Origin of the sequence: Halorubrum sodomense (assembly GCF_900111935.1) — an archaeon.
Classification (GTDB): domain Archaea; phylum Halobacteriota; class Halobacteria; order Halobacteriales; family Haloferacaceae; genus Halorubrum; species Halorubrum sodomense.
The window spans coordinates 699,891-756,401 of sequence record NZ_FOYN01000003.1 but is presented as its reverse complement, the minus strand read 5'-3'; the positions used below and the strand labels follow the sequence as shown (position 1 = coordinate 756,401).

At 69.9% G+C, this 56,511-nt stretch carries 50 protein-coding genes, 2 tRNA genes and 2 pseudogenes (2 of these 54 running past the window's edge); 29 read left to right on the top strand and 25 right to left on the bottom strand.

Going from position 1 to position 56,511, the window contains the following annotated elements; all coding sequences use genetic code 11:
• Positions 1-1,083, bottom strand: partial view of an alpha-amylase MalA gene (malA, locus tag BM286_RS13105; protein ID WP_092923136.1) — the 5' portion only. Its footprint begins 1,047 nt before the window's first position; the window shows 1,083 of its 2,130 coding nt (coding positions 1-1,083); the start codon lies at positions 1,081-1,083; its stop codon lies beyond the left edge, outside the window.
• A gap of 151 nt (positions 1,084-1,234) precedes the next feature.
• Here malA and BM286_RS13100 point away from each other — a divergent pair, with 151 nt between their 5' ends.
• Complete coding sequence (locus BM286_RS13100) at positions 1,235-5,971, top strand: glycoside hydrolase family 15 protein (protein WP_174549014.1); 4,737 nt, start codon at positions 1,235-1,237, stop codon at positions 5,969-5,971.
• 28 nt (positions 5,972-5,999) lie between these two features.
• On the opposite strand, the gene BM286_RS13095 is transcribed toward BM286_RS13100, so the two are convergent.
• Positions 6,000-6,452, bottom strand: coding sequence for a hypothetical protein (locus tag BM286_RS13095; RefSeq protein ID WP_092923133.1), 453 nt, complete (start codon positions 6,450-6,452; stop codon positions 6,000-6,002).
• The gene (locus tag BM286_RS13090; protein WP_092923130.1) at positions 6,445-8,331 is read right to left on the bottom strand and encodes a MutS-related protein; all 1,887 of its coding nucleotides are present in this window, start codon (positions 8,329-8,331) and stop codon (positions 6,445-6,447) included. The genes BM286_RS13095 and BM286_RS13090 overlap by 8 nt, the downstream gene beginning before the upstream one ends.
• A gap of 136 nt (positions 8,332-8,467) precedes the next feature.
• Here BM286_RS13090 and BM286_RS13085 point away from each other — a divergent pair, with 136 nt between their 5' ends.
• Positions 8,468-9,142 (top strand): MBL fold metallo-hydrolase, encoded by a 675-nt coding sequence (locus BM286_RS13085; protein WP_092923127.1) that lies wholly within the window; start codon positions 8,468-8,470, stop codon positions 9,140-9,142.
• 18 nt (positions 9,143-9,160) lie between these two features.
• On the opposite strand, the gene BM286_RS13080 is transcribed toward BM286_RS13085, so the two are convergent.
• The 4 genes from BM286_RS13080 to BM286_RS13065 form a co-directional block, all read right to left on the bottom strand.
• The gene (locus BM286_RS13080; protein ID WP_092923124.1) at positions 9,161-10,309 is read right to left on the bottom strand and encodes an acyl-CoA dehydrogenase family protein; all 1,149 of its coding nucleotides are present in this window, start codon (positions 10,307-10,309) and stop codon (positions 9,161-9,163) included.
• 61 nt (positions 10,310-10,370) lie between these two features.
• Positions 10,371-12,386 (bottom strand): class I adenylate-forming enzyme family protein, encoded by a 2,016-nt coding sequence (locus BM286_RS13075; RefSeq protein WP_092923121.1) that lies wholly within the window; start codon positions 12,384-12,386, stop codon positions 10,371-10,373.
• Positions 12,387-12,419: 33 nt separating this feature from the next.
• A complete protein-coding gene (locus BM286_RS13070; RefSeq protein WP_092923118.1) occupies positions 12,420-12,854 on the bottom strand; it encodes a universal stress protein in 435 nt (144 codons plus the stop codon).
• Positions 12,855-12,947: 93 nt separating this feature from the next.
• Positions 12,948-13,901 carry a transcription initiation factor IIB gene (locus BM286_RS13065; protein ID WP_092923115.1) on the bottom strand — a complete coding sequence of 318 codons (954 nt, stop codon included), beginning with the start codon at positions 13,899-13,901 and terminating at the stop codon, positions 12,948-12,950.
• A 396-nt stretch (positions 13,902-14,297) separates the two neighbouring features.
• On the opposite strand from BM286_RS13065, the gene BM286_RS13060 reads away from it, so the two are divergent.
• Both BM286_RS13060 and BM286_RS13055 read left to right on the top strand, forming a co-directional pair.
• Entirely contained in the window at positions 14,298-14,693 is a 396-nt protein-coding gene (locus BM286_RS13060) for an apurinic/apyrimidinic endonuclease family protein (RefSeq protein ID WP_092923112.1), read from the top strand.
• Positions 14,694-14,696: 3 nt separating this feature from the next.
• Positions 14,697-15,320, top strand: a complete 624-nt coding sequence (locus BM286_RS13055; protein WP_092923109.1) for an METTL5 family protein — start codon at positions 14,697-14,699, stop codon at positions 15,318-15,320.
• 52 nt (positions 15,321-15,372) lie between these two features.
• Here BM286_RS13055 and BM286_RS13050 read toward each other — a convergent pair whose 3' ends face one another.
• The 3 genes from BM286_RS13050 to BM286_RS13040 form a co-directional block, all read right to left on the bottom strand.
• Positions 15,373-17,298 carry a rhomboid family intramembrane serine protease gene (locus tag BM286_RS13050; protein ID WP_092923106.1) on the bottom strand — a complete coding sequence of 642 codons (1,926 nt, stop codon included), beginning with the start codon at positions 17,296-17,298 and terminating at the stop codon, positions 15,373-15,375.
• A gap of 170 nt (positions 17,299-17,468) precedes the next feature.
• On the bottom strand, positions 17,469-17,747 hold the full coding sequence (locus BM286_RS13045; protein ID WP_008442749.1) for a UPF0058 family protein: 279 nt from the start codon (positions 17,745-17,747) through the stop codon (positions 17,469-17,471).
• Between the two features lie 101 nt (positions 17,748-17,848).
• The gene (locus tag BM286_RS13040) at positions 17,849-18,064 is read right to left on the bottom strand and encodes a ribbon-helix-helix domain-containing protein (RefSeq protein ID WP_092923103.1); all 216 of its coding nucleotides are present in this window, start codon (positions 18,062-18,064) and stop codon (positions 17,849-17,851) included.
• A gap of 211 nt (positions 18,065-18,275) precedes the next feature.
• Between BM286_RS13040 and BM286_RS13035 the strand changes: the two genes are divergently transcribed.
• Together BM286_RS13035 and BM286_RS13030 are read left to right on the top strand one after the other, a co-directional pair.
• Positions 18,276-18,890: a sulfite oxidase-like oxidoreductase gene (locus tag BM286_RS13035; RefSeq protein WP_092923100.1), complete on the top strand. Its 615-nt coding sequence runs from the start codon at positions 18,276-18,278 to the stop codon at positions 18,888-18,890.
• A 107-nt stretch (positions 18,891-18,997) separates the two neighbouring features.
• Positions 18,998-20,377, top strand: a complete 1,380-nt coding sequence (locus BM286_RS13030) for an isochorismate synthase (protein WP_092923097.1) — start codon at positions 18,998-19,000, stop codon at positions 20,375-20,377.
• Positions 20,378-20,380: 3 nt separating this feature from the next.
• Here BM286_RS13030 and BM286_RS13025 read toward each other — a convergent pair whose 3' ends face one another.
• Complete coding sequence (locus tag BM286_RS13025; RefSeq protein ID WP_092923095.1) at positions 20,381-21,118, bottom strand: proteasome assembly chaperone family protein; 738 nt, start codon at positions 21,116-21,118, stop codon at positions 20,381-20,383.
• A 96-nt stretch (positions 21,119-21,214) separates the two neighbouring features.
• Here BM286_RS13025 and BM286_RS13020 point away from each other — a divergent pair, with 96 nt between their 5' ends.
• On the top strand, positions 21,215-22,147 hold the full coding sequence (locus BM286_RS13020) for an RsmB/NOP family class I SAM-dependent RNA methyltransferase (protein ID WP_092923092.1): 933 nt from the start codon (positions 21,215-21,217) through the stop codon (positions 22,145-22,147).
• Positions 22,144-22,674 carry a DUF7122 family protein gene (locus tag BM286_RS13015; protein WP_092923089.1) on the top strand — a complete coding sequence of 177 codons (531 nt, stop codon included), beginning with the start codon at positions 22,144-22,146 and terminating at the stop codon, positions 22,672-22,674. The genes BM286_RS13020 and BM286_RS13015 overlap by 4 nt, the downstream gene beginning before the upstream one ends.
• Positions 22,675-23,049: 375 nt before the next feature.
• Here BM286_RS13015 and BM286_RS13010 read toward each other — a convergent pair whose 3' ends face one another.
• A complete protein-coding gene (locus BM286_RS13010) occupies positions 23,050-24,567 on the bottom strand; it encodes a DUF790 family protein (RefSeq protein ID WP_092923086.1) in 1,518 nt (505 codons plus the stop codon).
• Between the two features lie 441 nt (positions 24,568-25,008).
• Here BM286_RS13010 and BM286_RS13005 point away from each other — a divergent pair, with 441 nt between their 5' ends.
• The 6 genes from BM286_RS13005 to BM286_RS12980 all read left to right on the top strand — a co-directional run bounded on the left by BM286_RS13005 (position 25,009) and on the right by BM286_RS12980 (position 33,813).
• Entirely contained in the window at positions 25,009-26,748 is a 1,740-nt protein-coding gene (locus BM286_RS13005; protein ID WP_092923083.1) for a tRNA uridine(34) 5-carboxymethylaminomethyl modification radical SAM/GNAT enzyme Elp3, read from the top strand.
• 138 nt (positions 26,749-26,886) lie between these two features.
• A complete protein-coding gene (locus tag BM286_RS13000) occupies positions 26,887-28,215 on the top strand; it encodes a S8 family peptidase (RefSeq protein ID WP_092923080.1) in 1,329 nt (442 codons plus the stop codon).
• Between the two features lie 75 nt (positions 28,216-28,290).
• Positions 28,291-30,495 (top strand): ribosome rescue protein RqcH, encoded by a 2,205-nt coding sequence (gene rqcH, locus BM286_RS12995; protein WP_092923077.1) that lies wholly within the window; start codon positions 28,291-28,293, stop codon positions 30,493-30,495.
• A gap of 76 nt (positions 30,496-30,571) precedes the next feature.
• Positions 30,572-30,964 (top strand): DUF5820 family protein, encoded by a 393-nt coding sequence (locus BM286_RS12990; protein ID WP_092923074.1) that lies wholly within the window; start codon positions 30,572-30,574, stop codon positions 30,962-30,964.
• Between the two features lie 138 nt (positions 30,965-31,102).
• Positions 31,103-32,602: an amidophosphoribosyltransferase gene (purF, locus tag BM286_RS12985; protein WP_092923071.1), complete on the top strand. Its 1,500-nt coding sequence runs from the start codon at positions 31,103-31,105 to the stop codon at positions 32,600-32,602.
• Positions 32,603-32,724: 122 nt separating this feature from the next.
• Positions 32,725-33,813 carry a halocyanin domain-containing protein gene (locus BM286_RS12980; protein ID WP_092923068.1) on the top strand — a complete coding sequence of 363 codons (1,089 nt, stop codon included), beginning with the start codon at positions 32,725-32,727 and terminating at the stop codon, positions 33,811-33,813.
• A gap of 27 nt (positions 33,814-33,840) precedes the next feature.
• Here the strand turns inward: BM286_RS12980 and BM286_RS12975 are convergent, their stop codons facing one another.
• Complete coding sequence (locus BM286_RS12975; RefSeq protein WP_092923065.1) at positions 33,841-34,401, bottom strand: DUF420 domain-containing protein; 561 nt, start codon at positions 34,399-34,401, stop codon at positions 33,841-33,843.
• A gap of 198 nt (positions 34,402-34,599) precedes the next feature.
• Here BM286_RS12975 and BM286_RS12970 point away from each other — a divergent pair.
• From BM286_RS12970 to BM286_RS12960, 3 genes are all read left to right on the top strand, one after another.
• Positions 34,600-34,684 (top strand) — tRNA-Leu (locus BM286_RS12970).
• Positions 34,685-35,260: 576 nt separating this feature from the next.
• Positions 35,261-37,144, top strand: a complete 1,884-nt coding sequence (gene gatE, locus BM286_RS12965; protein WP_092923062.1) for a Glu-tRNA(Gln) amidotransferase subunit GatE — start codon at positions 35,261-35,263, stop codon at positions 37,142-37,144.
• Between the two features lie 69 nt (positions 37,145-37,213).
• Positions 37,214-37,744: a phosphate-starvation-inducible PsiE family protein gene (locus BM286_RS12960; protein WP_092923059.1), complete on the top strand. Its 531-nt coding sequence runs from the start codon at positions 37,214-37,216 to the stop codon at positions 37,742-37,744.
• A gap of 141 nt (positions 37,745-37,885) precedes the next feature.
• On the opposite strand, the gene BM286_RS12955 is transcribed toward BM286_RS12960, so the two are convergent.
• Both BM286_RS12955 and BM286_RS12950 read right to left on the bottom strand, forming a co-directional pair.
• A complete protein-coding gene (locus BM286_RS12955) occupies positions 37,886-38,458 on the bottom strand; it encodes a hypothetical protein (RefSeq protein WP_092923056.1) in 573 nt (190 codons plus the stop codon).
• A gap of 169 nt (positions 38,459-38,627) precedes the next feature.
• Entirely contained in the window at positions 38,628-39,038 is a 411-nt protein-coding gene (locus BM286_RS12950; RefSeq protein WP_092923053.1) for a 2Fe-2S iron-sulfur cluster-binding protein, read from the bottom strand.
• A 115-nt stretch (positions 39,039-39,153) separates the two neighbouring features.
• On the opposite strand from BM286_RS12950, the gene BM286_RS12945 reads away from it, so the two are divergent.
• A complete protein-coding gene (locus BM286_RS12945; protein ID WP_092923049.1) occupies positions 39,154-40,164 on the top strand; it encodes a biotin--[acetyl-CoA-carboxylase] ligase in 1,011 nt (336 codons plus the stop codon).
• Positions 40,165-40,199: 35 nt separating this feature from the next.
• On the opposite strand, the gene BM286_RS12940 is transcribed toward BM286_RS12945, so the two are convergent.
• Complete coding sequence (locus BM286_RS12940) at positions 40,200-40,811, bottom strand: universal stress protein (RefSeq protein ID WP_092923046.1); 612 nt, start codon at positions 40,809-40,811, stop codon at positions 40,200-40,202.
• Positions 40,812-40,933: 122 nt separating this feature from the next.
• Between BM286_RS12940 and BM286_RS12935 the strand changes: the two genes are divergently transcribed.
• The 4 genes from BM286_RS12935 to ptsP all read left to right on the top strand — a co-directional run bounded on the left by BM286_RS12935 (position 40,934) and on the right by ptsP (position 44,650).
• On the top strand, positions 40,934-41,191 hold the full coding sequence (locus tag BM286_RS12935; protein ID WP_092923043.1) for a DUF5789 family protein: 258 nt from the start codon (positions 40,934-40,936) through the stop codon (positions 41,189-41,191).
• A 99-nt stretch (positions 41,192-41,290) separates the two neighbouring features.
• On the top strand, positions 41,291-42,493 hold the full coding sequence (locus BM286_RS12930; RefSeq protein WP_092923040.1) for a redox-regulated ATPase YchF: 1,203 nt from the start codon (positions 41,291-41,293) through the stop codon (positions 42,491-42,493).
• A 97-nt stretch (positions 42,494-42,590) separates the two neighbouring features.
• Positions 42,591-42,935: an HPr family phosphocarrier protein gene (locus tag BM286_RS12925; protein WP_092923037.1), complete on the top strand. Its 345-nt coding sequence runs from the start codon at positions 42,591-42,593 to the stop codon at positions 42,933-42,935.
• The gene (gene ptsP, locus BM286_RS12920; RefSeq protein WP_092923034.1) at positions 42,932-44,650 is read left to right on the top strand and encodes a phosphoenolpyruvate--protein phosphotransferase; all 1,719 of its coding nucleotides are present in this window, start codon (positions 42,932-42,934) and stop codon (positions 44,648-44,650) included. Before BM286_RS12925 ends, ptsP begins: the two co-directional genes overlap by 4 nt.
• Positions 44,651-44,679: 29 nt before the next feature.
• Here ptsP and dhaM read toward each other — a convergent pair whose 3' ends face one another.
• Genes dhaM through dhaK form a run of 3 tightly spaced genes read right to left on the bottom strand, consistent with a single transcriptional unit; the run spans position 44,680 to position 46,813 of the window.
• Positions 44,680-45,081: a dihydroxyacetone kinase phosphoryl donor subunit DhaM gene (dhaM, locus tag BM286_RS12915; RefSeq protein WP_092923031.1), complete on the bottom strand. Its 402-nt coding sequence runs from the start codon at positions 45,079-45,081 to the stop codon at positions 44,680-44,682.
• Complete coding sequence (dhaL, locus tag BM286_RS12910; RefSeq protein WP_092923028.1) at positions 45,081-45,818, bottom strand: dihydroxyacetone kinase subunit DhaL; 738 nt, start codon at positions 45,816-45,818, stop codon at positions 45,081-45,083. Before dhaL ends, dhaM begins: the two co-directional genes overlap by 1 nt.
• Positions 45,815-46,813, bottom strand: a complete 999-nt coding sequence (gene dhaK / locus BM286_RS12905) for a dihydroxyacetone kinase subunit DhaK (RefSeq protein ID WP_092923026.1) — start codon at positions 46,811-46,813, stop codon at positions 45,815-45,817. The genes dhaL and dhaK overlap by 4 nt, the downstream gene beginning before the upstream one ends.
• 388 nt (positions 46,814-47,201) lie before the next feature.
• On the opposite strand from dhaK, the gene BM286_RS12900 reads away from it, so the two are divergent.
• Entirely contained in the window at positions 47,202-48,971 is a 1,770-nt protein-coding gene (locus BM286_RS12900) for a choice-of-anchor I family protein (RefSeq protein WP_174549013.1), read from the top strand.
• Positions 48,972-49,350: 379 nt separating this feature from the next.
• Here BM286_RS12900 and BM286_RS12890 read toward each other — a convergent pair.
• From BM286_RS12890 to BM286_RS12880, 3 genes and pseudogenes are all read right to left on the bottom strand, one after another.
• A pseudogene (locus BM286_RS12890) lies at positions 49,351-49,485 on the bottom strand (VapC toxin family PIN domain ribonuclease); the annotation flags it as partial.
• Positions 49,486-49,737: an AbrB/MazE/SpoVT family DNA-binding domain-containing protein gene (locus BM286_RS12885; RefSeq protein WP_008442702.1), complete on the bottom strand. Its 252-nt coding sequence runs from the start codon at positions 49,735-49,737 to the stop codon at positions 49,486-49,488.
• 114 nt (positions 49,738-49,851) lie between these two features.
• Positions 49,852-50,124: pseudogene (locus tag BM286_RS12880) on the bottom strand (AAA family ATPase); the annotation flags it as partial.
• 506 nt (positions 50,125-50,630) lie between these two features.
• On the opposite strand from BM286_RS12880, the gene BM286_RS12875 reads away from it, so the two are divergent.
• From BM286_RS12875 to BM286_RS12860, 4 genes are all read left to right on the top strand, one after another.
• A complete protein-coding gene (locus tag BM286_RS12875) occupies positions 50,631-51,548 on the top strand; it encodes a hypothetical protein (protein ID WP_092923020.1) in 918 nt (305 codons plus the stop codon).
• Positions 51,549-51,882: 334 nt separating this feature from the next.
• Entirely contained in the window at positions 51,883-52,140 is a 258-nt protein-coding gene (locus tag BM286_RS12870; protein WP_092923017.1) for a type II toxin-antitoxin system HicB family antitoxin, read from the top strand.
• 6 nt (positions 52,141-52,146) lie between these two features.
• Positions 52,147-52,398, top strand: a complete 252-nt coding sequence (locus BM286_RS12865) for a type II toxin-antitoxin system HicA family toxin (protein WP_092923014.1) — start codon at positions 52,147-52,149, stop codon at positions 52,396-52,398.
• Between the two features lie 123 nt (positions 52,399-52,521).
• Positions 52,522-53,127, top strand: a complete 606-nt coding sequence (locus tag BM286_RS12860; protein WP_092923011.1) for a site-specific integrase — start codon at positions 52,522-52,524, stop codon at positions 53,125-53,127.
• Between the two features lie 296 nt (positions 53,128-53,423).
• On the opposite strand, the gene BM286_RS12855 is transcribed toward BM286_RS12860, so the two are convergent.
• Positions 53,424-53,497 (bottom strand) — tRNA-Ile (locus BM286_RS12855).
• A gap of 103 nt (positions 53,498-53,600) precedes the next feature.
• The gene (locus BM286_RS12850) at positions 53,601-54,227 is read right to left on the bottom strand and encodes an FxsA family protein (protein ID WP_092923008.1); all 627 of its coding nucleotides are present in this window, start codon (positions 54,225-54,227) and stop codon (positions 53,601-53,603) included.
• A 155-nt stretch (positions 54,228-54,382) separates the two neighbouring features.
• Between BM286_RS12850 and BM286_RS12845 the strand changes: the two genes are divergently transcribed.
• Both BM286_RS12845 and BM286_RS12840 read left to right on the top strand, forming a co-directional pair.
• On the top strand, positions 54,383-55,090 hold the full coding sequence (locus tag BM286_RS12845; RefSeq protein WP_092923005.1) for a DUF1405 domain-containing protein: 708 nt from the start codon (positions 54,383-54,385) through the stop codon (positions 55,088-55,090).
• Between the two features lie 76 nt (positions 55,091-55,166).
• Entirely contained in the window at positions 55,167-56,213 is a 1,047-nt protein-coding gene (locus tag BM286_RS12840; RefSeq protein ID WP_092923002.1) for a hypothetical protein, read from the top strand.
• A gap of 36 nt (positions 56,214-56,249) precedes the next feature.
• Here the strand turns inward: BM286_RS12840 and BM286_RS12835 are convergent, their stop codons facing one another.
• Positions 56,250-56,511, bottom strand: the 3' portion of a protein-coding gene (locus BM286_RS12835; RefSeq protein ID WP_092922999.1) for a DUF192 domain-containing protein. Its footprint extends 251 nt past the window's final position; only the last 262 of its 513 coding nucleotides appear in the window; the start codon falls outside the window, past its right edge — the gene reads right to left on this strand; it ends in the stop codon at positions 56,250-56,252.

The window sequence follows — 56,511 nt, the reverse complement described above, 5'->3', positions numbered from 1 at the left end:
GTGCGCCGTCTCGACGAGCGCCTCGAACTCCTCGCGATCGCCGAGGTCGTCCGCGGTGTCGAAGAAGTCGACGATGTTGTAGCCGTGCGGCTTCCCGTCGTGGCCGAGGACCGGCGTGAGCCACAGCGTGTCGACGCCGAGGTCCGCGATCCGCGGGATCCGCTCCGCGATCGCGTCGAACGCGTGTCCCTCCTCGGCGTCCGCGAAGGTGCGGACGAACACCTCGTACACGGAGGCCTCGTTCGTCCACGCCGGGGGCTCGTTGAGCCGCACCGTCTCGAATTCCGGGGTGTCCGGGGTCAACACGGCCTCGCCGCCGCCGGCCTCGTCGACGGCCGACGGGCCGTCGTCGACCCGCACCACCGCGGCCGCGTCCGCGACGCTGACCCGCGGGTCCTCGCCCGGATCGCGCGCGACCGCGACGGCGTGAACCCGGAGTCGGTCCGGAACCGCGTCGAGCGACACCCGGAGTTCGCGGCCGTCCTCGCTCGCGCGGAGCGCGTCGCGGGGGTTCGTGCGTCCCGCCGCGACGGCGGCCTCGATGTCGCGGTCGTCGACGACGAACCGCACGGCCAGCTCGCCGGCCTCGAGCGTCGAGTCGGGGTTCGGCGTCGGCACCGCGGTGAACACCGCTTCGCCGGCACGCCCTGCGTCCGAATCGTCGGGGCTCTCGCCCGCCGGCGCCGCGTCGCCGTCGGACGCGACGCTCGCGTCCACCCGCACTCGCGGGCGACCGACGCCCTCGTGCTGCTCGCGGGCGGCGTAGTCGATCGGCTCGTCGTCGACGTCGCGGTCGCGGATCGCCGTGCCGCTCCCGCCGGCGACGTCGACGCCCGCGTAGCTCGCGGCGAACGCCCGAACCGTGAGCAGGTGATCGCCGTCCGGAGCGTCCAGCCCGAGCAGGTAGCGCCCGGGTACGTCGGGCGTGAACTCGGTCACGGGCCCGTCTCCGACGGTCGACTCGCTGCCGGGCGGCGCGTCCGCGACGCGCCACGCGTACGCGGCGTCCGGGTCCGGGTCTCTCGGTGCCAGCTCCGTCGTCTCACCGGTCGCGAGGAAACGCGGGGGTCCGGGATGGTGCATGTGACGGTCATCAACGCCCGGGGTCTTCGGTGTTGCTCTTGGTTCGGCCGCGTCCGGCCCGATATCGCCCCCATCTACCCCCGCTCTCGCGCCGCGATCGGTTCCTAGCCGCGGTCGTCAAGGCTTTTACTCCGGCAGTCGCAGAGCGGGTATGCGACTGCGCACCGCCCTTACCGAACACGAACGTCGGCGCGGGGAGCGGTACCCGGCGGAACACTCGATGACCGCCGGCGCGTTCACCGGCGACGACGGACGGCTGGTCCACGTCGGGCCGGACGGGACCGTCCACGACTGTTCGTACTCCCTCTCGGGAGTCGGCGGCGCCGACCGGCTCCGGATGGGGATCACCGCCGGGCGCGGCGTCCGCTGGTTCGACGACCTCGAGACGACCCGCCAGCACTACGACGGCGACACGCCGCTCGTCGAGACCGAGTACGACGCCGGCCGCTACACCATCCACCAGTTCGACCTCGTCGTGAGCGACACGCACCTCACCCACGTCGAGCTCCGCGGTTCGCCGCCGGCCGACGCCGAACTCGTCGCCGCCTACGCGTTCTCGCCCGACATGGTCGAGGGGCGCGTCGGCAACATGGTCCACGAGGCTGCCGGTCCCGCCGACGGCGGCGTCGTCGAGGTGTACCACCGCACGGAACACGACTTCCTCACCGCCTCGACGGGGCTCTCGAACGCCCACGGACAGCGGCTGCGGACGATTCCGGAACTGCTCGGCGAGGCCGACGACGGCTTCCCGCACCGCGGCGAGATCGACCGCCGCGAGGACTCGCGGCTCACCCCGGACGTCGTCGTCCGCGCGCCCTTCGAGCGCGAGGGACGGACCGAGCGCGTCACCCTCGCCGGCCGGGCCGTCGTCGACCGCGGCGGCGCCCGCGACACCGGCGACGACGCGAAGGACGCGCTCACGGACGGCATCGACCGCCAGCGCCGCATCGAGACGGTCTCGAACATCGCCACCGCCTACCCGGACGCCGACGAGCTCCGCGAGGCCGCCGACGGTCGCGGACCCGACGTTCCCGAAGACGCTCCCCGGCGGTCGGTGATCGCGAGCGACCTCCGCGCGCTCGACCTGCTCACGGCCGAGTCCGGCGCGCGGATTGCCGCCCCGGAGTTCGACCCCTTCTACTCTACTTCCGGCGGCTACGGCTACACCTGGTTCCGCGACGAGGCGTCGGTGTCGACCGCGCTGCTCGACGCGAGCGAGGAACTCGGCCTCGACGCCGACGAGGAGCTGCTCGCGACCGCGAGCTTCTTCTGTCGTACCCAGGACGCCGACGGCTCGTGGCCCCACCGCGTGTGGGCCGACTCCGGCAAGGTCGCGCCCGGCTGGGCGAACGCCCGTATCGAGGGCGCGAACGGCACGCCGGGCCCGAACGATCAGCTCGACCAGCCCGCGACGGTCGTCGCCTTCCTCGCGACCCTCCGCCGCGAGGCGGACCTCCCGACCGAGTGGCGCGACCGGATCGACGAGACGATCGCCGACGGCGTCGACTTCCTCTCGGAGACGACCGAGGACGACGGGCTTCCCCGCCGCTGTCAGAACTGCTGGGAGAACGCGCTCGGGCGGTTCACCCACACCGGCGCCGAGTACCTCCGGGCGTTCGCCGCCGTGGCGCGCGCGCCGGTCGACGAGGACCTGCGGGCCGAGGCGGCAGACGCCGCGGAGGCCGCCCTCTCCGGCCTCGACGCCCGTTGGAACCCCGAGACGGAACGGTTCCTCCAGCGCGCCAGCGAGGGGAGCCGGGACGCCCGCGCCGACGCCAGCACCTTCGCGCTCGCCACCGCCGCGGCCGAGTACGCCGCGCTCCTCGACGACGAGACCGCGACCGGCGGCAGCGACTCCGCCGCGACCGACGGCTCCGGCGACTCCGCCGCCATCGACGGTGCGGGCGCCGGATCGATCGAGTCCGTCGCCGCGAGCGAGTTCGACCGCTTCCTCGACCGCGTCAACACCCACGTCCGGCAGTCCATCGACGCGCTTCGGCGCGAGACGTCCGCCGTGGAGGGGCTCGTCAGGTTCGCCGGCGACGACTGGCGCACGGCCGAGCAGGGCGCCGCGAAGGTGTGGTCAATCGCGACGCTGTGGGGCGCGACCGCGGCGGCGACGCTCGCGGGCGTCGTCGAGGAGCGCGGCGGCGCGTCGGGGCCGCTGTTCGCCGACGCCCGCGAGCTGTACGCGCTCTGCGAGCCCGACGGTCCGTTCACCAACGAGGCCGGACTGTTCGCGGAGCAGGCGTTCGACGACGGGGACCTCGACAGCGCGACCCCCATCGCGTGGTCGCACGCGCTCCGGATCGACGCCACGGTGACGCTCGCGAGCCACGGGGAGCTCCCGGTCCCGCACGACCGCGAGACCGGGCCCGAGGCGGCGCCCCACTGGACGACCGGTCGGAAGTTCGGCGTCGGAACCCCCGCCGACTACGAGGCCGACGAGCCGGTCCCGGTGTGGTTCACGCTCACCGAGGGGGCGCTCACCGAGGCGCGGTTCCCGCGGATCGACGTGATGAACGTCCGGACGTTCGACTTCCTCGTCGCGGACCCCGACTCCGAGTACGCGGTCCGCACGTTCGACGAGACGGACCACGTCACGGCGACTGAGACGGTCGAGCGCACGACGGAGCCGGCGGCCGACGACGCGCTCGCGTACGTCCAGACGATCCGCGAGACCGGCGACGCCCACGGGCACGGCTGGACGCTCACGGTCGAGTACGCGGTCGACACCGACGGGACCGCGATCCTCGCGGACGTCCGGTTCGAGGGGCGCCGCGAGTACGACGTGTACGCGCTCGTCGACGCGACGGTCGCCAACGTCGGCACCGACGACCGCGCCGAGCGCGTCGCCGGCGACGACGGGGCGCACCTGCTCGCGCGGAAGGACGACCCCGACCGCGACGCGGGCAAGCTCGTCGACGACGACGGCGAGCCGTTCGACGTCGCGCTCGCGCTGGCGAGCGGCGACGGGTTCGACTGGGCGAGCGCGCTCGCGGCCGGCGGCGAGGCGGCCGACGCGCTGTTCGGCGACGGCGACCCCGGCGAGGAATCGACCGCGGCGGTCGGCAACGTCGTCCTCGCCGGGCTCGTCGGCAGCGGCGAGGCGATCGCGGACGCGGTCGCGCTCGGGTTCGCGGAGGAGTCGGACACCGCGGCCGCGCTCGGCGAGGCCGAGGGGGCGCTCGCGCGCGGTTTCGACGACGCCGCGGACGCGTACGCCGAGACGTGGCGCGCGTGGCTCGCTGACCGCGACCTCCCCGACTCGGTCGCGGGCGACCCGGAGCTCGCGGCGCAGTACCGGTTCGCGCTGATGACGTTGGCGGCCGTCGAGGACAAGACCCACGACGGCGCGGGGATCGCGAGCCCCTCGGTCCCGTGGGGCGAGACCGAGTACGCCGCGGAGGACCGCGGCTACGGCTACAACTTCGTGTGGTCGCGGGACCTCTATCAGGTGTTCACGGCGCTGATCGAGATCGACGAACTCGACCGCGGCGCCGACGCCTTGGCGTACCTGTACAACACTCAGCAGGACGACGACGGGTTCCTCCCGCAGAACACCTACATCGACGGCCGGACCCGCTGGGGCGGCGAGCAGATGGACAACATCGCGTTCCCCTCGGTGATGGCCTGGCAGCTGTACGAACGCGGTCTGACGCTCGGCGAGGCGGAGTACAGTTACGAACAGGTCAGCCGCTCGCTCGATTACATCGCCGCCAACGGCCCCGAGACGGCACAGGAGCGCTGGGAGGAGGAGGCCGGCTACTCGCCGTCGAGCATCGCGGCCGAAATCGCCGGACTCGTCTCCGGCGCCGCGCTCGCGCTCGCGGAGGCCGACCGGCGTGAGGCGTCCGGGAGCGAGGCCGCCGAATCGCCCGACTCGCTCCGCGCCGACGCGCTCGCGTGGCTGGCGCTCGCGGACGACTGGGCGGCGCGCGTCGAGGAGTGGTGCGCGACCGCGACCGGGACCGACCGCCATCAGGAGACCCCGTACTACCTCCGGATCACGGCCGACGGCGATCCCGAGGCGGGGCGTCCGCGCACCATCGCCAACGACGGGCCGACCTACGACGAGCGGGAGATCGTCGACGGCGGCTTCCTCGAACTGGTCCGTCTGGGGATCAAGCCCGCCGACGACCCGATCGTCCGCAACTCCGTCTCCGTCGTCGACGACTCGATCCGGGTGGACACGCCGCACGGCGCCGCCTGGTATCGGTACGTCGGCGACGCGTACGGCGAGATCGCGGTCGGTGACCCCGGCGCGCCGTGGGCCGGCACCGGCGACGGCCGCGGGCGTCTCTGGCCGATCTTCACCGGGGAGCGCGGCGAGTACGAACTGCGCGCCCGCGCCGACGGTCCCGACGCGTTCGGCGGCACCGACGACGAGGCGCTCGAACCCGAGGCGCTCCTGGAGACGATGGCCGGCTTCGCCAACTCCGGGCGCATGCTCCCCGAGCAGGTGTGGGACCGCGAACACCCGACGAAGTACGGCTGGGAGTTCGGGGAGGGTACCGGGGGGGCGACCCCGCTCGCGTGGTCGATGGCCGGGTTCATTCGGCTGGCCCACGGCGTCGACGCGGGCGAGCCGATCGAGACCCCGACCGCGGTCCGCGACCGGTACGTCGAGCGCGACCGCCCGGAGGGTCCCGACCTGACCGCCACCGCCGATTTCGTCGAAGACGCGGTCGTCGTCGCGGGCGAGACGGACGCCGAGCTCGTGGCGGTCCACACCAGGGAAACGTCGCGCATCGCGACGCCCGACGGCGACGGCGCGTTCGAGGTCGACCTCGACGCCGCGACCGACGTGAGCACCGTCGTGGTCGCGGCCGCGACCGACGACGAGTTCGAGGCCGCCGGCACCGAAGTCGAGCGGTTGCGGCTGTAGCTCGCGCGGTTCGGTTTTCCGGCTCGATTCAGCCGAGCGCGACCACGTCGACGGCGCGAGCGTCGCCGTCGACCTCGATTTCGACCGTCGAGCCGACGCCCTCGCGGACGCGCTCGCGCCACGACTCGACGGCTTCCGCGTGTCGCTCCCGGCGGGCTTCGAGGTCGGCGTCGGGGTATTCGGTCGCGGTGTCGTCGGGCTCGGGATACGGCGGCACGTCCTCGACCAGGTCCCGCGGGTCGACGTGAAGCGGCGCCGGAACGTCGGATTCACCCGTGTTCTCGGCGTCACCGTCGCCGTCCGTGTCGACCGCGTGGAGCCGAGCGCGCATCCGCCCCGAGAAGGGCGGCGTCGCGCGGAGGACGACATCCCGGTCGCTCCGGAGCGTGGCTTCGAGGGCGTTCGCCACGTCCTCGCGGTGGACCGCGATCGAGCGGATCCGGTCCGGCCCGGGGTCGCTACCGCCCGCCTCCTCAGTCATCGTTCGCCGTCCACTGAGCGTCGGAGAGGGTTCGCTGGACCGCCTCCTCGCCCACGGCACCCGCGAGGTGTTCGAAGCCGGCGCGGACGCCGCGGTCGCTCGCGTTCGCGACGAGACGGGAGACGATGAACTCCGGCGTGGACTTCCCGACGGTCTCGAACCGCGGCTGGTAGTCGACCCGGAGGTCCAGGTCGTTCGTCAGCCCCTCCGCGAAGATGCCGTCGATGCGGGCGGCGTCGGGCAGCGGGCTCAGGTCGTCCGCGAGGTGGGTGACGTACACGCCGAGCGCGCCGCGGTCGACCGTCAGCGTCACCAGGCCGTTCAGCAGGTCGGCGGCGCGCCCCGGCTCCGTGATCGCCTCGAACTCGTCGACGAGCATGAGCGTGCGGCCGTCCGCGACCAGCGGCGGGACGACCGACTTCAGCGTCGACTCCAGCACGCCGGCGTTGAACGAGGCGTGCCGGCGGTGGAAGACGACCCGGTCGAAGGCGCCGACCTCGGCCGCGTCGGCGGGCACGGGCAGCCCCATCGACGCGAGCAGCGAGACCGCACAGAGGGTCTCTAAGAGCGTCGTCTTCCCGCCGGAGTTCGCCCCGGTGAGGACGCTCACGCGGTCGCCCGTCGGCGGGGCGTCCGCGCTCGCGACGCCCGACGCGTCCGCGAGCGAGTGGGAGCCGACCCCGTACGACACCGGCTGGACGTCGCCGGCGAGGAAGGGATTTCGCGCCCCGCGCACGGCGATGCCGTCGTCGACGAGCATCGGCCGGACGTGGCCGTTCTCTGCCGCGAACCGCCCGAGCGACAGCAGGAACGCGGCGTCCGACACCGCCGCCGCGGCGCGGGCGACGGTGGTGTCGCCGCCCTCTTCCGTCTCCTCGGCGTCGTCGCTCCCGGTTCCCTCGGCGTCGTCGGTCTCCGCCTCGCTCGCGTCGGCCGTCGCGGGCTCGTCGCCCAGTCGCTCGCGGATGTCGGCCGCCACGGCGGCCTCGCGCTCGTCGACCGCGGCCTCCAGTTCGACGACGAGTTCCCGGAGGGTTCCGGAGACGAAGTCGGCTGCGTCGAGCGCCTCGTCGGGCGCCGCGGCCCGCACCGTCGCCGGCTCGACCCCCGTCTCGCGCGCGACGTGGTCGATCGTCGCCGCCTCCAGCGCCTCGAAGTCGCGGAGGCTCCCGTCGCGCACCGACTCGAGCACGTCGAACGCGGAGTCCGCGAGGTCGCGCGCGGCCGACAGCCGCTCGCGCAGGCGGTCCAGCTCCGCGTCGGCGCCGCTCGCGATCTCGATGTCGTCGCCGTCGAGGTCGCCGGCCGGGTCGATCGAGCCCCGAACGTCCGCGAGCGCGTCGGCCGCGTCGCGCAGTCGGTCGCCGTTGAGCGCGCCGACCGCTGCGAAGGGACCGTCAGTCAGCCCCGCCTCGCGGAGCGCGACGGCGGTCTCGACCGCGGCCAGGTCGGAGCCGTCGGCCTCGTCGTACGCGGCGAACGCGTCCTCGACGGCCTCGCGGTCAGCCTCGTCGAGGCCGGTCCACGCGTCGCGGGCGGCGACGACCCGCCCTAACCGCGACTCGACGGCGTCGCGGTCGAGCAGCGGGGTCAACACGCGGATCCGGTCCGCCGCGTGCGCGGTCAGCGCGGCGTCGGCCGCGAGCCCGAGGAGGTCGTCGTACACCGAGCGCGCGTCGCCCGTCGCGAGCACCTCCATCCCGGCCTCCCCGTTCGCCCGGCGGAGGATGCGCGTCGCGCGGCCGCGGTGGAGCCCGGCGTCGACGAGCGCGCGGACGTCGGCCGACTCGATCGCCTCGATCGCCCGCTCGGTCCCGAGCGCCGCCGTGAGCCGCTCGCTCGTCTTGGGGCCGATCCCCCAGTAGTCCTCCAGTCGCATACCCCGTGGTGTCGCCCCGGCGTCTTGGCGTTTTCGTCGGGCGCACCGTCGACGGCGTCGACTCGGTCCCGGGAGGTCGCGCTCCCTGCGTTCCGCCACGACAGCGTTCATTCCGCTCCGGACCGTACGCACCGACATGGCGACGGAAATCGCGGAGGGCGTCTGGCGGTTCGACTGTCGCGGGGTCAACGCGTACCTCGTTTCCGACGACGTGCCGACCCTCGTCGACGCCGGCACGCCGTGGGACGAGGCGGCGATCCGACGCGGCCTCGACGAGGCCGGCGTCGCGGTCTCCGACATCGGCCGCGTCCTGCTTACCCACTACGACCTCGACCACGTCGGGACGCTGGCGGCGCTGGCGCCCGACCTCGACGCGTCGATCCACGCGTACGGGTTCGACGCCCAGCTCCTCCGCGGCGCGCGGTCGCCGCCGCTCCGGAATCACAAGGGACTGATCCAGCGGCTCGGCGGGCTCCTCACGGATCTCCCCGACCTCGACGTGGTCGGCGTGCGGGACGGGGAGGCGCTCGGCTCGTTCACCGCGTACCACACGCCCGGGCACACGCCGGGCCACGTCGCGTACGTCAGCGAGGAACTCGGGGTCGGACTGCTCGGGGACCTCGTCTCCGAGTCGGACGGCGACCTGAAGCCCTCCGGTTGGGTGATCAGCTACGACACCGACGCGGTCGCGGCGAGCGTGCGCGACCTGGCCGAGCGCGCCCCGGTGTTCGAGGTCGCCTGCGTCGGCCACGGCGAGCCGCTGGCGACCGGCGGCAGTGAGGCGCTGCGGCGGTTGGCGGCGACGCTGTGAGCCGCCCCGGAGTCGCCCTCAGCGCGACTGCCGGTAGATGAGGTTGCGCTGGATGTCGTTGGCGCCCTCGTAGATCACCGGGATGCGCACGTCGCGGTAGACGCGGGCGATCCGGCGGTCGGTGAGGATCGAGCGGCCGCCGTGGAGCTTCATGCCCTGCTCGGCGCAGTCGGTCGCGACCTCCGTGGACTTGGTCTTGGCGAGGGCCGCCCAGTAGCCGGCGTCCTCGTTGTTCGCGACCTTCTCGCAGGCGCGCCAGTTGAGCGCGCGGGCCGACTCGAACCCGATGCGCATGTCGGAGATCGTGTGCTGGACGGCCTGGAACTCGTCGATGGTGCGGCCGAACGCCTCGCGCTCGTCGATGAACGCCTCCGCCTCCTCGATGGCGGCGGCCGCGAGCCCGAGCCCGTGGCCGCCGACGATCACGCGGCCGTGGTTGAAGAAGTCCGCGAGCACGTAGAAGCCGCCGCCCTCGCTGCCGACGACGTTCTCCTCCGGGACGAAGCAGTCCTCGAAGACGATGTGGCCCTGCTTGGACGCGCGCATCCCCATCTTCTCGGGGATGTGTTCGGCCTCGTAGCCGTCGGAGTCGGTCTCGACGATGAACAGCGTGTAGTTGGAGTAGCGGTCGTCGCTCTCGCCGGTCTTGGCGTAGACCGTGAGCCAGTCGGCCTCGACCGCGTTGCCGACCCAGTACTTCTCGCCGGTGAGCTCGTAGCCGCCCTCGACCTTCTCGGCCTCCGTCGTCATGCCCGCGAGGTCGGAGCCGGTCTGCGGTTCGGAGACCGCGAGCCCGGAGATCTGGTCGTTCTCGGCCACCGGCCGGAGGTACTCCTCCTTCTGCTCCTCGGTGCCGTACTGCTCGACCATCTCGGCGCCGAAGCTGGCGAGCTGGAGGGTGAGCGCGATGCCGGCGTCGGCGCGGTAGAACTCCTCCGCGATGGCGAGCACCTGCGCGAGGTCGAACCCCTTCCCGCCGTACTCCTCGCCGATGTCCTGCGCGACGAGCCCGGCGTCCATCCCCGCTTCGAGCACCTCCCAGGGGTACTCGCCCGATTCGTAATACGCCTCGGCGTTCGGGGCAATGTACTCGTCCGCGAACTCGCGGGCCTCCTGTTTGACGTCTCGCGCGCGCGCCGGCACGACGCTGTCGTCGAGCAGTTCCATACCGACCGTGAGGACCGCGCGCTCAAAACGTTCGTGGAACAACGAACAACTTCGTGTGCGTTTACGTCATCCCGTTCTCGGCGTCGCCCTCGTCGCCGGCCGCGTCCGACTCGCCGTCACCGCCGTCGGCACCCGAGTCGTCACCGCCGTCGGTGTCGGCGGCCGAGCCACCGCCGTCGGACCCGGGCTTCGGGTCGCCCGACCCGGTCGTCTCCGTCGATTCCGGATCTTCCGGCGGATCTACCGAATCTTCCGGCGGATCTGTCGGATCGGCCGGCCGGAACCCCGCGGTTTCGAGGTCGGTGTCGGCGCTCTCGCGGGGGTCCGCGCCGCGCTCCCGGAGGACGGCGCGCGTCGCCTCCCGGTCGACCGTTCCCGAGACGGTCCGCGGGAGCTCGTCGACGTACGCGACCGTCTTCGGGATCTTGAACCCGGCCAGCCGCTCGCGGGCGAACGCGACGAACGCTCCCTCGTCGATCGGTGCGGGACCGATGCGGTCGGCTCCGGCGCTCGGATCCGCTATCTCGTCGTCGTCCGCCCCCCCGCCGTTCGCTTCGCGACCGGCGGAACCCGAATCGCTGCCGTCGGAACCGTTGCCCTCCGAGCCGTCGCCTAGCCGATCGCCCACCGGGGCGGTTCCCTCCGAGGACGGACCGTCGGTGGAGGCGACCGCGCCCGACGGGAACCGGTCGCCGACCGCGACGAGCGCCCCGACGCGTTCACCCCACACGTCGTCGTCGAGCCCGATCACCGCCACGTCGTCCACCTCGGGGTGTCCGCGGAGCACGTCCGCGACCTCCCCGGGTTCGACGTTCTCGCCGCCGGTGATGATCCGGTCGTCGACGCGGTTGAGCACGTGGAGGAACCCCGACTCGTCGAATCGACCGACATCGCCGGTCTGGAGTCCGTGCGGGCCGAACTCGGAGCGATCGAGATCCGCCGGATCGATCCCGTTCACCTCGACCGCGTCGGAGGCCGCGGGGTCGCCTTCGTCGACCGCGAGGTATCCCGGCGTGATCGTCGGTCCGCTGACGACGATCTCGCCGGTCTCGCCCGGCTCGACCGGCTCGCCGCCGTCGTCGACGACCGTCACGTCGGTGCCGAAGAGGGGGCGGCCGACCGTCCCGATCCGGTCTCTGGTCTGTCGCGGCGTCGCGGTCGTGATCTGCGAGGCGGCCTCCGTCATCCCGTAGGTCGGGTACACCGGAATCGAGTAGTCGCGACACCGCTCCAACAGCTCGGCCGGCGCGGGCGCGCCCCCGAGCAGGACCGCGCGCAGCGAGTCCGACAGCGTCCCGCGGCGGTCGAGCATCCGCTTGAGCATCGTCGGGACGAGCGAGACCCCGCTCACGTCGTACGCGTCGATGTCGTCTGCGGTGCCGCCCGCGTCGAACCCCTCTCGCAACACGAGAGTGGTCCCGTACAGCACCGACCGATACACCGGTGCCAGCCCGCCCATGTGGTGAAGCGACAGCGACACGAGCCACCGGTCGTCGGGCTCGACGCCCAGGCGGAACGCCGAGGCGACCGCGGAACTGTACACGTTGCCCGCGGTCAGGGGCACGGGCTTCGGCTCCCCGGTCGTCCCGGAGGTGAACAGCACGCAGAGCGGGTCCGCGAACGACCATCCCGGCGGATCGATCGACGCCGGATCGACGTCGTGAATCCCGGTGACCTCGGCGCTCGCCGGGTCGTCGACGGAGTAGACGGGGACCCCCTCGATCTCCGCCGCCGCGTCGGTCGCCGTCGGCTCGGTCGGCTCCGCGCAGACGACGGCGTCAAGGTCGGTCCGGTCGATCCGCGCGGCGATCTCGCGGGCGGTCAGCTCCTGGCCGAGCGGGACGAACGTCGCCCCGATCCGCATCGTCGCGTGGACGAGGCCGACGGTACCGACGTACGGGGGGGTGAGCACCCCGATCCGGTCGCCCTCGCCCAGCCCGTGCGCGACCAGTCGCCCGGCCGTCTCGTCGACGAGCCGGTCGAGGTCGGTGTAGCTCCACGCCTCGCCGTCCTCAGCGCGGACGAGGGCCGTGTCGTCCGGCGACGAGACCACGCGGTGAGAGAGCCAGTCGCGCATCGGTGTCACCCGCGTTCGCCGGGAGCGGTGCGACTACTCATCCGTGGACTGTCGCACGGTCAACACCGGGACGTCCGAGGTCCGGACGACTCGTTCCGTGACGCTCCCGAGCAGGTAGCGGCCGATCCCCTTCCGTCCGTGCGTCCCCATGACGACGACGTCGATGCCGTGTTCGTCGACGTAGTCGTGGATCGACTGGTACGCCGTCCCGGACGTGACGCTGGTGACGCACTCGATGCCCGCGTCGTCAGCTGCGTCCGCGACGCGCTTCGTCGCCTTCTCGCCCTCCGACTCGAGCGCCTCGACGACGACCTCCGCGCCGGCCTCCAGGCTGGAGTACGCCGCGCCGTCGACGACGTACAGGGCGTGGAGACGGGCGTCGTACCGGTCTGCGAGGCCGATCGCGTGTTCGATCGCGGCGTCCGACGCCGGACTGCCGTCGGTCGGAACGAGGATCTCTGCGTACATCTCGGTCGTGGATACAGCGGGTATCGATTAAAAACCCGATCCAACAGTCGCGTCGCGGACGCCGCGACCGATCGGCGGATTCGACGGGCCGCCCTATCGGAACCCCATCGCTTCGATCTGCTCTTGGTACCGGTTCCGGATGGTGACCTCGGTGACCTGCGCGACGTCCGCCACTTCGCGCTGGGTCTTCTTCTCGTTACAGAGGAGCGAGGCCGCGTAGATCGCGGCGGCCGCGAAGCCCGTCGGGGACTTCCCGGAGAGCAGCCCCTGTTCGGCCGAGACGTCGATGATCTCGGTCGCCTTCGACTGGACCTCCTCGGAGAGTTCGAGCGAGGACGCGAACCGGGGGACGAACTGCTTGGGGTCGACGGGCTTCAGCTCTAAGCCGAGCTCCTGGGAGATGTACCGATACGTCCGGCCGATCTCCTTCTGTGGCACCCGCGAGACGTCCGCGACCTCGTCGAGGCTGCGGGGGATCCCCTCCTGCCGGCAGGCGGCGTACAGCGCGGCGGTGGAGACGCCCTCGATGGAGCGGCCGCGGATCAGGTCCTCGTTGAGCGCGCGTCGATAGATCACCGAGGCGACCTCCCGCACCGAGCGCGGCACCCCGAGCGCGCTCGCCATCCGGTCGATCTCCGAGAGCGCGAACTGGAGGTTGCGCTCGCCCGCGTCTTTCGTCCGGATCCGCTCCTGCCACTTGCGGAGGCGGTGCATCTGCGAGCGCTTCTCCGAGGAGAGCGACCGCCCGTACGCGTCCTTGTCCTTCCAGTCGATGGTCGTCGTTAGCCCCTTGTCGTGCATCGTCTCCGTGATGGGGGCGCCGACGCGAGACTTCGACTGCCGCTCCGAGTGGTTGAACGCGCGCCACTCCGGCCCGCGGTCGATGTTGCGCTCGTCCAAGACGAGCCCGCAGTCCTCACAGACGAGTTCCTGGTCGGCGTCGGTGACGATGTTCTCCGAGTCACACTCCGGACAGGAGACCGTCGATTCGTCCGTTTCCTGCTCCGCCTCTCGCTCCTGTTGCCGCTGGCGACTCGGACGTTCCATTAAAAGGTTTCTGGTCGTTTGCGTATTTAACTCTTGCCCACACCCCACGACGACGACGAAAAACTTGGGATCGGTTGAATACGCCTTTAGCTGTACGTAGAACGCTCCTACATTCGGAATTAAAAAACCGTTGCCGGTCCGAACACGGTGTCGACACGCCCCGCCGCCGGCACCGCGACGCACGAAACGTGACCGCGGTTTGAGGCCGGAATCATCCCTCCGGGCTTCCGAGGTCGATCTCGGCGCGTCGTGTGCCAACGGTCGTGAGTCTCCGCGTCGCGCGTCAACGGTCGTGAGTCCCCGGCCCGCGGAGCGTCCGGTCCGCCGTCGCCTCCGCCGTATATTACTACAAAACATCTATAAAGATTTTTGTATAACTAATACATATCAGGGTGTATGAGCACCACCTCCTCGTCCGGCATCGAACGAACGCTCCGCGGCTGTCGCCCCGCCGACGTCGACCCGGTCGTCATCGACGCGTCGGACCTCGACAGCACCGCGCCCGACCACCTCCGCGACCTCAAACAGGGGCTCGCGGCCCGCGGCTACCAGCCCGCCGCGGTCGCGACCGAGGCGGAGTTCGACGCCGAGAGCACGCTCGAACGCCAGCGCGAGGCCGACCGACTCCGCGGACTCGTCCGCGCCGCGTCGTTCCTCGGTGCCGGTCGGATCGAGGTCCGCGTCGACGAAGCGACGTGCGAGGAGGTTCACACCGCGCTCGCGGCGCTCGCAGAACGCGCCGACCGCGAGGGAGTCGAACTCGTCCGCGTCGAGGGCGACGGCGCCGCCTGACCGATGGCGACGAAGCGGTCGCTCGCGACAAAGCTCGGCGTCGTCGCCGGCTTCGAGCGTCCCGACGCCGCCCTCGAACAGTACCCGACGCCGCCCGAGCTGGCGGCCCACGTCGTCCACCTCGCGGACCTCCACGGCGACGTCGAGGGTCGCACCGTGATCGACCTGGGCGCCGGCACCGGGATGCTCGCGCTGGCCGCGGCGCTGCGCGGACCCGCGCGCGTCGTCGGCCTCGAACTCGACGGCGACGCGCTGGCGACCGCCCGCGCCAACGAGCGCCGCGTCGCCGCCAGCGCACCGGTCCACTGGGTCCGCGGCGACGCCACCCGCCCGCCGCTCGCCGTCGCGGAACCCGCCACCGTCGTGATGAATCCCCCGTTCGGCGCCCAAGACGGGAACAGACACGCCGACCGCGCGTTCCTCGCCGTCGCGAGCGACCTCGCTGCCGTCTCCTACTCGATCCACAACGCGGGGAGCCGGCAGTTCGTCGAGTCGTTCGCCGCCGACGAGGGCGGCGAGGTGACGCACGCGTTCGCGGCCGAGTTCCGGATCGACGCGCAGTTCGACCACCACGCCGACGAGGCGCGCGACGTCGACACCGAAGTGTACCGGATCGAGTGGACGTAGCGCCCGCGACGCGCTCCGGTCTCCCTCACGCCGTTCCCGCCTCTCCCGTCTCCTACTGCCGCCCTTCGTATCGCTCCCGCTGCGCGATCCGCACCCGCGTCTCGCCGCGCTCCGCGAACAGGACGTCGCCCTCGCGCACGAGGGTGATCCCCCGGACCGTCACCGACTCGTTCGCGGCCGGAAGCGGCGCCGTGACGTTGGTGCCGCTCCCGCCGATCACCGACAGTTCGAACCCGCCCTGCGTGGCCGCGACGACGACGTTCCGACCGTCGATCCGGGGCTCGGCCCGCGCCGGTTCGCTCGTGAACAGCGTCCGCCTCGTGTCGTCGCGGACCGCGTCGACCCGGTAGGTCGGGCCGCCGTTCGCGGCGACCCAGCCGACCCGCTGGACCCAGACGGTCTCGCGCCACCCCGTCCCCCCGAGATCGATCGCCCGGTACCCCCAGAACGCGAGGTTCCCCTTCGAGACCGCCGTCGTCCAAATTTCCCGATCCGGATGGGTGACGATCACCCCCGACGTGTTGACGGACGTCGAGCGGCCGAACGCCTCCACGTCGACGACGCCCACGAGCTGGTTCTCGACGTTCTCGGCGTACGTCACCCGATACCCCTCCACCTCGATCGGGTCGCCGGGGAGGTCCCCGTCGTCGACGGCGACGAGGTTCGGAACCACCCCCGGCCCCGCGACCGCCGCCAGCGCAGCGACGAGGAGGAGTACGCCGACCCCCGCGGGCGTCGCCGATCGGACTCCGTCTCGGAGCGTCTCCGGCTTCGGAACCGCCCGCGCCGGCCACAACGGCTCGTCGCGAGAGACGGCCGCGACGGCGACGAGCGCGGCCAGGACGGCGAGCAGCCCGAGCCCGACCGCGCGGTACAGCTCGTACTGCTCGTTGCCGAGGTACCAGTACACCGCCCACAGCCGGCGCGACGCGCCGAACAGCAGCAGCGCGCCGAAGACGACGAGCGCCGACCGCTGGGTCGCGTCCGCCCCGAGTCCGTCCCCGTCAGCCGTCGCGAGCGGGTGGTACTTCCATCTGCTCCCCGTCGGGTCTCCGTCACGGCGTTCGTCGCCCGGGCCTCGGGCCCGCCGGCGAGAGAGGAGAACCGCGAGCAGCGCCCCGGCGATCAGCCCGATCGCGTGGCCCTGGATCGCGACGTTCGCCCACCCCGGCGCGCCGTACGAGGGGGACGCCTCCGCGAACGCCACCGGGACTCGGAGGGCGTCGTAGAGGACGCGCACGAGCGTCGTTCCCGCCGTGGCGACGACCGCGGTGACGGGCCGCGAGACGAGCGCGAATCCCCAGTACCCGAACACGACGCCGGAGAAGCCGATCACTGGTCCCAGCGCGAACAGCGCGAACCCGAGGCCGAACGCGACCGCGACGCCGGGGACGATCAGGAACGCCCGAACGTAAGGGTTCGCTCCCGGCGAGTCGACGGCGGCGATCCGGGCCGGCAGCCGTCGCACTCGACCCGGGAGGCGTCGGAAGTGATTCGGAAGGTGCCGGAAGTGATTCGCAAGGCGTCGGAGGTACTCCGGACGGCGCCGAAACCGGACGATTGGGGACTCCGCGTCGTCGACCTCGCGTCCGCCGGGGAAGTGGCCGTACGCGTACTCCGCGAGGCCGCCCGCGACGAGCGCCGACAGGAGGTTACCGGTGATGTGCCCGCGGCTCGCGTGCGCGAAGCTGGACCAGACCATCCCCTCCGGGTAGAAGTACGACCACGATCGAAACGGGATCACGACCGGTCGGTTCGGGTCGTCGATCCCCGACTGGACGAACAGGTACACGCCGATCACGCCGGCGATCACGACGAGCGTCCCCCACGGAACGCCGAGGAGGAGCCGCGATCGGAGCGCCCGCGTCCAGTCACCGCCGGGGTGATCGACGAGGTACACTGCTGCGAGCGCGACGACGACGCCGATGCCACCGGCGACGAGGTGAACGGCGTCCGATGTCAGCGCTCCCGCGACCATGTCGGGTTGGAGGGGACTGCGCGTACATCAATTCGGGGGTCGGGAGCGGGGCTCGGAAGGAATCGGTCGATCGGGAGTGGGGCTCGGAAGGAATCGGTCGATAGGGAGCGGGGCTCGGAGAGGGAGCGGCGGAGCGTCGAGGGGGCAGTCGCGTCCGCGACCGCCTCCGCTCAGATCTTGTTCTCGGCGTCGTCGGCGAGTTCCTCCATCCGCTTGCCGACGCGGCCGGCGGGCGAGAACTCGTCTTCGCTCATCGCGTTCGCCAGCGCGTTGCCGAGGACGAACACGGCGTGTTTGTGCTCGCTCTTCGATTTGTGGACGTGCGACGGATCGACCTCGAGCTCGTCGTAGGGGTCGAAAAGCGATCCGTCGACCGTCTCCTGCGCGCGGAAGTGCTCCATGATCGTCACCATCTGTTCGTGGAGTTCGAGCAGTTCGTCCTTGTGCATACCCCGAGATACGGGCCGTAGGCCCTTTAAGGGTTGTTGAGGCGGGTACGCACGATTCCGCGCGTTCGGGGACCGTGGGGGAAAATCGGTGCCGGCGCCGGTCAGAAGACGTACTCGTCTTCGTGGCCCATCATTCCCTCGTCTTCGAACCCGTTGGAGTCGTCGTCCTCCCGCGGGCCGCTCGTCTTGTACGCCTTGATGCCCGTCGAGAGCAGCTCCTCGACCGCCTCCTCGCGGTTGAGGAACTCTCCCTCCTCGACCATCTGGGCGATCTGCATTTCCAGATGCTCCGGCACCGTTATCTTCACTCGTGGCATTTGCTGTCCGGCTCTTGTGGGATGGGAAATATAAAGGTGGCGTCGCAGATGCGTATATCTGAAAACTCAGAACTGAGATTTAAAATTATATTTTTGATCGGTAGAACTCTGATTTGGAAAATCCGAACACTCCCGTCGCATTCCGATGGCAAGGAGGCTCACGCGACGAGAGAGCGACATTCATACGTCGGTTCGGGACGTATCCGCCTCCATGACCGAATCCGGCGTCGACGCCGCCGAGGACCTCACCGATCTCTACCGCGAGTACGGCGACGATCGGCTCCCTCCGGGCCAGCGCGAGACGGACGGTTTCCCCGTCCTCTCGAAGAGCGGAACGCCCGCGTGGGATCCGCAGACCTTCGAACTCGAGGTGTGGGGCGCGGTCGAGGAGCCGCTGTCGTTCTCGCTCGACGAGTTCCGCGACCTCCCCGCCGTCACCCAGCGGCAGGACTTCCACTGCGTGACGGGGTGGAGCAAGTTCGACTGCGAGTTCACGGGCGTCTCGTTCGCCGATCTGGCCGAGCGCGCCGGCGTCCGCGACGACGCCGAACACGTCATGTTCCACTCGCTCGACGGCTACACGACCGACCTCCCGCTGGAGGAATGTACGAGGCCGGGCGTCCAGCTCACGTACGGCTACGACGGCGACGATCTCCCGGCCGATCACGGCGGCCCGATCCGCGTCGTCACGCCGCACAAGTACGCCTACAAGGGCGCGAAGTGGGTATCGGGCGTCGAGTTCCTTACCGAGAAGGAGCTCGGCTACTGGGAGAAGCGCGGGTACAGCGACACGGCGAACCCCTGGAACGAGGACCGATACAGCTGACGACCGACGTCTGGTCGCCCGATTTCCTTCGTCCCCCTGCCCGATTTTCCCCGCCTGCTCCGCCCCGATAGTCAGGATAAAGGGTCCCCGTCCCCGATTCGATACGCATGGATCAGGCGCGCTCCCGGTCGTCGCCGCCGCTGGTCAGCCGGACCACAGCTGTCGACGAGCCGGGGTTCGCGGCGGCGTTCGACGCGCTCTCCGCCCCGCGCACGGTCTGGAGCGCCCCCGACGACGCGCTGGTGATCGGCGGCGGCGCGGCGGCGACCCTGACCGCGGCCGGAAGCGACCGGTTCGCGTCGATCCGCGAGGCGGCGACGGAGCTGTTCGAAGCCGGCGACGTCCACGCCGGTACGGAGGCGGCCCGCCCGCGCGTGTTCGGGGGGTTCGCCTTCCACGAGGGAGCCTGCGACGGCGACCCGTGGGGGCCGTTTCCCGAGGCTCGGTTCGTGCTGCCTCGGACCCAACTGACCGTCGCCGACAACGGGACGTGGCTGACCGTCAACGCGGTCGGTGCCGACGCCGACGCGGCAGCAGTCGAGGACCGACTGGCGCGCGAGGTCGAGCGGTTCGCCGCGCTCGGTGACGCCGACCACGGCGCGGTCGACGGCTCCGCGGCCCGCTCGCCCCGCCCGGGAATCAGCGAGAGCCGTCGGACGACGAGCCGCGAGGCGTGGCGCGAGAGCGTCGGCGCCGCGGTCGACCGGATCCGCGACGGCGACCTCCGGAAGGTGGTGTTGGCGCAGGCGCTGGAGGCGGACCTCGCGGCCGACTTCCCCCGCGCGGCGACGCTCGAACGCCTCGCCGAGAAGTACCCCGACTGCCACCGCTACTGGTTCGAGCCGGCCGCCGGGGAGAGCGCCTTCTTCGGCGCCACGCCCGAGCGGCTGGTCTCGCTGCGCGGCCGGACGGTCGAGACGGACGCCCTCGCCGGGACGACCGGACGCGGCGAGACGCCGACCGAAGACGAGTGGCTCGCGCGCGAGCTGCTCGACGACGAGAAGAACGTCCACGAACACGAGCTAGTCGCGGAAACGGTCCGCCACCAGCTCGAGCCGTTCGCGGCGTCGGTCTCCGCGGGCGAGCGCCGCGTCCGGCGGCTCGCGACGGTCCAGCACCTCCACACGCCGATTACCGCCGAGCTCGACGCGGACCGCCACGTCCTCGACCTCGTCGAGGCGCTCCACCCGACGCCCGCGGTCGGCGGGCTCCCGCCGGACCGCGCGCTGGCGACGATCCGCGAGACGGAGCCGTTCGACCGCGGCTGGTACGCCGCCCCGGTGGGCTGGATCGACGCCGCGGGCAACGGCGCGTTCGCGGTCGCGATCCGCTCGGCCGTCGCGAGCCGGCGGCGCGCGACGCTGTTCGCGGGCGTCGGGATCGTCTCCGACTCCGACCCCGACCGCGAGTGGGACGAGGTCCAGCTGAAGTACCGGCCGATCCTCGACGAGCTGGAGGCCGACGCCGGAGTCGACTCCGCGGACTGACCCCTACTGAAACATCTTCAGCGGCTCGGCCTGCGAGCTCTCCTCGTTCGCCTGTCGCATCTGCTCCGCCAGCTGCTGTTTCGCCTCGCGGATCTCGGTCGCCTGGTCGACGAGCCCGTCGGTCGGCGTCTCCGTGCCCGCGATCGGGTCGATCCCGTCGAGAATGAGCCGCCGCGCCGCCTCGGGGTCGGGGAACTTCGGATCGGACTCGACGACGAGCCCGACGGCGTCGCGGTCGTGCTCCAGCGCCGCCGCGACCATCGCGCCGGTCGGCCCCGAGACGAGCCCGGACTCCGAGGGGGCCTCCACCTCGGCCCGGGCGAGCGCCTCGCCGCCGTCGCCGGTCGCGATCCCGTACAGCGCCGGCGGCTCGTCGTCCTTCTCGCGGCCGAGTCCGGAGAGGAACACGGGGAACAGCCCCGTCTCGTCGAACCACGAGCCGAGGCACGCGGCGACCTTCGACGCGGCGGCCGGGTTCACCGGCACGTCGCTGCGGAGCGCGACGAGGTCCCGCTCCGGGTCCGCGTAGAGCCGCACCGGCGTCGTCGCCGCGGCGTTGCCCTCGCGGTACACCGCCACCGGCGGCAGCCCGTCGCAGTGGACGTTCGCGTAGTGGATCATCCCGTGAACGTCGATCAGGTGGTCGGTCGCGATCTTGCCGACGAGCCCCACGCCCGGAAACCCCTCGACCAGCGTCGGCTCGTCCAGCGACACGTCCTCGACGGTGGATATACGGGCCATGGCCGGGCGTACGCGGGGCGCGGACCTAAAGGTGGGGCGCGAGCCGGGCCGAGCGAGTCCCGAAACGGTCTAACCGCCCGGGGCGAAAGGTGGGTCATGAACCCGCTCGACCGATACGAGTCGCTCGTCGACGACGTCGACGCGTTCCGGGCGGCGTGCGACCGCCCGCTCCCCTCGGTCGTGCGCACGAATCGGATCGCGGCGACGCCGGCCCGCGTCCGCGAGGCGTTCGACGAGGGGGGCGTCGCCCACGAGCCGGTCGACTGGCACGACGGCCTCTTCCGCCTCCCCGACGGCAACCCCGGCGGTAACTGGCCGTACGTCCACGGTTGGACCCACGGGCAGGAGGAGGTGTCCGTGCTGCCGACGCTCGCGCTCGACCCGCGGCCTGGCGAGCGCGTCTGGGACGCCTGCGCGGCGCCCGGCAGCAAGACGACCCAGATCGCGGACGCGATGGACGACGAGGGCACCCTCGTCGCCAACGACAACAACCTCGGGCGGCTCTCCGCGCTCCGGCACAACGCTGAGCGACTCGGGATCACGAACGCGGTCGTCACGAACCAGGACGCCCGCAACTTCTCGACGAGGCCGCTCGCGTTCGACGAGTTCGACCGCGCGCTGGTCGACGCGCCCTGCTCCTGTGAGGGCACCTGCCGCAAGAATCCGGACGTCCTCGACGAGTGGACGCTCGACCACGTCCACGCGGTCGCGGGGATCCAGAAGGGTGTCCTGGCGCGAGCCGTCCAGGCGACCAGACCTGGGGGGGTCGTGGTCTACTCCACGTGTACGTTCGCGCCCGAGGAGAACGAGGCCGTCCTCGACCACGTCCTCGCGAACGAGGACTGCGAGCTGGTCGAGTTCGACCTCCCGCTCGAAACCGACCCCGGCGTGACCGAGTGGGACGGCGAGACGTACGACGAGTCCGTGACGCGCGCGAAGCGCATCTACCCGCACCGCAACGACACGGGCGGGTTCTTCTGCGCGAAGCTGCGCGTGGGGGGGAACAAAGATACGGGGGTCGGAGCGTGACCGACGACGCCCCCACCAACGACGGCCAGCGGTTCGACCGCCTCCCCGAGACGCCCGCCGACCGCGAGGTCGAGGGCCGCGCGAGCCGCGCGGAGGTCCTCGACTGGTGGGACGAACGGTTCGGGATCGAGCGAGAGGTGTTCGAAGGATACAGCTTCTGGGAGAAGGGCGCCGGGAAGGTCTGGATCTTCAACGGCGAGACGACGGACCCGAGCGAGGTAGAGGCGATCGGGATGACCTTCCTCCGGACGCGACAGGAGCACTGGAAGCCGACCGGCCGAGCGGTCTCGCGGTTCGGATCGCGCGCGACGAAGAACGTGATCGAACTGGACCCCGAGCGAGCGTCTCGGTTCGCGGCCGGCGACGATCAGGACCTCCCCGAGTGGGACGGCGACTGGGGCTACCTCATCGCGACCCACGAGGTCGCCGGCGAGTCGGTGCCGATCGGGGTCGGGCTGTATTTATACGACGAGCTTCGCTCCGTGGTCCCGAAGGGCAGTCGGGCCGACCTGCCCGTCGTGGAGTGACTGAACAGGTTAACGAACCGTTTTGTTATTTATGAGTGGTTGATTGCGGATCGCCGGTGAACACCTCCAAAGCCCCAGCCGCGAGGCCGCCGTACGCTCGTTGCGCTCCTCAGTCGCTCGCTTCGCTCGCTCCCTGCGGTGCTTACGTCGCCTACGGCGGCCTCGCGACTGCCCCTTTGAGTCCCACCCGACCGCGACCGCACGGCACCTCACGCCTCCCCGGCCTCGTCGCTCGCGGTTAAAAGCGCTCGTGACTCCCTCGCACGCGCTCTCGCCGGCGGCGAAGCCGCCGGCTGTCAGAGAGACCTCCGGTCTCTCGCTACTCGCGCCCGCTGGGCGCTCGGAGGCGCGCGCCACGGCACTTAGTTAAATACGTTATTCCGATTTCTCCCGAACCGTTCCCCCGCCGAGCCCCTCCCATTCGACCCGGTAGCCGAGCCGCGAGAGGGCCGCGCTCGCGTCGTCGATGCCGTGATCGTCGAGGACCGCTTCGGCCGCCGAGAGCGCCATCCCGGCCTCGATCTCGTCGTCGATCGCCGCCAACACCGCCGGCCGCACGAGCGTCCGCCCGATGCGCTCGTGGTCGGGGAACGCCTTGTCAGCTATCGCCTCGACGCTCACGCCGCGCTCGTCCGCGAGGTCGTCGAGTCCGATCGCGTCGGCGTCGGGCGAGAGGGAATCGGGGAGGGCGGCGGCCGCGTCCGCGACGAACTCGTCCTCGTACTCGCGGAGCACGTCGACCACGTCCTTCACGCGCACCGTCCCCGAGTAGGTGACGACGCGGTGGTCGCGCGCGGCTATCTCCTCGCCGACGCCGAGGCTCTCGTCGACGGCCACGAGAAGGTCCACGTCCTCCACGTCCGCGAGCTGGGAGAGCTTCTTTTCGACGTACTCGGGGGTCCAGAAGCCCATCACCTCGAAGAAGAGCCGGAAGTCGGCGTGGTCGTAGTCGAACGCGAAGTCCGGGATCATCACGCTCGCGCCCGTTTCGAGGGGTTCGGGCTCCCGTACCAAGGTCCAGTCGAGGTCGAGCCCGCGGACCCGCCCGGCGAAGTCGGCCTCGACCCCGCTGTCGAAGTCGGGCTCCGCGACGGGCTCGACGTCCGGCACGGTCACGTCGCCGTCCGAGAGGCGCATCGTGCGCTCGCGCCCGCGGTCGTCGATCGTCGCCTCCAGCGACCACTCGGCCGACTCCGCGACCGTTCGGAGCAGCCGCGCGAACGCGGTCCCGTAGCGGCGGGTGCGCGAGAACAGCCGGTCCGGGCCGGTGACGACGAGCTCGCGGCCGTCCGGAGTCTTTTTCACCTCGTACATCAGTCGGAGTCGCTTGACGGCGGAGACGAGCCGCTTCGGGTCGTTCGACCGCACCCGGACCTCGGTGGCGTCGAAGAGCGCGGTCTGGGCGAGCGAAAGATCGTACTGCTCCAGGAGGGCGTCGGGGTCCCAGCGCACGTCGGCGTCGACGAGCACTTGCTCGACGTCGCGGTCGGCGTACAGCGACGCCTCCACCTCGCCCGCGCCGATCCCGAGCGCGTCGGCGGCGCGCTCGACCGCGACCTCCCGGTCCGCCTCGTTCGCGACGCCGACCGCTTCGGCCGCCTCGAACGCGGCCCGCCGGACGCGACGCGGCGGGACCGGCGCGCGCGTCTCGAACTCGCACTCGCGCTCGACGAGCGCCGCGAGCCCGCGGACGAGCTTGAAGTCGCCGTTCCGGGCGGCGGCGTCGGCCTCCAGGTCCGCCAGCGCGTCGTCGAGGTCGCCGCGCCGCTCGCCGACGTGCGACTCGAACGTCCCGAGGACGCGGGCCGCGAGCGGGCGGTGTTCCCGGCCGGTGAACTGCGGGCGGTAGCCGCCGCCCGCCCGGGAGACGCGCAGGAGGTCCTTCCGTAGCACGGGGCGGGGTACGCCGCGCCCTGCCTAAAACGAGCGGGTTCGGTTCCACCCCCCGAACGTGCGGTCGCGGTGGCGCGTGCCTGCGAGCGGCCGCCATCGGCGGCCGCGAGACAGCACCGCGCGAGGGAGTCAGTCGCCGGAGCAAAGCGACGGCGACTGACGAGGCTGGGGAGGGGAGAGGTGTTGTGCGGTCGTGGTCGGGTGGGACTCGAAGGGGCAGCCGGGAGGCGGGCGCTTCGGTGGTGTCGCTCGCCGATTTGTCAGATCTGAAGCCCTCGTATAGCCGAGCGGTCGAGAACTCGAATTTCGTTTCGTCGAGGCGGGAAACGCGGCGTTGAGCGGTCGGAGCCGTGGCGCCGACTCCCGCTCTGCTGCCGACGCGCACCCCTCTCACGAATCGGTGCGACACGCTTAACTCCGAAACCCGTCGATCGGAGCGTAATGAGTACCGACGCGGCGAGTGACGGGGACGCCGGTAGCGAGGGCGACGACGCCGCCGCGGATGCCACCGACTCCGAGGCGTTCGTCCGCACCTGCGAGCACCTCGTCGATCGCATCCTCGACGGCGAGATCGAGCGCGACGACCTCGAACGCGCCAAGCTCGACGCCTGCTCGGAGTTCGGCTCCCCGAAGGTGCCGAAGAACACCGAGATCCTCGACCACGCCCCGTCCGAGGCGCGCGACGACGTGATCGAGGTGGTCCAGCGCAAGCCCGTCCGGACCGCCTCGGGCGTCTCGCCGGTCGCGATCATGACCTCCCCCGAGCTGTGCCCCCACGGGAAGTGCCTCTACTGTCCCGGCGGTCCGGCCTCGGAGTTCTCCTCGGCGCAGTCGTACACGGGCCACGAGCCCGCCGCCGCGCGCGGCGAGCAGAACGACTACGACCCGTACGGGCAGGTCACCCTCCGGCTCGAACAGCTCCGGAAGATCGGCCACCCGGTCGACAAGGTGGAGCTCATCCTGATGGGCGGGACGATGACCGCGCGCTCGCACGACTACCAGGAGTGGTTCGTGAAGCGCGCGCTCCAGGCGATGAACGACTACGACCTCGACAAGGAGCCGGAGCCGGCCGAGGGCGAGTCGTTCGCGCCCGCGCCGGAAGACACCGAGTTCGAGTACCTCGAGGACGTGATCGCGGAAAACGAGACGAACGAGATCCGCAACATCGGCACCACCTTCGAGACGAAGCCCGACTGGTGTGACCCCGAGCAGATCGACCGGATGCTCGATCTCGGTGGTACCAAGGTCGAAGTCGGCGTCCAGACCACCTACGAGCGGATCAACCGCGACATGCACCGCGGGCACGGAAACGAGGCCTCCCGCAACGCCAACCGCCGCCTGCGCGACGCCGCGTTCAAGGTCGGCTTCCACATGATGCCGGGCCAGCCGGGAATGACCCGGGAGATGTGTCTGGAGGACTTCCGGCAGCTGTTCGACAATCCCGACTGGCGCCCGGACTACCTGAAGATCTACCCCACGCTCGTCGTCGAGGGAACCCGGGTGTACGACCGCTGGCGCCGAGACGACTTCGACCCGCTCACGAGCGAGGAGGCGGCCGATGTCGTCGCCGAGGTCATGGACCTGATCCCGAAGTACACGCGGCTCCAGCGCGTCCAGCGCGACATCCCCGCGGACTTCATCGACGCCGGCGTCCAGAAGTCCAACCTCCGCCAGCTCGCGGCCCAGCGCGCCGAGGAGAAGGGGATCGTCCAGCGCGATATCCGCGCCCGGGAGGTCGGGCACAACGACGCCGACCCGGACCCCGACGACGTCGAACTCGACGTGCTGACCTACGAGGCCGGCGGCGGCACGGAGCACTTCATCTCCTTCGAGGACCCGGTCCGCGACCTCCTCGTCGGCTTCTGCCGCCTGCGGTTCCCCTCGTTCGCCCCCGACCAGCCGGGCGCGGCGGGCACCGAGGGTGACCCGATCCGCCGCGAACTCGAAGACGCCGCCCTGGTCCGCGAGCTCCACGTGTACGGCAACGAGGTCGGCATCGGCGGCGACGGCGACTGGCAGCATCAGGGGTACGGGACGAAACTGCTCGAACGCGCCGAGGAGCTGTCCCGCGAGGCCGGGTACGGGAAAATCGCCGTCATCTCCGGCATCGGCGCCCGCGAGTACTACCGCAACAAGCTCGGCTACCGGCAGGACGGGCCGTACGTGTCGAAGCGGTTGTAGCGCCCGCCGCGTCGCCCTTCGTCGTCCACGCAACGAGTATAATACTCTACCTGTGACGTTAAAACAACTACTCGGTAGCCAAATTATTTAAATGAGTTCGGTCCGTGGCACGGCATACCCCGCACGGGGATGGTTACCATGTTACTCGACAGACGGACGCTGTTGAAAGGTATCGGCGCGGCGGGCGCCTCGGTCTCGGTCGCCGGCCTCGCCTCGGCGAGCGACGGGTCGGTGGAGTACGTCGTCACCGGGAAGGGGAACGGCGTCTCGGACGCGGTCGCGGACGCCGGGTTCGAGGTGTTCCGCACCGTCGCGGACGGAGAGATCCTCGGCGTTCGTGGACCGGCGGACGCCGAGAGCGACCTCTCGGGCGTCGCGGGCGTGTCCGCGGTCTCACGGGACGTCAGGCTCGACTTCACCGAGCCCGTCGACCGCCGGGTGGTCGACCCGGACGAGACCGACGAAGAGCCCGCATTCGCCGAACTCCAGTGGGACAACCGTCGGATCGACGCCGGCGAGGCGCGGGAGTTCGCGACCGGCGAGGGCACGAGCGTGGCGGTCGTCGACACGGGGATCGACTTCGATCACCCCGACCTCGGCAACGTGAACGAGGACCTCGCGGCGACGTTCATCCCCGAGGACGCCAGCGCCACCGACGGCGCGGACGACGAGGTGCGCGGCCACGGGACGGCCGTCGCCGGTGTCGTCGGCGCGACCGGTGACCAAGGGATCGTCGGCGTCGCACCCGACACCGAGTTGATCCCGGTCCGCGTGTTCCCGGACGAGGGCGGTGCGCGCTTCATCGACATCTTCGCCGGGATCGACTACGCCGCGGCGGTCGGCGCCGACGTCGCGAACTTCAGCCTCGGCGTTCCAGGCGTTCTTCCGCCTCAAGCTAACCAGGGCGGTATCCGCGCCGCGATCCAGACCGTGTTCCAGAGCGCGGTGCGCCGCGGGACCGTGGTTACAGCCAGCGCCGGCAACGCGGGAGGTAACCTCCAGCAGGGCGGCGGGTTCAGCCTCCCGAACAGCGTCCCGGCGGCGTTCAGCGTGAGCGCGACCGGACCGAACGACGAACTGGTGTTCTACTCGAACTTCGGCACGAACGAAATCGACGTTGCGGCGCCGGGCGGCGGCTACGAGACGCTCGAAAAGACGCTCTCGACGGACACGCCGTTCCCGTTCCCCACGAACCTCGTGTTCACCACCTACCCGCTGGAGCGGGGTGCGTACGTGTACATCGCCGGCACGTCGTTCTCGGCGCCGCAGGTCGCAGGGCTCGCAGCTTTGGTCCGCGAACTCGAACCGAACGCGGGTCCGAGTCAGGTCGAGCAGGCGATCCAGCAGGGCGCGGAGCTTGTGAACGGCAAGAGCGACCCCGAGCTCGGCGCCGGTCGCATCAACGCCCTGAACACCGTCGAGTCGCTGGCGAAGAAGAACGGGAAGAACAAGAAGAAAAAGAAGTAACTGCGGGGATACGACGAAACGCGACTCGTCCCCACAACGACACGCCTTTTTCCGGCCCGGCGGTGTCTTTCGAGTATGGACCAGAAGCGGGAGCTGTCGAGCATCGACCTCGCCGCGCTCGTCACCGAGCTCAATCGGTACGAGGGCGCGAAGGTCGACAAGGCGTACCTCTACGACGACGACCTGCTCCGGCTGAAGCTCCGCGACTTCGACCGCGGCCGCGTCGAGCTCATGATCGAGGTGGGCGACGTGAAGCGCGCGCACGCCGCGGACCCGGACCACGTCGCGGACGCGCCGGGTCGCCCGCCGAACTTCGCGAAGATGCTGCGCAACCGGATGTCGGGCGCCGACTTCGCGGGCGTCGAGCAGTACGAGTTCGACCGCATCCTCACCTTCGAGTTCGAGCGCGAGGACCAGAACACCACGCTCGTCGCCGAGCTGTTCGGTCAGGGGAACGTCGCCGCGCTCGACGAGACGGGCGAGGTGGTGGGGTCGCTCTCGACCGTCCGGCTCAAGTCTCGGACCGTCGCGCCCGGCTCGCAGTACGAGTACCCGGCCTCCCGGCTGAACCCGCTCGACGTGAGCTACGGCGGGTTCGAGCGCCACATGCGCGAGTCGGACAGCGACGTGGTGCGCACACTCGCGACCCAGCTGAACCTCGGCGGCCTGTACGCCGAGGAGGTGTGTACCCGGGCCGGCGTCGAGAAGGAGACGCCGATCGAGGCGGTGACCGACGACCAGCTCGGCGCGCTCCACGACGCGCTCGCACGGATCGACGAGCGGCTCCGCTCGGGCGACGTCGACCCCCGCGTGTACGAGGAGTCGGTCGACGGCGAGGGAGGCGAGGCGGGAGACGACGGGTCGGATCCCCGCGTCGTCGACGTGACGCCCTTCCCGCTCGCGGAACACGAGGGCCTGCCGAGCGTCGGGTTCGACTCCTTCAACGCCGCCGTCGACGAGTATTTCTATCGGCTCGGGAACGAGGCTAGCGAGGAGGGCGAGGCGCCCGCCGACGCGGGCGCGTCCCGCCCGGACTTCGAGGAGGAGATCGCCAAACAGGAACGGATCATCGAACAGCAGGAGGGCGCGATCGAGGGGTTCGAGGAGCAGGCGCAGGCGGAACGAGAGCGCGCGGAGCTGCTGTACGCCCACTACGACCTCGTCGACGAGGTGCTCTCGACCGTCCGAGAGGCACGCGAGAACGAGGTGCCGTGGGCGGAGATCGCAGAGACGCTCGACGCCGGCGCGGAGCGGGGCATTCCGGCCGCGGAGGCCGTCGTCGACGTCGACGGCGGCGAGGGGACGGTGACCGTCGAGCTCGCCGAGGCGGACGACGCCGACGGCGGCACGACCCGCGTCGAACTCGACGCGAGCGAGGGCGTGGAGGTCAACGCCGACCGCCTCTACCGGGAGGCGAAGCGCGTCGAGGAGAAGAAGGAGGGCGCGATGGCGGCCATCGAATCGACCCGCGAGGAGCTGGAAGCGGTCAGGGAACGGAAGCGGGAGTGGGCGGAGCAGCAGGCCGACGACGAGAGCGGCGGCGACGGCGGCGAGGGCGCGGACGGGGAGGGCGACGACGAGGCGTACGAGACCGACTGGCTCTCGCGCTCCTCGATCCCGATCCGGAGCCCGGACGACTGGTTCGAGCGGTTCCGCTGGTTCCGCACGTCCACGGGCTACCTCGTCATCGGCGGGCGCAACGCCGACCAGAACGAGGAGCTGGTGAAGAAGTACATGAGCAAACACGACCGGTTCTTCCACACGCAGACGCACGGGGGGCCGGTGACGATCCTCAAGGCGTCTGGCCCGTCGGAGTCGGCCGACCCCGTCGACTTCTCCGAGGAGACGCTGCGCGAGGCCGCGCAGTTCGCCGTCTCCTACTCGTCGGACTGGAAGGACGGCCGCGGCGCGGGCGACGCGTACATGGTCGAGCCGGACCAGGTGTCGAAGACCCCCGAGAGCGGCGAGTACATCGAGAAGGGGAGCTTCGTGATCCGCGGCGACCGCACCTACTTCGAGGACGTGCCCTGCCGGATCGCCGTCGGCGTCCAGTGCGAGCCGGTCACCCGGGCAATCGGCGGGCCGCCCTCGGCCGTCGTCGACCGCGCGGCCGCGCACGTCACCTTCGAGCCGGGGATGTACGCGCAGAACGACGCCGCGATGATGGCCTACCGGAACCTCAAAGAGCGGTTCACCGACCAGTCGTTCGTCCGCAAGGTCGCCAGCGCGGACCTGCTCCAGGAGTTCCTCCCGCCGGGCGGGTCGGACATCGTGGATTGAACGGGTCGAGCTGACTGACGGCAAAGCCGATCGCCCGAGCGCGACGTTTTCAAGCCTCCGCGACGGAGGAGGGCGCATGGCCTTCGAATCGCTGCCGGAGGGGTGGCGGCTGTGGAACGAGGAGCCCAGCGGGCGGGCGATCCTCGTCTACCGCCCCGACGTCTTCGGGAGCGGCGACCTCCCCGACGAGTGTCTCCCGACCATCTACCTGACGAACGGCGCCCGGAACGCCCGGCCCGGATCGGGCCAGTACGCGACCGAGGAGTGGCACGTCGTCCTGTTCTTAGAGCCCGAGATCGAGGCGGTCGCGGAGACCTACGGGAGCCGTGAGGACGGTGCTGCCGGCGCGGTCGACGTCGCGGAGCGGTTCGTCGCGGGCGAGGTGGATTACCGGGGTGCGTACCAGGTGCCCCGAGAGGACTACTTCGCGCGCCTCGACGAGTTCGTCGGCGGCGAGGAGACGCCCTGACCGCCGTCTCCCGGACCGCGTGACCGCGCCGCGACTATCCCTTGATTATACACGTTCGCGCATAGTTCGAAGCGAAAAGCGGGGGGATACGCCACGAACACGAGGATTTTTATCGCCGCCCGCCCGACCCTCGCGTACATGAACGCCGGTGGGGACTACGGCGGCGACGAACCGCGGGAGAAGTGCGGCGTCGTCGGCGTCTCGCTCGCGGACCGGGAGGCCGCGCGACCGCTGTACTACGCGCTGTACGCGCTCCAACACCGCGGCCAGGAGTCGGCCGGGATCGTCACGCACGACGGGTTCCAACAGCACAGCCACGTCGAGCGCGGCCTCGTCGGCGACGCGTTCGAGGAGGGGGACCTCGCGTCGCTGTCGGGCGGCACCGGCATCGGCCACGTGCGCTACCCGACCGCCGGCAGCCTCGACAAGAGCTGCGCGCAGCCGTTCTCCGTCTCCTTCAAATCCGGCTCGCTCGGCCTGTCGCACAACGGCAACCTCGTGAACGCCGACGAGGTGCGCGAGGAGCTGGCGGCGGCGGGCCACGCGTTCACCTCCGACGGCGACACCGAGGTGATCGCCCACGACCTCGCGCGTAACCTCCTCGAAGAGGACCTCGTGCGGGCGGTCAAGCACACGATGAACCGCATCCACGGCTCCTACTCGCTGGCGATCACCCACGACGACACCGTGCTGGGCGTCCGCGACCCGCTCGGTAACCGCCCGCTGTGTCTCGGGAAAATCGACGGCGGCTACGTGCTCGCCAGCGAGTCGGCCGCCATCGACACGCTCGACGGCGAACTGATCCGCGACGTCCGCCCCGGCGAGCTCGTCGTCTTAGACCCCGACGGAACCGGCTACGACACGTATCAGCTGGTCGAGCGCGACGCGACCGCCCACTGCTTCTTCGAACACGTCTACTTCGCGCGCCCCGACTCCGTCATCGACGAGAGCCTCGTGTACGAGGTGCGCCGGAAGCTCGGCCGGAAGCTCTGGGAGGAGTCCGGCGTCGAGTCCGACGTGGTGATGCCGGTGCCCGACTCCGGGCGCGCGTTCGCCTCCGGCTACGCCGACGCCGCGGGCGAGACCACGGCCGACGGCGAGCCGCGGGCGGCGGACGACGGCGGCGTGGAGTTCGCCGAGGGGCTGATGAAGAACCGGTACGTGGGCCGGACGTTCATCATGCCCACGCAGGACGAGCGGGAGCGCGCGGTCCGGCTGAAGCTGAACCCGATCCGCTCGACGGTGGAGGGGAAGTCGGTCACGATCATCGACGACTCCATCGTCCGCGGGACGACCTCGACCCAGCTCGTCGAGCTGGTGCGCGAGGCGGGTGCCGAGGAGGTCCACCTCCGGATCGGCGCGCCGCCGATCCTCGCGCCCTGCTACTTCGGCATCGACATGGCGACGCGCGACGAGCTGATCGCCGCCGACGCCTCGACCGAGGAGATCCGTCAGGAGGTCGGCGCCGACTCGCTGTCGTACCTCTCGATCGACGCGGTCGCGGAGGCGCTCGGCGAGAGCCGGGCGGACCTGTGCCTCGGCTGCGTCACCGGCGAGTACCCCTTCGACGTGGAGGGAGAGGCGACCGACCGCGACGTCGACGCGCCGGTCTCAGGGGCGACGCCGGCGGACGATTAACTCCCGAACGCCGGCGGACGATTCGGAGCCCCCTCGGACGCGACCCCGCACACGTTCGGCGCCGCTCCGACCGCTCGGGACGTATCGGGGGCTTAAATACGCTCACGGTCAGACGTGGGGACATGACACGGAACGCCGACGCCGCCGAGGACGCCGCCGCGTCGATGAGCCGCCGCGGGTTCTTCCGCGCCGGGGCCGCCGGGGCGGCGGTCACCGCGGGAGTCGCCGCCGGCAGCGGGACCGCGGCCGCCCAGTACGGTGGCTGGCTCGACGGCGTCAGCAACTACGACGGCACCCACGACTACCGCGGGCAGGACGAGGTCACCGTTCAGGTCGGCGCGGGCGAGAACGGACTCCGGTTCGGTCCCGCCGCCATCCTCATCGACCCGGGCGCGACCGTGGTCTGGGAGTGGACCGGCCAGGGCGGCGGTCACAACGTCGTCGCGCAAGACGGCACCTTCGACAGCGGGTCGGCGGTCTCCGAGCAGGGGACGACCTTCGAATACACGTTCGACAACGCCGCGGACGGCGACACGTTCAACTACTACTGCGGCCCGCACCGGGCGATCGGGATGAAGGGCGCCGTCGCGGTCGGCTCCGTCGACGACGAGCTCGTCGACCCGCAAGCGGGGGGTAGCGGCGGGTCAGGCGGGTCGGGCGGATCCGGCGGCGAACCGGCCGGATACGGGGACTGGTTCGCGAACGTCGGCAACTACGAGGGGACGCGCGACCTCCGCGGGCAGAGCGAGGTCACCGTCTCGGTCGGCGCGGGCGAGAACGGCCTGCGGTTCGATCCGCCCGCGATTCTGGTCGACCCCGGAACGACGGTGATCTGGGAGTGGACCGGACAGGGCGGCGGCCACAACGTCGTCGAGGAGAACGGTACCTTCGACAGCGGGGAGCCGGTCTCGGAGGCGGGAGCGACCTTCGAGTACACGTTTGCGGACGCCGGCGAGGGCGACGTGTTCCGCTACGTCTGCGAGCCCCACCGGGCGGTCGGGATGAAGGGGGCCGTCGCGGTCGGCGCCGTCGCCGACGACCTCATCGGCGGCGACGGCGGTGACGGCGGCTCTGGCGGCGGGGGCGGCGGGAGCGGCCTCTCCGCGAGCGACATCGGCACGCTGGCGCTCGGCTTCGGCTTCGCCGGCGCGCTCCTCGTCCCGCTGTTCTACGCTGCACACAAGAAGGCCGAGCGGAACCGGACCGCGTAGCAGACCGAACCGAACCGTTCTCGTCGTTCAGTACAGGTGATACAGCATCAGGTACACGCCGATCCCCATCGTAAAGGAGATCAGCCAGAGGACGGCGCCGACCAGTCCGACCTGCGAGTGGCGGGTGTGGTAGATCTCCTCGTACGGCCGGGTCGCGGCGAGGAAGAGCGCGTGGAAGACGAACGGGACGCAGACGATGGCGAGCAGGATGTGGATCGCCAGGAAGGGGAGGTAGACGTACGAGTAGACGAGCTCCGGCCCGGGGAACTCGGTCGTCCCGACGTGGACCAGCCGGTAGAGGTACGCGCCGAGGAACGCGGCGAACAGCGCGAACGAGGTCACCATAAAGTTCCGGTGGCGCTCGATGTTCCCCCGGGAGATGGCACGCCAGCCGAGCAGGATCGTCGCGATGGCGGTGAGGGAGACGGCGGCGTTGAAGTGCGGGATCGCGGCGAGGACGGCGTCGCTCGCGCGCGGGAGGAGCGAACTCGGGATCGCGCCCCCGACCGCGCCGAAGACGAGCGCGAGCGCGACGACGGAGGCGACGGCGGTCAGGACGGAGACGTTCTCGCGGGCCCAGTCGGACATACTCGTGGGGTGGAACGCGACCCCCAAACGCGTGCCGGTTGCGGTCGAGGCGTGCCGGTTGTAGTCGGCGCGTTCCGCTCGCGGTCGCCGCGCCGTCGCTCGCTCGACCGCCGTCTGCGAAACCCCGCCACGGTCCCGCCGAATGGAAGGGCTTTTAATTAGGGGAGAGGTACGTGGAGACGCGACAGAACACCGCGAGCGTGGGTAGCCAAGCCAGGCCAACGGCGCAGCGTTGAGGGCGCTGTCCTGTAGAGGTCCGCCGGTTCAAATCCGGTCCCACGCATCGCACGGGGTACACCCCCACGATGTACGGTGTTGTCTACACGACAGCACCCACGCACAATTCCTTTCGACCGCTACGCGACGAGCGACAGCTACGATCGGAATGCCGTGGTCCTGAACACCGCCAAAGCTCCAGCCGTTCGCTTATAAATTGTTGCTCGCAGATCGGCGGCGAACACCGCCAAAGCTCCAGTCAGTCGTTTATAAACTCCTGCCCGCGGATCGGTGGCGAACACCGCCAAAGCCCCAGCCGGGAGGGCGGCGCACACTCGTTGCGCTCCTCGCTCGCGCTGCTCGCTGTGGTGCTTACGTCGTCTGCGCCGCCCTCCCGGCTGCCCCTTTGCGTCCCACCCCGCACCGCACAGCACCGCGGCCTCACGCCTCCCCAGCCTCGTCGGTGGCCCTCCGCTTCGCTCCGGACCACCGACTCCCTCGCGCGTGCTACTCGCGGCCTGTCGGCCGCTCGCAGGCACGCGCCACCGCACCTGTGGTTTATAAATAGTATCGACGGTCCGGATCCTATGTCGTTCGCGCGAACTGCCACCCTTTTAGTCGCGCGCCGTCGGAGTGTGGCGTAATGAGTACGGACGCGACCCCCGAGTACGACTACGAGGAGCTGGGGCTCGTCGCCGGGCTGGAGATCCACCAGCAGCTCGACACCGAGACCAAGCTGTTCTGCGACTCCCCGACTGTCGAGCGCGACCCCGAGGAGTCCGACCGGTCGATCACCCGCAAGCTCCACCCGACGAAGAGCGAGTTGGGCGAGCTCGACGACGCCGCGATGGAGGAGAGCCGCGTCGACCGCGAGTTCACCTACCTCGCGTACGACACCACCTGCCTCGTCGAGGAGGACGACGAGCCGCCGCGGCGCGTCGACGGCGAGGCGCTCTCCGTGGCGCTCCAGATCGCCGACCTGCTCGACCTCTCGGTCGTCGACCAGGCGCACGTCATGCGGAAGCTCGTCATCGATGGCTCGAACACCTCCGGCTTCCAGCGCTCGATCCTCCTCGGGCAGGACGGCGAGATCGAGACGGAGTCGGGGTCGGTGTCGGTCGTCGACCTCATGCTCGAAGAGGAGTCCGCGAAGCGCGTCGAGGAGACCGACGACGGCGTCGTCTACTCGCTCGACCGCCTCGGCGTCCCCCTCGTCGAAATCGGGACGGGCCCGGACATCCGGAGCCCCGAGGGCGCGCGCCAGGCCGCCGAGCGCATCGGGATGCTGCTCCGCTCGACGGGCGCGGTGAAGCGCGGCCTCGGCACGATCCGCCAGGACGTGAACGTCTCCATCGAGGAGGGGGCCCGCGTCGAGGTGAAGGGCGTCCAGGACCTCCAGGGGATCGAGGACATCGTCCGCGGCGAGGTCGGGCGGCAGGCCGAACTCTTGGGGATCCGCGACGAGCTCCGTGAGCGCGACGCGAGCGTCGGCGACGTCGCCGACGTGACCGACGTCTTCGCCGACACGGAGTCGGGGGTCATCCGCGGCGCGCTCGACGCCGGCGGGAAGGTGACCGCGGCCCCGCTGTTCGGCTTCGACGGGCTCGTCGGCCGCGAGATTCAGCCGGACCGCCGGCTCGGGACCGAGCTCTCGGACCACGCGAAGCGCCACGGCGCGGGCGGCATCTTCCACACCGACGAGCTGCCGGCGTACGGCGTCACCGAGGCGGAGGTCGACGCGCTCCGCGACGCGGTCGGCGCGGGCGAGGGCGACGCGGTCGCCATCGTCGCGGCCGACCCCGAGACCGCCGACCTCGCGATCGAGGCGGCCGCCGAGCGCGCCGAGACCGCCATCGAGGGCGTCCCCGAGGAGACCCGCGGCGCGAACGACGACGGGACCACGCGCTACCTTCGGCCGCTGCCGGGCGCCGCGCGGATGTACCCCGAGACGGACGTGCCGCCGGTCGAGCCCGACCCCTCGGACGTGGAGACGCCGGAACTGCTCGACGAGAAGGCGGCGCGGTACGCCGACGAGTTCGGCCTCGACGCGGGCCTCGCCGAGCAGGTCGCGTTCGGCCAGCGGTTCCCGCTGTTCGAGGCGGCGGTCGAGCGCGGCGTCGACCCCACCTTCGCGGCGTCGACGCTGGCGTCGACGACGACCGAGATACGGCGCGACGGCGCGCCCGTGGAGGCGCTCAGCGACGACCACTTCCTGGCCCTGTTCGACCTCGTCGAGGACGGCGACCTCGCGAAGGAGGGGGTCCCCGAGGTGCTGACGACGCTCGCGGAGGACCCCGAGCTGTCCGCCGCGGAGGCCGTCGAGGAGGCGGGCCTCTCGGGCGTGAGCGAGGACGAGGTCCGCGAGGCGGTCGCGGAGGTCGTTGAGCGCAACGCCGACCAGATCGAGGCCGAGGGGATGGGCGCGTTCTCCGGGCTGATGGGCGAGGCGATGGGCGCGCTCCGCGGGAAGGCCGACGGCGAGGTCGTCTCCGACGTGTTGCGCGAGGAGATAGGCAAGCGCTCGTAGCGTGCGCTGGGTCGGTTAGGCCCGCTCTTTACGTGTCGGGAGGACCTGCTTCGCCACGAGGGAATCCAGATGGCAGACTCGCCCCCGGCCGACCCGCCGGACGACCCGTCCTCGCCGGACCGGACGCCCGACCCGTCCGTCGCGAAGGCGCGCGGCGACCGCGTCTCCGCCGCGACGAACCGCTTCATCCACGGCGTCGAACTGGCCGCGGCGGCGCTTTTCGCCCTGCTCTTCGGCATCGGCGTCGTCGATCTCGCGATCCAGATCGCCGAGTCCGTCCCCACCGGCGCGATCACCGACCCGAACACGGTTATCGGCTTCATCGAGACCGGCCTGCTGCTGCTCATCATCGTCGAGGTGTACGAGACGGTCGTCGCTTACATCGAACAGAGCGACACTCGACGGATCGTCAGACTGGTGATATACACCGGCGTCATCGCGATGGTCCGGAAGGTGATCATCTTCCGCACCTCCGAGTACGCCTCGACCGAGGGGGCGCTGTTCGCAGCGGTGTCGTACACCGTCATCATCCTCGGACTGGTGGCGCTCTTATACGTCGAGCGCTCCGTCGGGTCCTCGTTGGTTCCGGACCCGGAGTGAGCTCGGCCGTCAGCCCGTCAGCGCCTCGGTCGGCGTGTCGAGGTCGGACAGGCCTTCTCGATGACTCCCCCCTCGCGGGGGTCGTTCGGCTCCAACGGTCGGCGCGTTTCGAACCCCCTGAGCCGAGTCGTGTGCCCTCGTTCACCCCTCGATGTCCTGACTCAGCCCCGCACGGAGGTCGCGACCGAAGTAGTGCCCGAGCAGCGCGAGTACCAATCCGACGCCCCCGCCGACCGCGAGGAGCGGGAGCCCCCACTGCGAGAGGTAGTCGATGCCGATCGGGAGGAACCCGACGCCGAGGACGCTCGTCACCGCGCTCGCCGCGCCCGCCGCGGCCCCGGCGATCCCCGTCTCGACGTACCGGCGCGTCGACAGGGCGAGGCCGAGCAGGAACGCGGCGAGGAACACGCCCCCCGCGGTGCCTATCGTCCCGCCGATGAGCGGGATCAGGCCGCCGATGAACACCCCGATCGCGACCGCGACGAGCGCGAGCGCGAAGGCCTTCCCCGAGAACCAGCGCCCGGAGACGCCGATCCGGCCGGAGCCACCGGTACTCCCGGTGCCCCGCGCGGTCTCGCTGCCCGTGTCGGTCGCCGCGGCGCCGCCGGAATCGGCGCCGGACTCCCCCTCGCCGCCCGCGAGGTCGTCGTCGAGGAGGTCGTCGAGGTCGTCCATCGGGTCGTCGGACGACTCGCGCTCCTTGGAGGGTTGCATACCGGACGGTTCGGGCCCGCGGACTTGGCTTTTGTGCCGCGGCGGGCGCCCGTGTCGCCTCGCGCCGCAGTAGACGCCAGTGCCGCCCGTCGCCGCGCGGTCGCGTGTGACGCGCTACCGTTCGCCGTTTCACCGGAAACGAGGTGTGGGGGCCCTCGGCTCGCCGCGCTCAACCCCCTTCGTCCGAGTCCTCTCTCTCGGCCCGCGTGTCGGCTCGCCGCCCGCCCCACACGCGCTTGTCGACGAGCCCGACCGTCATCGGTCGGTCGACCGAAATCTGACAGGAGAGCCGTGGGTAACCGAACCGGTCGGCGAGGCGGTCGTGCCAGTGATCGGCCGGCGGTCCCTCGCGAACGCGGACGCCGCAGGTGGCGCAGAGCCCCCGTCCGCCGCAGTTGAGGCGGCGCGTCGCGGGCGCGTACGGCGACAGGCCGGCGTCGAGGAGGACCCGGCGGAGGGTGCGACCGCGCTCGGCGTCGATCTCGACGCGGTCGTCGCCGTCGACGACGGTGAGCCGGACCGTCTCGGCCCCGTCGGTCGGCCGGTCGTCGCCGCCACCGCCGCCGTCGCGGTCGGTCATCACGGCCCCTTCGCGCGCCGGACACAAAGCCTCCGGGGCCCGACTGAGCCTCCGGGGCCCGACTGAGCCTCCGAGACCCGGAACGGCTTTCGGCGCGGGCGTCGGAACGGGCGGTATGGACACGCGGCGCGCGCTGTTGGACGCCCTCGCGGCCGACGACGGTCCGGTCTCCGGCCCCGCCCTCGCCGACTCGCTCGGCGTCTCACGGGCGGCCGTCTGGAAGGCGGTCGAGGGGCTCCGCGAGGAGGGGTTCGCGATCGGGTCGACGCCGGACGGGTACGTGCCCCCCGACGATCCTGGCTACTCCGGGCCGGGCATCGCGTTCGGACTCGACGCCCCCTACTCGGTGGAGTACCGCGATCGGATCGCGTCGACGAACGAGCGGGCCCGCGAACTCGCGGGAGCGGGGGCCGCCGACGTCGCCGTGGTCGCCGACGAGCAGACCGGCGGGCGGGGGCGCCTCGACCGCGAGTGGGTGGCGCCGAGCGGCGGCGTCTGGCTGTCGGTCCTGACCCGCCCCGACGTGCCGACCGCGCGGGCGCCGCTGTTCACCCTCGCGGCCGCGGTCGCGACGACCGACGCCGCCCGCGAGGCCGGCGTCGACGCGCACATCAAGTGGCCGAACGACGTGCTCGTCGGCGGCGAGGAGGACGCTGAGGGTGACGTTGGCGAGGGACACGACGGCGCCGACCCGGAGGCGACCGGGCGCGGTGGTCGAAAGCTGGCGGGGATCCTCACGGAGATGGAGGGGGAGGCCGACCGCGTCGGCTGGCTCGTCGTCGGCGTCGGGGTCAACGCGAACATCGTTCCGGAGACGCTGCCCGCGGGCGCGGCGTCGCTGTCGGCGGAGCGCGGGGAACCGATCGACCGGCGGCGGTTCGCCGCGACGCTGCTCGAACGCTACGCGGCGCTGACGGCGTCGCCCGCGGCGCTCGACGGGGTCCTCCCGGCGTGGCGCGAGCGGGCGAGCACGCTCGGGCGGCGCGTCCGCGTCGAGGCCGCGGACGGGGTCGTGGAGGGAACCGCGGTCGACGTCGCGGGGCCGGGCGCGCTCGTGGTCGACACCGACGAGGGGCGGCGGCGCGTCCACGCGGGCGACTGCGAACACCTCCGCGACGCGGAGTGACTCGGGACGGCGGAGGCGCCGGCCGCTGCGTCCGCCTACCCGGTTTCCGTCGCGTCGGAGACCGAGCCGTCCGCGTCGGTCCCGGCGGCGCCCGTCTCGCCCGCGCTCGTCCCGCTCGCGGTCGCGGACTCCTCGTCGCCCGCGGAGCCGCTCGTGTTCGCCGATTCGGTCGCGCTCTCCGATTCGGCGGCGCTCGGCGGCTCCTCCCCGTCGCCGATCCGGACGGTCAACACCGGGACCGACGAACCGCGGACGACCTTCTCCGCGACGCTGCCGAGGAGCAGCCTGTCGATCCCACCTCTCCCGTGGGTCCCCATCACGACGAGGTCGCAGTCCGCCTCCTCGGCCTGCGTGATGATCTCGCGGCTCGGCGACCCCTCGACGACGGCGGTCTCGACGTCGACGTCGCGGTCCGCGGCCAGTTCCCGCACCGTTTCGAGGGCGGCCTCTCCGTCGTCGTACAGCAGGTCGCCGACGCCTTCCCACGTCGTTTCCATCGGCATTCCGGCGTACCGCGCGGTGTCGACCACGTAGATCGCGCGGACCGAGGCCCCGTGGACCGCGGCGAGGTCGAGCGCGTGGCACACCGCCAGCTCCCCCTCCGAGGAGCCGTCGGTCGGAACCAGGATTCGGTCGTATAGGGGCATGTTCACATATAACGTGTCACCGACAGCGGATAACTCTTTACAGTTTTTGCTGGTTCCTCGCCGGTATCCGTCGAAGCGGTACCAGGGCGCGCGTTTATGCCTCGTCCCGCCGAGGGGACTGTATGTCCGACGAGATCAACCTCTCCCGGCTCGAACCGACGCTCGAGGATCACGCGTACCCCGCCGACCGGGAGGCGCTCGCCGAGTCGTTCGCCGGCACGACGGTGCTGTTCGCCGACGGCGACGCCGACCTCGGTGACCTGCTCGCGGACGTCGACCAGGACACCTTCGAGAGCGCCGCCGACGCGCACGCCGCGCTCCAGAACGTCCTCCCGATCGAGGCGCTCGGCGAACCGGGACAGTCCGACGGCGACGCGTAACGGCGCTCGACCGGTCCTCGAATCTCGCCCCTCGTCACCGCTCCCCACGCCACGGCGCGTCTCGCATCGCTTTTTACCGCGGATCGCGCACTGGTGGTAATGAGCTACCGGATCGGACTCGTCGGCAAGCCCTCGGTGGGGAAGTCGACGTTCTTCAACGCCGCGACCATGAACGACGTGCCGGAGGGCGCGTACCCGTTCACCACCATCGACCCGACCGTCGGCGAGGCGTACGTCCGCGTCGACTGCGCAGCGCCCGAGTTCGACGAGACGTGTACGCCGAGCGTCGGCGTCTGCCGCGAGGGGACGCGGTTCGTCCCCGTGAAGCTCGTCGACGTCGCCGGCCTCGTCCCGGGCGCCCACGAGGGGCGCGGGCTGGGCAACCAGTTCCTCACCGACCTCAACGAGACCGACGTGCTGATCCACGTCGTCGACTTCTCGGGGAAGACCGACATCGAGGGCGAGGCGACCGAGGGCCACGACCCCCGCGAGGACATCGACTTCTTGGAGGCGGAGCTCGACGCCTGGTACCTCGACGTGTTGGAAAAGGGCGTAGAGAAGTTCGAGACGCGCTACCACGGCGCGGACGCCGCCATCGAGGCCGAGCTCGCCGACCAGATGTCCGCGTTCGGCATCGACAAGGACCGGATGAAGCGCGTCATCCTCGCCGAGGGGCTCGAACTCGACCCCGAGACGTGGGACGAGACGGACCGGACCGAGCTGGCCCGCGAGATACGGAAGCGGACGAAGCCGATGGTCGTCGCCGCCAACAAGATGGACACGCCGGAGGCGCAGGCGAACTGGGAGGAGATAACGACGGACCCCGACTACGACCACCTATCCTTCGTCCCCTCCAGCGCCCACGCGGAGAAGGCCCTCAAAAACGCGGACGAGGCCGGCGTCGTCGACTACACCCCCGGCGAGAGCGGCTTCGACATCGTCGGCGACGTCTCCGGCGAGCAGGAAGCGGGCCTCGATCAGATCGCGGAGTTCGTCGGTGAGTACGACGGGACCGGCGTTCAGGGCGCGCTCGAAGCGGCCGTCTTCGACGTGCTGGGCTGTATCGCGGTCTTCCCCGGCTCCGCGAACGGGAGCAAAGACGAGAAGGGGGTCTTCCGCGACTGCTTCATCCTCCCGGCGGGGTCGACCACGGAGGACTTCGCGTACCACATCCACTCCGACATCGGCGAGGGGCTCCTCCACGGTACCGACTGCCGGAGCGGGCGGCAGGTCGGGACCGACCGCGAGCTCTCCCACCGCGACGTGATCGAGCTGGTCTCGACGAAGCAGGCGGCGCCCTGAGTGGCGGCCCGTCCGCTCGCTCTCGCTCCCCGGCCCTCGTAGCCGAGTCCCCGGAGACCCCGATCAGCTATTACCCGCCGGGGTCCAACCCGTCCCTATGGAACGGACCGTCACGGTCGAACCCGAGGCCGGCCTCCACGCGCGGCCCGCCTCGAAGCTGGTACAGACGGCGAACCGATTCGACGCCGACGTGTCGATCGGGCGCGACGACGACGGCGACGACGGCCTCGTCCGCGCCGACAGCATGCTCTCCGTCAGCGGGCTGAACGTCGAGCACGGCGAGCCGGTCCGCGTCGTCGCCGAGGGCCCCGACGCCGAGGCGGCCCTGGACGCGGTCTGCGATCTGCTCACGAGCCCGGTCGAGGACGCGGCGGAGGAGGATGACGAGACCGACGGCGAGGACGAAACCGACGGCGGCGACGAGGCGGAGGGCGCGCCGTGAGGACGTTCGACGGCGTCGGCAGCACGCCGCGCTCGGGGGTCGGGACGGCGCGCTGGTACCGCCCCGACGCCGACCTGACGCTCCCCGACCGACCCGACCCCGAGTCGGTCGACGTCCACGCCGAACTGGACCGATACGAGGCGGCCCGGGACGCCGTGCGGGAGGCCCTGCGTGATGCCCGCGACCGGACGGCCGAGCGCGTGGGCGAGGAGGAGGCGGCGGTGTTCGAGGCCCACGAGGGGTTCCTCGACGACCCGACGATCGTCGAGGACGTCGAGGCCGCCGTCCGCGAGGGGACGCCCGCGGCGCACGCCGTCGCGGACCGGTTCGACGAGGCCGTCTCGCAGTTCGAGGGGATGGAGGGCCGGATGGCCGAGCGCGCCGACGACCTGCGCGACGTCCGCGACCGGTTGCTCCGCGCGCTCCTCAACCGCGAATCCGGCGGGTCGACCGCCGCCGACCTCGCCGCGCTCCCCGAGGGGACGGTCCTGCTGGCGGAGCGGCTCACGCCGAGCGACACCGCCGCGCTCGACCCCGACGCGGTCGCCGGGATCGCGACGGTCGAGGGGGGCCGCACCTCTCACGCCGCGATCATCGCGCGGTCGCTGGCGATCCCCGCGGTCGTCGGCGTCGGCGAGGCGCTCGAATCGGTCGCGGACGGGGAAACGGTCCTCGTCGACGGTGAGGCCGGCGAGGTCGTCGTCGACCCGGACGAGGCGCGCCGCGACGCGGTGCGGGAGGCGGGTCCGGACGCGATCCGCGAGCGCGTCGAGACGGCCGACGGCCGGCCGGTCGAGGTCGCCGCCAACGTCGGCGGCGAGGCCGAGCTGGGGCCGGCGACCGAGCGCGGCGCGGACGGGATCGGGCTGTTCCGGAGCGAGTTCCTCTTCGTCGACCGCGAGGCGCCGCCGAGCGAGGCGGAGCAGTACGAGGCCGTGAGGGCCTCGCTGTCGGCGTTCCCCGACGACCGCGTCGTCGTGCGGACGCTCGACGTCGGCGGCGACAAGCCGATTCCCTACCTGGTGCTCCCCGACGAGCCGAACCCGTTCCTCGGGCGGCGGGGGATCCGGCTGTCGCTCGACGAGCACGACGACCTCTTCGAGACGCAGCTCCGGGCGCTGCTGCGCGCCGCGGCGACCGACGCCGGCGACGGGCTCGCGGTGATGTTCCCGCTGGTCACCCGCGTCGAGGAGGTCGAGCGCGCGGTCGCGACCGTCGAGTCGGTCGCCGACGACCTTGCGAGCGAGGGCGTCGACCACGCGGTCCCCGAGCTGGGCGCGATGGTCGAGACGCCGGCGGCGGCGTTCCTCGCGGACGCGCTCGCCGAGCGGCTCGACTTCCTGAGCGTCGGGACGAACGACCTCGCGGGGTACGTGATGGCGGCCGACCGCGGCAACGACGCGGTGGCAGAGTACCACGATCCGCTCCACCCGGCGGTGTTGCGCGCGCTCGACCGGACGACCGCGGCCGTCGAGGGGACCGACGCGTGGGCCGGGATGTGCGGCGAGATGGCCGGCGACCCGGCGCTGACGGAGCTGCTCGTCGGGCTGGGCTTCGACGAGCTCAGCATGAGCGCGGTGACGGTGCCGGACGTGAAACGCCGGGTTCGCGAGGTCGAGTTCGACGACGCCCGGTCGCTCGCGGCCGACGCGGTCGCCTGCGAGACGCGCGGCGAGGTGCTGGACGTGCTTGGCCTCGACGACCGCGAATCGTAGGTCGAACGGAAGCGACGAAGGGTCGCGGCCTACAGCTTCTCCATATCGCGCGCCGCCTCGGCCTGCTCGCGAACGGACTCCATCGTGGCCGACGGGTCGGTGGCCGCGACCGCCGCGTTGACCGCGCCCTCGAGGACGGGGGCGTCGGCGATTACCGCCTCCGCCTCGCTCAGTTCGACGGCGACGTCCGCGTTCATCACCGCGCTGCCGAGGTCGACGAGGACGACGACGCCGTCCGCGTCGGCGGCGTCACTCCCCTCCCCGGCCGCGGCGTCGATGGCGTCCTCGATGGCGTCGGGGACGGTGCCGATCCCGCCCTTCCCGTCGCCGCCGACCGGCTCGATGCGGGTGTCGCCGGCCATCTCGGCGGCGACCTCCGCGATCCCCTCCGCGGCGCGCTCGCTGTGCGAGACGACGACGATCCCGACCATCAGTCGTCCTCCGAGGCCGCCGCGGAGCCGTCCTCTGCCGCCTCGTCGGGGTCCTCGTCCGGGATCGTCGGCGACGAGGCGTCCGTCTCCGGGACCTCGACGCCGAGCCGGTCCGCGGCGACGTCGAGGACCTCTTCGAGGATGAACAGGGTGCTGGTCGCCCCCGGGTCCTGGTGGCCGACCGAGCGCCAGCCGAGATACGAGGCCCGGCCCTTCCGGGCGCGGATCGGGACGGTGAACGCGACGCCGCGCTCCGCGGCGTCGACCGCCTTCGCGAGCGCCTCGATCGGCTCCAGGTCGTCGACCTCGATCGACTTCTTGAACGCGTGGACCGCGGGCGTCAGCGCGTCCACCATCGTCTGGTCGCCGACGCGCGCGTCGCCCCGGTCCTCGACCTTCTCCAGGTACGTCTCCGCGAACGCGACCGCGGTCTCGGGGGTGATCCCCTCGTCGAGCTCGCCCGCCGCGAACACGAGCGACCCGCCGAACAGCGGTCCGGAGGCGCCGCCGACCTCGGCCATCAGCGTCTTGCCGACCGTCTTCGCGACGGTCTCGGCGTCCGGGTCGTCGAGGTCGCGCGCGGCCTCGGCCGCCGCGGCCCAGCCGCGCGCCATGTTCCCGCCGTGGTCGGCGTCGCCGATCGCGGAGTCGAGCTGGGTCAGGTGGTCCCGCTCGTTCTCGATGCGCTCGGCGATCGCCTCGACGGCCGCGACGACCGCCGCGCCGTCGTCGCTCATTTGACGGTCAGCGCCGGCGTGTCGGCCGGCGCGTCGAACAGCTCCTTCAGCTCGTCGTCGACCGCGCACACCGTGATCGACGCCCCGGCCATGTCCAGCGATGTCATGTAGTCGCCGACCCAGGCGTCGTACGTCTCCAAGCCGCGCTCGCCGAGCAGCTCCTGCAGCCGGCGGTTGAGGACGAACAGCTCCATCTGCGGCGTGGCGCCCATCCCGTTGACGACCGTGAGCACCTCCTGTCCCTCGTCGAGGTCGAGGTCGTCGAGGACCGCCTCGGTGAGGTGTTCGGTCACCTCGTCCGCGGGCATCGCTTCGGTGCGCTCGGTGCCCGGCTCGCCGTGGATCCCGATGCCGAGCTCGATCTCGTCGTCGCCGAGGTCGAAGGTTGGCTCGCCCTTCTCCGGGGTGACGCAGGAGGTGAGCGCGGTGCCCATCGTGCCGACGTTGTCGACCACCTTCTCGGCGACGCGCTTGACCTCCGAGAGGTCGGCGCCCTGTGCGGCCTTCGCGCCCGCGGCCTTGTGGACGAGGATCGTCCCGCAGACGCCCCGGCGCCCGGAGGTGTACAGCGAGTCCTCGACGGCCACGTCGTCGTTCACCACGACGCTCTCGACCTCGACGCCCTCCATCTCCGCGAGCTCGATGGCGGTCTCGAAGTTCATCACGTCGCCCTCGTAGTTCTTGATTATCGCGAGGACGCCGTCGCCCGCGTCGCAGGCGCCGATCAGTTCCTCGAACTCGTCGGCGGTCGGCGAGGAGAACACGTCGCCCGCGGCCGCCCCGTCGAGCATGCCGTCGCCGATGTACCCCGCGTGCGTCGGCTCGTGGCCGCTGCCGCCCCCGGTCACCAGCGCCACCTTGTCGTCGACCGGACCGTCGTCGCGCACGAGCACCTGCGTGTCCGGCAGCCGCCGCAGGCGGTCGGGATGCGCCGCGGTCATCCCGTCGAGCATCTCGTCGACGACGTCGTCCGGATCGTTGATCAGCTTCTTCATGATCGTTGGTAACATCTCGTCCGGACCGGTTAAACGTAGTGGCACCCCCCCGGAGTCGTCGCCGCTTTCTCCCGAGGGTCGTCACGCCTGACATCGGGGTCAGCACACAGCCACGTTGAGCGGGAGGGTATGGAACAGACGGACAACGTCGAACGAACGCGGACCGACGCTGCCGGCGAGTCGCAAACGGACGACCCCTGGGGTTCGCCGGCTTTGACATCCTCGCCGCGCTAAAGCGCGAGGCTTTCGCCTCGAATTTTCCGTATCACCGGCCGTGGATTTTCACGGAGCATTTTCGGCTGAATACTAATTACGGATATAGAGCAGTCATGAGCCGGACGTTGCTCACTTACTAAATATTAAATGAAACGCCACTGAGCGTGGTCGTGTGAAACGCGACTATTCCAGGCGGGCAGTACTCGGTACTACAGGTGGCCTGTCGTTGACTGCTCTGGTCGGAACTCGAGTGTTTCAACGGGGCCCGCCGGAGAGAGACGAGGACTCTCACAATGACGTCGAGGGAGTCAGTCTCCGGCGTGTAGGGCGCTATGAGACGGGCGAGTTTGACGGGGGCGCAGAGATCGTCGCCTACGACGCATCACGGTCCCGGCTGTTTGTTGTGAACTCTGGCGCCGGGCAGATCGAAGTGCTCGATGTCACGGACCCCGCTGCGCCGGAGCAGGCCGCCGTTCTTGACGCCGCTGCGGATGTCGATAACGGCGGCGGGGCAAACAGCGTCGACGTAGTGGGCGATCTCGTCGCGGTGGCAGTCGAAAACGAGAACCCACAAGCAGCCGGATTCGTCGCCCTCTACGACCCGAGCGAACTCGAGCTGCTGGCCGTGGCAGATGTCGGAGCGTTGCCCGACAAGGTGACCATCACGCCTGACGGTCAGTACGTTCTTTCGGCGAACGAAGGCGAGCCCGCCTTCGACGAGTCTCCGGGGAGTCGGACCGACCCCCGAGGCTCGATCAGCATTATCGACGTCACGCGGAGAGATGCTCCGCGGGTTGAAACCCTCGATTTCACCCCGTTTGACGACGACATCGATGCGCTCCGTGCGGAGGGCGTCCGCGTGTACGGGGCAAGCGCAGCGGTCGAGGACCCTCGCCCTTCGACAGACTTCGAACCGGAATTTGTCACGGTAACGCCCGACTCCGGAACGGCGTACGTGAGTCTCCAAGAGAACAACGCCGTTGCGAGAGTCGATATTCAACGCGCCGAGATTGCGGAGATATCCGGGCTCGGATTCAAGGACTTCTCGCTTCCGGGCAATGAGCTCGACACGAGCGACGCCGACGCCGGTGACGAAGACGTGATCAGTTTCCAGAACTGGCCGGTCAAAGGCATGTACCAGCCCGATGGGATTCGGGCGTACGAAGTCGCCGGGCGCCAGTATCTCATCACCGCGAATGAAGGTGATTCGCGCGATTACGAGGTGTCAACCGTGAGCGATCTGTCGTTGGCGGACGACGCTTTCGCGCCCCGGCTCTCAGAGAACCCGTTTGTCGATAGCGTTGAAGCGCTCAAACGCCCCGAAAACTTGGGCAATCTCGAGGTAACGAACCAGCTTGGCGACCACGATAACGACGGCCAGTTCGAAGAGTTGTATCTGTTCGGAACCCGCTCATTCGCCATCTGGGAGGCCACTGACAACGGCTTACAATTAGTGTTCGAAAGCGGCAACGAGTTACCAAAGCGGTACGCCGAGCAGTTCCCGGCCGGGTTCCAAGGGGCTACTTCGGGCGGTCCACAGACAGAAGGCATCGAAATCGGACAGGTCGGCGACCGGACGTTCGCGTTCGTCGGTATCGAGCGCGGATCTGGGATATTCGTCTACGACGTGACCACGCCCGCGAACCCGCGCTACATCCAAACAGTAGTCAACCGCGACTTCTCGATCGGATTCGGCGATCTCGCTGAAAACCCTGAGAGTCCGGGCCGCGGTGGAGATTTCAGCCCGGAAGGCTTGGAGTTCATTTCCGCCGACGGTAGTCCGACGAACAACCCACTGTTCGCTGCCGGATACGAAGTTAGTGGGACCGTCGCCCTGTTCGAGGTAACCCCGTTACCGGAGGACGCGGCTGCGGCGGAAAATGGACCCGGCGTGGGACGCGGACGGGGCAACGACGCTGACGACGGCGAAGACGAAGACTAGCCACTTTTTTTCACACCCTCTCGTCCACAGGTCGGACAGGCAGCACCTTCCTTCACGGCTCGATCTGGTGGTCCGACGCTACGCTCTGTCCCCGAAGTCTCACCGTACGCGTCGGGGTGATCCTCCTCGGCGTGGTCTTTCAGTTCGTCCGCGCGGTCGCGTCGGTCGCGCGCGTCGCCCGTGTCCACGACGCCCCCATCCTCGTGACGCGCTGCCGGGACGACGAGTTCTCGCAGCCGCTCCGCCGCGCCGCCGAGACGCACCTCCCGTGCCGCGCGACCGATCTCCCGAGCGATCACCCGCCGGGCCACGACACCGCGTCGCGGACCGCGTCGGGGACGTCCGCCCGACCGACCTCCCTGACCGACGAGGTGTCGGCGTAATCTAGAATCACCGCTTCCGGGAGGTCCGCGGTGTCGATCCCCTTGAGGATCGGGAGTGCGTCCCCGTGTGCGCTGTCCCGACGGTACGCCGCCGCGAAGAGAACGCTCGTGTCGACGAGTGCCCGGGGCATCTACTCGGGGTCGACGCCCCACGCGTCGTGTTCGCTCTCGACATCGGTCTCCCGGTCGCCGTCGTATCCGTCGAAGTCGCTGAACGTCCCGCTGCGCTGTTGGACGACCCGCACGCGGAGCGTCCCGTCGTCCTCGATCTGCCAGCGGAGCTTGTCACCGTCGTCGATCTCCATCTCTCGACGGATGTGCGCGGGAATGTTCGCCTGGTTTCCCGAGACCTTGCTTTCGGAATCAACGCTCTCGCTGCTCATGCTCGGGAGTATGAGACCGCTCTCAATAAACTTAGTGTGCTCATACACTACTGTTGAAGACACGGCGACGAACAGGTCTACTCAGGACTGTGGTGTCGGCGTAGTGTGATCGACGCCGACGAGGTCGCGAGAGATCTGTTCGAGGACCGCGTTCCGCGTGTAGTCCTGCCAGCAGTTCACGTAGGCGTAGGGGACTTCGAGGACTTCCTGCCGGAGCTCGCGAACGGCGGCCTTCGCGACGGTCGTCTTCCCGACGCCGGAGGGACCGAACAGGAAGCAGTTCTCGGCACGGACGTCCTCTTGAATCGGTGCGAGCGCGTCCGTTACCTCGTTCATGTGCCGATTCCGACCGACAATGGTGGAGGGGAGGTGATCGTCGTCGAACACCGTTCCGTCGCGTATCACGTCTTACCCGGTCACGGCGTGGGGATATAAGCCGACGGCAGAGTGTTCCGGATGGTTCCGAATGCCCAGCGCTGACGCCATTACCGATCCTGTTCGTCCCCGGTTACCAGCTTCATCGAACGATTCGCGGATGTTCGCCTACGTCGACCATAGTGAACTGTTACTGATGATGTGACCAAGTGAGAGAGAATGTGAGCCGGGTGAAGAGTTCTCTTGGATATCTGTCACAGGGGTCCAACAGGCCCAAAAAAACCTATATATCAGGTCTCGGTCAATCTCGTGACAAGTGAGTAAGTGACTGAACTATGGAAGAGTCTCAGACAAGGCATGCGGAGGATACTGACACGTTGAACGGTCAATTGTGGATCACGGAATGGATTGAGCGTGGAAAGCGGCGCGTGAAGTCATACGCTGGGGCGAGCGCATTGCTGTTCGGTCTCCCACCGAGTATTGTACTAGTCGCTTATTTGGCGCTTCGCTGGCAGTACATGACCCTTAGTTACCTCTTCAGCTTCGCCGCAGTGTTCCTCATTCTGCTTGTGGCCCCGTACCTGATCTGGTACTACGAGGCGGAACTCCTCCCGACGTTCCGCGACGATGTAACCGGAATTGTGGCCTCCTCGGACCGAACCCAAGCACAGAGTTTGGTAGATCGATACAGCAGTCTGATCGATCGGTACTGGTGGATGACAGCCATCCTCGCGTCAACCCCTATCCCGATTCTGATGGCCTGGGGAGGTCCGTTTCTCCGGGAATATGGCCTCTTCGGTGTCACTGATCCACTGTTTTGGGCGGTATCTGTCGTTCTGCTCTGGATTGGAGCGATTGTAGGCATCGGGTTTTTGTTGGTCGTCGTGACGGTCCTTACTATTCGGAACATCGCCTCCTTAGAACTCCGCATCGATCCCATGTATCCGGACGGACTAGGGGGAATGAGCATCATCGGAAGGTATGCGATTCGAACCACTGGGTTGTTCTCCATCGGCTCGCTACTGCTTCCCCTTCAACTACAGTACGCCGCGGTGGTCGGACCGCCCGCAGGATCCCTCATCTACGTGATGGGCAGTCTGTACGCCGTTTTCATTGGATTATCGTTTCTCTACCCGACAATCAGGATCAGTCAGCGGGCCAATGAGATTCGTCAGCGGATCCTCGAGAACATACGGGATCAATACGAGGAGCTGAAGCGGACGGCTGGCGAACCACGAGCGGGTGCAGATCTCGCGAACACGGACCCCGTCACCGAACAGAAACTTACCCGACTCAGGAATGAGTATCAGACGTACCAACAGGTGCGGTTGTATCCGCTCCGAGTGTCTATCATCGCCCGGTTGATCGGATCGATAATTCTCCCCCTCCTCTTGATGACGATCGAGTTCTTTCTCCAAACCACAATAATGGGTTAACTGCTGAGTGCTGTCGTGTAGCTACCACGACGATATGATATTCTCACGATTTTCCAGTGGTACAGCAGATCTACGTTGAACGCATCGGGATTATGGGGCAGTTGAACGATCGGTTTGATAAGGTCGACTGAAAGAGACACGATAGTCAGAACATGCCGGCCTATGGAGACTAGTACGTTGTCGGCGAAACGTATCGCAGCTCCTCGGATCCACAAAAGGACGACTTCCACGGGTGGTGCGAGTGGATCGACGAGCATCGCTGATTCCCATCTTGACGACTACTAGAACACCACGCCAGAACACTTTTCACCGGTTCCGCGCCTGATTACACGTAATGGCGACCACTTCCGAGAACGACCGTGCCGACGGGGTGGAGTTCACCTACGAGGGCGATCTCGTGACGGCGCGTGACGTCGAGTCGGGCGTCGCCGCGTCGGGGGAGTCGAAGCCGGTCGCACTCTCTCGGCTCGCGGACGCGCTGACTCTCCACGCCGGCGGCGGCGAGCCGATCGACGACGAGGAGGCGTTCCTGGAGGAGATCGGCGTTGACCCAGACGAGGTCGAGGATGCTGGCGAGCCGCCGTGGGAGTAGTCCGGGATGGTCTATGCGAATTTTGACGGTCGGGAGATCGTGAAGGCACTCCGATCGATGCGGTACCAACCGGTCGGCCGCGAGGGGAGTCACGTGAAGCTCCGGTACGAGCACCCGGAGTCGGACGAGGTTCGCGTGGTGAGTGTTCCGCTCACCGACAGCGACCAGATCTCACAGGACACGTACCGGTCGATCGCCGACCAGTGCGGTGCCGACGACTTTGAGGCGTGGTGTGAGTGGATCGACGAGCTTCTCTGACGGCCGAGAGTGACGGCCGACTTCTAGAACAAGTCGTCAACGAACCCCCTGATTCCGCCCCGATCACGCCGAGGACCTCGTCGGTTCTGCCGTACTAAGTGCTATCTTCTTTTGGAAGTTCGTATGCGATTAGAGGCGACCGGCAAAGAGGACCAGTACAAGTGCTGGCTGACAGACGACGACCTCGAGGCGCTCCGTCGCGCCGCCGGGAGTCACCGCGACGATCTCGTGATACAGATCGGCGGGTTCGTCGGCCTCCGCGCCTTCGAGATCCCGCAGGTCACGCCGAAACACGTGAAGCGGACTCCCGACGGCGACCACTTCCGGCTCCGCGTCCCTAAGGGGAAGGACACGACCGGGAGCGGCGGGAAGCCTCGCGACGCCTACCTCCCGCGGGAGGTCGAGGGCGATCTCCATCGGTACGTCCGCTCGGAGGATGTCGGCCGCCACGAGCCGATCGTCGACCTCTCCGAGAGCGGCGTCCGGGCGGTGGTCAAGCGCACGGCCGAGCGCGCGGCCGAAGCGACGGGCGACGAGGACTTCCGCCACGTGTCGAGCCACGATCTCCGGCGCCGGTTCGCGCAGCGGCTCCTCGTCGATCGGCAGATGGACCCGCGCGTCGTCATGACGGTCGGCGGGTGGGACTCGTTCCAAGCCATCGAGCCATATCTTAATTCACCAACGCCAGATATTGTCAACACTGCGTTTGACGAAGCTAGATTTAGCTAAAATTATGTAATAATATATAATTTAATCAAGTAGTGTAATAGAAAAGACTTACTTAAATTAGAATACATAATATCACACATGGTTGTCGGTGAAACCTTAACTGGGGGAGCGATATCGGTTGGCGCAGCTATAGCACATGATTCGCGCACCGCAGTACGGCGTCGGGGCGCGCTTAGGAACCTAGTGGAATGACGATTTTGGACCCCATTCTCAGGAGCGTTAGAATACCGAAATTGGGTGGCTGGGGAGTCCCAGCCCACCAATCTCGCCCGGTCGGAGACCGAGCGGGCAGTAGGTGGGCCAACACGGATTTGAACCGCGGACCTCCCGGTTATCAGCCGAGCGCTCAACCTGACTGAGCTATTGGCCCAGGTGAGCGCATTCAATCGTTGCGCGGGTAGGATTTTAAGGGTTTCCTTTCGGCAGCCGGCCGCAGTGTGGCGGTTTCACGGACCGTCGCGACGCCCGTGCGGTCAGTCGGTTCCCTTCCGTTCCTCCTCTTCGACGGTGAAGTCCACGTCGACGACGTCGTCGTCCGTCGACGCGCCGCCGGTGTTCGCGTTCCCCCCGGCGCTCCCGTCGGCGTCGACTGCGTCGCCGCCGTCGAATCCGTCGGGACTGCCCCCGGGTCCGCCGGGGAACCCGCCGCCGCCCATCGAGAAGCCGCCCTCGCCGTCGTTCGGGAAGCCGCCGATGTAGACGTTGCCCGAGAAGAAGCCGTCCGTCTCGCGTTCGATGTAGGGGACGACGACGTACTTCTTCAGGGCCATCCGGATCGGGACCCGCGAGAGGGGGAGCGCGAGCAGGAAGCCGACCGCGTCGGTGACGAGCCCCGGCGTGAGCAGGAACGCGCCCGCGGCGATGAGCAGCCCGCCGTCGAGCAGCTCGTCGGTCGGCGGCGTCCCCTGCGCCGCCTTCCGTTGGATGCGCGCGAGGGTGGCACGCCCCTCGGCGCGCAATAGGAGCATCCCGAGGACGGCCGTCAACACGACCAAGGCGACCGTCGCCGGCCACCCGAGCCGCGTCGCGACCACGATCAGGAACAGCGCGTCCACGAGGGGGACGACGAGCAGCAGCGCGAGCAGCGTTCGCGGGCGCATACCCCCGCCTTCCCGCCGGGCGCCCATAGCCCTTTTCGTCGCGGCCGCCGGTCGGGCGACGTTTCGCGGTCGCTCGTCCCGCGTTCGCCTCCCCCGGCGCCGGTCGCGCCCGCCGCGACCGCCACGGCTTTGCCCACCCGGTCCGACCCGGCGGTATGGACATCGTCGGCGCGCTCGGCCGCGACCCGCCGGACCGCGAGTCGCTCCCGCGGTGGGTCGCGCCGCTCCCGAAGCGGCTGGAAGATGTCGCCTTCCGGTTCGCGTGGGTCATCGTCGCCATCAACCTCGTCGGCACCGCCTTCGGCTTCTGGTACTACCGGTTCCAGTTCCGAGCCCTCCCGACCGAGATGTGGGTATTCATTCCGGACAGCCCCGGAGCGACGCTGCTTACCGCGCTCGCGCTCGGCGCGTGGGCGCTCGGGCGGTCGAGCGACACGCTCGCGACGCTCGCCTTCTTCGGCAACGTCAAACTCGGGCTGTGGACCCCGTACGTCCTCGTCGTCTTCTGGCCGGAGTTCCTCGCGGTCAACGGCCCGGCGCTGTACGCGTTCCTCCTCTTCAGCCACCTCGCGATGGTCGTTCAGGCGCTCGTCCTCCATCGAATCACCGACTTCCCGCTCCGCGCGGTCGCGGTCGCGACCGCGTGGTACACCGCGGACCTGCTGATGGACTACTTCGTCCCCGTGATCGGCAACGTGACTCACACCTCGCTGCCGTACGCCGACGGCGAGCCGTGGTTCACCACGACCGTCCTCCAGGTCGCGGCCGCGGGCGCCGTCGTTCTCACCGTGGTCCCGCTGTTCTGGACGCTCGGCACCCGGATCGCGACCCTCCGAGGCCGCGCGAGCGACCCGGGGACGTAGTCGGGCCGAGACGTATTCGGGTCGCCCCCGACGCCGCGCTCACCGATTTAAGTGACCGGGCCGCCTCGGATCGGTCATGAGCCACTACGATCGGATCGCGGACCTGTCGGTGACGATCGAGTCGGTCGGTCGCCGGCGACACACCGCGAACACGACGAGCGGGTTCGAGCGGACGACCACGGAGTACCGCCTCTCCGGCGACGGCGTCGTCGGTCGGGGCGAGGACGTGACCTACGAGACCGCCGACCACGACGCGCTCGCCGGGACCGACCCGATCGATATCGAGGGAGAGTGGACGATCGACGCGCTGTCGGACCGGCTCGACGAGATCGACCTCTTTCACGGAACCCCGCCGGAGAACGAGACGTCGCGAAACTACCGCCGGTGGGCGGTCGAGAGCGCCGCGCTCGACTTAGCGCTCCGCCAGCGCGAGGAGTCGCTTGGCGACCGGCTCGGCGTCGACCCGGAGCCGGTCAGGTTCGTCGTCTCGACGCGGCTGGGCGACCCGCCCTCGACCGACCGCGTCGAGGCGCTGCTCTCGCGCGACCCCGACCTGGAGTTCAAGCTCGACCCCACCCCGGAGTGGCCCGAGGCGGCGTTCGAGACGCTGCGCGAGACCGACGCCGTGCGCATCCTCGACCTGAAGGGGTGGTACGAGGGGACCGACGTCGACGTCGAGCCCGACCCGGAGCTGTACCGCGACGTGTTCGCGGCGTTCCCGGCCGCGGTCGTTGAGGACCCCGCGTTCACGCCCGCGACGAGCGCGCTCGTCGAGCCGCAGGCCGACCGGCTCTCCTTCGACTACCCGGTCGACGGCGTCGAGAGCCTCGAATCCCTCCCGATCGAGCCGGGTTGGTGTAACATCAAACCGTCGCGGTTCGGCACGCTCGAATCGCTGTTCGAGACGATCGCCCACTGCGAACGGGAGGGGATCGAGCTGTACGGCGGCGGCCAGTTCGAGCTCGCGAGCGGGCGCACGGCGATTCAGACGCTCGCCGCGCTCTGTTACCCGAACGGGCCGAACGACGTGGCGCCGCGGGCGTTCAACGACCCCGACGCCGAGCCGCCGTACCCGAAGAGCCCGCTCCGTCCGAGTCGCGACGCCGTCGGGTTCGAGTTCTGACGGACGCGGCCTCGGCCGGCTTCCGGGATCACTGAGTTACAGCTCGAAGACCAACGAGTCCCCGACTTCGACGCCGTGACGGTCGGTCCACTCGTAGGGAAGTTCGAGCACGTACTGGCCCGAGCCGGGATACCGCTGCGCTTCGCCGTCCTCGTTCGGACCCGGCTCGGGCGCGTTGTGAATTCGCGTAATCGTCCGGTCGCCGTCGACGTAGACGATGTCGATCCCGAAGCTCATCCGACGCATCACGTAGGTGAGCGAGTCTCGGGGCGCGTCGTACACGAACAGCATGCCGCCG

Bases quoted from the DNA above. Each gene is read 5' to 3' on its own strand.
- BM286_RS13100 (WP_174549014.1), top strand. From the start codon at position 1,235: ATGCGACTGCGCACCGCCCTTACCGAACACGAACGTCGGCGCGGGGAG.
- BM286_RS13095 (WP_092923133.1), bottom strand. From the start codon at position 6,452: ATGACTGAGGAGGCGGGCGGTAGCGACCCCGGGCCGGACCGGATCCGC.
- BM286_RS13090 (WP_092923130.1), bottom strand. From the start codon at position 8,331: ATGCGACTGGAGGACTACTGGGGGATCGGCCCCAAGACGAGCGAGCGG.
- BM286_RS13085 (WP_092923127.1), top strand. From the start codon at position 8,468: ATGGCGACGGAAATCGCGGAGGGCGTCTGGCGGTTCGACTGTCGCGGG.
- BM286_RS13080 (WP_092923124.1), bottom strand. From the start codon at position 10,309: ATGGAACTGCTCGACGACAGCGTCGTGCCGGCGCGCGCGCGAGACGTC.
- BM286_RS13075 (WP_092923121.1), bottom strand. From the start codon at position 12,386: ATGCGCGACTGGCTCTCTCACCGCGTGGTCTCGTCGCCGGACGACACG.
- BM286_RS13070 (WP_092923118.1), bottom strand. From the start codon at position 12,854: ATGTACGCAGAGATCCTCGTTCCGACCGACGGCAGTCCGGCGTCGGAC.
- BM286_RS13065 (WP_092923115.1), bottom strand. From the start codon at position 13,901: ATGGAACGTCCGAGTCGCCAGCGGCAACAGGAGCGAGAGGCGGAGCAG.
- BM286_RS13060 (WP_092923112.1), top strand. From the start codon at position 14,298: ATGAGCACCACCTCCTCGTCCGGCATCGAACGAACGCTCCGCGGCTGT.
- BM286_RS13055 (WP_092923109.1), top strand. From the start codon at position 14,697: ATGGCGACGAAGCGGTCGCTCGCGACAAAGCTCGGCGTCGTCGCCGGC.
- BM286_RS13050 (WP_092923106.1), bottom strand. From the start codon at position 17,298: ATGGTCGCGGGAGCGCTGACATCGGACGCCGTTCACCTCGTCGCCGGT.
- BM286_RS13045 (WP_008442749.1), bottom strand. From the start codon at position 17,747: ATGCACAAGGACGAACTGCTCGAACTCCACGAACAGATGGTGACGATC.
- BM286_RS13040 (WP_092923103.1), bottom strand. From the start codon at position 18,064: ATGCCACGAGTGAAGATAACGGTGCCGGAGCATCTGGAAATGCAGATC.
- BM286_RS13035 (WP_092923100.1), top strand. From the start codon at position 18,276: ATGACCGAATCCGGCGTCGACGCCGCCGAGGACCTCACCGATCTCTAC.
- BM286_RS13030 (WP_092923097.1), top strand. From the start codon at position 18,998: ATGGATCAGGCGCGCTCCCGGTCGTCGCCGCCGCTGGTCAGCCGGACC.
- BM286_RS13025 (WP_092923095.1), bottom strand. From the start codon at position 21,118: ATGGCCCGTATATCCACCGTCGAGGACGTGTCGCTGGACGAGCCGACG.
- BM286_RS13020 (WP_092923092.1), top strand. From the start codon at position 21,215: ATGAACCCGCTCGACCGATACGAGTCGCTCGTCGACGACGTCGACGCG.
- BM286_RS13005 (WP_092923083.1), top strand. From the start codon at position 25,009: ATGAGTACCGACGCGGCGAGTGACGGGGACGCCGGTAGCGAGGGCGAC.
- BM286_RS13000 (WP_092923080.1), top strand. From the start codon at position 26,887: ATGTTACTCGACAGACGGACGCTGTTGAAAGGTATCGGCGCGGCGGGC.
- rqcH (WP_092923077.1), top strand. From the start codon at position 28,291: ATGGACCAGAAGCGGGAGCTGTCGAGCATCGACCTCGCCGCGCTCGTC.
- BM286_RS12990 (WP_092923074.1), top strand. From the start codon at position 30,572: ATGGCCTTCGAATCGCTGCCGGAGGGGTGGCGGCTGTGGAACGAGGAG.
- purF (WP_092923071.1), top strand. From the start codon at position 31,103: ATGAACGCCGGTGGGGACTACGGCGGCGACGAACCGCGGGAGAAGTGC.
- BM286_RS12980 (WP_092923068.1), top strand. From the start codon at position 32,725: ATGACACGGAACGCCGACGCCGCCGAGGACGCCGCCGCGTCGATGAGC.
- BM286_RS12975 (WP_092923065.1), bottom strand. From the start codon at position 34,401: ATGTCCGACTGGGCCCGCGAGAACGTCTCCGTCCTGACCGCCGTCGCC.
- gatE (WP_092923062.1), top strand. From the start codon at position 35,261: ATGAGTACGGACGCGACCCCCGAGTACGACTACGAGGAGCTGGGGCTC.
- BM286_RS12960 (WP_092923059.1), top strand. From the start codon at position 37,214: ATGGCAGACTCGCCCCCGGCCGACCCGCCGGACGACCCGTCCTCGCCG.
- BM286_RS12955 (WP_092923056.1), bottom strand. From the start codon at position 38,458: ATGCAACCCTCCAAGGAGCGCGAGTCGTCCGACGACCCGATGGACGAC.
- BM286_RS12950 (WP_092923053.1), bottom strand. From the start codon at position 39,038: ATGACCGACCGCGACGGCGGCGGTGGCGGCGACGACCGGCCGACCGAC.
- BM286_RS12945 (WP_092923049.1), top strand. From the start codon at position 39,154: ATGGACACGCGGCGCGCGCTGTTGGACGCCCTCGCGGCCGACGACGGT.
- BM286_RS12940 (WP_092923046.1), bottom strand. From the start codon at position 40,811: ATGCCCCTATACGACCGAATCCTGGTTCCGACCGACGGCTCCTCGGAG.
- BM286_RS12935 (WP_092923043.1), top strand. From the start codon at position 40,934: ATGTCCGACGAGATCAACCTCTCCCGGCTCGAACCGACGCTCGAGGAT.
- BM286_RS12930 (WP_092923040.1), top strand. From the start codon at position 41,291: ATGAGCTACCGGATCGGACTCGTCGGCAAGCCCTCGGTGGGGAAGTCG.
- BM286_RS12925 (WP_092923037.1), top strand. From the start codon at position 42,591: ATGGAACGGACCGTCACGGTCGAACCCGAGGCCGGCCTCCACGCGCGG.
- dhaM (WP_092923031.1), bottom strand. From the start codon at position 45,081: ATGGTCGGGATCGTCGTCGTCTCGCACAGCGAGCGCGCCGCGGAGGGG.
- dhaL (WP_092923028.1), bottom strand. From the start codon at position 45,818: ATGAGCGACGACGGCGCGGCGGTCGTCGCGGCCGTCGAGGCGATCGCC.
- dhaK (WP_092923026.1), bottom strand. From the start codon at position 46,813: ATGAAGAAGCTGATCAACGATCCGGACGACGTCGTCGACGAGATGCTC.
- BM286_RS12885 (WP_008442702.1), bottom strand. From the start codon at position 49,737: ATGAGCAGCGAGAGCGTTGATTCCGAAAGCAAGGTCTCGGGAAACCAG.
- BM286_RS12875 (WP_092923020.1), top strand. From the start codon at position 50,631: ATGACCCTTAGTTACCTCTTCAGCTTCGCCGCAGTGTTCCTCATTCTG.
- BM286_RS12870 (WP_092923017.1), top strand. From the start codon at position 51,883: ATGGCGACCACTTCCGAGAACGACCGTGCCGACGGGGTGGAGTTCACC.
- BM286_RS12865 (WP_092923014.1), top strand. From the start codon at position 52,147: ATGGTCTATGCGAATTTTGACGGTCGGGAGATCGTGAAGGCACTCCGA.
- BM286_RS12860 (WP_092923011.1), top strand. From the start codon at position 52,522: ATGCGATTAGAGGCGACCGGCAAAGAGGACCAGTACAAGTGCTGGCTG.
- BM286_RS12850 (WP_092923008.1), bottom strand. From the start codon at position 54,227: ATGCGCCCGCGAACGCTGCTCGCGCTGCTGCTCGTCGTCCCCCTCGTG.
- BM286_RS12845 (WP_092923005.1), top strand. From the start codon at position 54,383: ATGGACATCGTCGGCGCGCTCGGCCGCGACCCGCCGGACCGCGAGTCG.
- BM286_RS12840 (WP_092923002.1), top strand. From the start codon at position 55,167: ATGAGCCACTACGATCGGATCGCGGACCTGTCGGTGACGATCGAGTCG.